Source organism: Vibrio sp. Vb1026, from assembly GCF_033338745.1.
Classification (GTDB): domain Bacteria; phylum Pseudomonadota; class Gammaproteobacteria; order Enterobacterales; family Vibrionaceae; genus Vibrio; species Vibrio alginolyticus.
In genome coordinates this window covers 1-57,671 of the sequence record NZ_JAWOTH010000004.1, presented here as the reverse complement: position 1 = coordinate 57,671, position 57,671 = coordinate 1, and the positions used below count along the sequence as shown (strand labels likewise).

Annotated in this window: 49 protein-coding genes and 1 riboswitch (1 of these 50 running past the window's edge); of the genes, 30 read left to right on the top strand and 19 right to left on the bottom strand. The window is 43.4% G+C overall.

From position 1 onward, the window contains the following. From R7E47_RS08605 to R7E47_RS08580, 6 genes are all read left to right on the top strand, one after another. Positions 1–588: the 3' end of an NAD(P)/FAD-dependent oxidoreductase gene (locus R7E47_RS08605; protein ID WP_206970034.1), read on the top strand. It extends 690 nt beyond the left edge of the window; 588 of the gene's 1,278 nt are visible here — the last part of the coding sequence; the start codon falls outside the window, past its left edge; the stop codon is at positions 586–588. A 17-nt stretch (positions 589–605) separates the two neighbouring features. Continuing rightward, the gene (aguB, locus tag R7E47_RS08600; RefSeq protein ID WP_033905196.1) at positions 606–1,472 is read left to right on the top strand and encodes an N-carbamoylputrescine amidase; all 867 of its coding nucleotides are present in this window, start codon (positions 606–608) and stop codon (positions 1,470–1,472) included. 12 nt (positions 1,473–1,484) lie between these two features. Then, positions 1,485–2,567, top strand: coding sequence for an agmatine deiminase (aguA, locus tag R7E47_RS08595; RefSeq protein WP_065274435.1), 1,083 nt, complete (start codon positions 1,485–1,487; stop codon positions 2,565–2,567). 54 nt (positions 2,568–2,621) lie between these two features. Continuing rightward, a complete protein-coding gene (locus R7E47_RS08590; RefSeq protein ID WP_318084093.1) occupies positions 2,622–4,049 on the top strand; it encodes an NAD-dependent succinate-semialdehyde dehydrogenase in 1,428 nt (475 codons plus the stop codon). A 14-nt stretch (positions 4,050–4,063) separates the two neighbouring features. Further along, on the top strand, positions 4,064–5,335 hold the full coding sequence (gabT, locus tag R7E47_RS08585; RefSeq protein ID WP_064368218.1) for a 4-aminobutyrate--2-oxoglutarate transaminase: 1,272 nt from the start codon (positions 4,064–4,066) through the stop codon (positions 5,333–5,335). A gap of 519 nt (positions 5,336–5,854) precedes the next feature. Continuing rightward, positions 5,855–7,177, top strand: coding sequence for an EAL domain-containing protein (locus R7E47_RS08580; RefSeq protein WP_158174230.1), 1,323 nt, complete (start codon positions 5,855–5,857; stop codon positions 7,175–7,177). 43 nt (positions 7,178–7,220) lie between these two features. Here R7E47_RS08580 and R7E47_RS08575 read toward each other — a convergent pair whose 3' ends face one another. After that, positions 7,221–8,105 (bottom strand): DMT family transporter, encoded by an 885-nt coding sequence (locus tag R7E47_RS08575; RefSeq protein WP_213905925.1) that lies wholly within the window; start codon positions 8,103–8,105, stop codon positions 7,221–7,223. Positions 8,106–8,215: 110 nt separating this feature from the next. Here R7E47_RS08575 and R7E47_RS08570 point away from each other — a divergent pair, with 110 nt between their 5' ends. From R7E47_RS08570 to R7E47_RS08555, 4 genes are all read left to right on the top strand, one after another. Next, positions 8,216–8,698: a MarR family winged helix-turn-helix transcriptional regulator gene (locus tag R7E47_RS08570; RefSeq protein WP_005377802.1), complete on the top strand. Its 483-nt coding sequence runs from the start codon at positions 8,216–8,218 to the stop codon at positions 8,696–8,698. Between the two features lie 23 nt (positions 8,699–8,721). Next, the gene (locus R7E47_RS08565; protein WP_017633985.1) at positions 8,722–9,075 is read left to right on the top strand and encodes an MmcQ/YjbR family DNA-binding protein; all 354 of its coding nucleotides are present in this window, start codon (positions 8,722–8,724) and stop codon (positions 9,073–9,075) included. A 119-nt stretch (positions 9,076–9,194) separates the two neighbouring features. Further along, positions 9,195–9,629: a DUF962 domain-containing protein gene (locus tag R7E47_RS08560; protein WP_005377800.1), complete on the top strand. Its 435-nt coding sequence runs from the start codon at positions 9,195–9,197 to the stop codon at positions 9,627–9,629. 202 nt (positions 9,630–9,831) lie between these two features. Then, on the top strand, positions 9,832–10,143 hold the full coding sequence (locus R7E47_RS08555) for a hypothetical protein (protein ID WP_005377799.1): 312 nt from the start codon (positions 9,832–9,834) through the stop codon (positions 10,141–10,143). Positions 10,144–10,289: 146 nt separating this feature from the next. On the opposite strand, the gene R7E47_RS08550 is transcribed toward R7E47_RS08555, so the two are convergent. The 7 genes from R7E47_RS08550 to metA all read right to left on the bottom strand — a co-directional run bounded on the left by R7E47_RS08550 (position 10,290) and on the right by metA (position 20,401). Continuing rightward, positions 10,290–11,381, bottom strand: a complete 1,092-nt coding sequence (locus R7E47_RS08550; protein WP_025766727.1) for a hypothetical protein — start codon at positions 11,379–11,381, stop codon at positions 10,290–10,292. Position 11,382: 1 nt separating this feature from the next. Next, positions 11,383–11,859 (bottom strand): hypothetical protein, encoded by a 477-nt coding sequence (locus R7E47_RS08545; protein WP_017633987.1) that lies wholly within the window; start codon positions 11,857–11,859, stop codon positions 11,383–11,385. A 9-nt stretch (positions 11,860–11,868) separates the two neighbouring features. Next, positions 11,869–15,045, bottom strand: a complete 3,177-nt coding sequence (locus R7E47_RS08540; RefSeq protein ID WP_318084086.1) for a response regulator — start codon at positions 15,043–15,045, stop codon at positions 11,869–11,871. 156 nt (positions 15,046–15,201) lie between these two features. Further along, complete coding sequence (locus R7E47_RS08535) at positions 15,202–17,358, bottom strand: EAL domain-containing protein (RefSeq protein ID WP_318084084.1); 2,157 nt, start codon at positions 17,356–17,358, stop codon at positions 15,202–15,204. Continuing rightward, the gene (locus R7E47_RS08530; RefSeq protein WP_053303129.1) at positions 17,358–18,287 is read right to left on the bottom strand and encodes a phosphate/phosphite/phosphonate ABC transporter substrate-binding protein; all 930 of its coding nucleotides are present in this window, start codon (positions 18,285–18,287) and stop codon (positions 17,358–17,360) included. The genes R7E47_RS08535 and R7E47_RS08530 overlap by 1 nt, the downstream gene beginning before the upstream one ends. 267 nt (positions 18,288–18,554) lie before the next feature. Next, entirely contained in the window at positions 18,555–19,280 is a 726-nt protein-coding gene (gene pilW / locus R7E47_RS08525; RefSeq protein WP_017820928.1) for a type IV pilus biogenesis/stability protein PilW, read from the bottom strand. A 179-nt stretch (positions 19,281–19,459) separates the two neighbouring features. Continuing rightward, positions 19,460–20,401, bottom strand: coding sequence for a homoserine O-acetyltransferase MetA (gene metA, locus R7E47_RS08520; protein ID WP_158173854.1), 942 nt, complete (start codon positions 20,399–20,401; stop codon positions 19,460–19,462). A gap of 340 nt (positions 20,402–20,741) precedes the next feature. On the opposite strand from metA, the gene R7E47_RS08515 reads away from it, so the two are divergent. The 3 genes from R7E47_RS08515 (at position 20,742) to R7E47_RS08505 (ending at position 22,958) form a co-directional block, all read left to right on the top strand. Continuing rightward, on the top strand, positions 20,742–21,128 hold the full coding sequence (locus tag R7E47_RS08515; protein WP_053303128.1) for a hypothetical protein: 387 nt from the start codon (positions 20,742–20,744) through the stop codon (positions 21,126–21,128). 123 nt (positions 21,129–21,251) lie between these two features. Continuing rightward, the gene (locus R7E47_RS08510; protein ID WP_069593657.1) at positions 21,252–21,587 is read left to right on the top strand and encodes a DMT family transporter; all 336 of its coding nucleotides are present in this window, start codon (positions 21,252–21,254) and stop codon (positions 21,585–21,587) included. A 420-nt stretch (positions 21,588–22,007) separates the two neighbouring features. Beyond that, on the top strand, positions 22,008–22,958 hold the full coding sequence (locus R7E47_RS08505; RefSeq protein ID WP_031778977.1) for an LpxL/LpxP family Kdo(2)-lipid IV(A) lauroyl/palmitoleoyl acyltransferase: 951 nt from the start codon (positions 22,008–22,010) through the stop codon (positions 22,956–22,958). 70 nt (positions 22,959–23,028) lie between these two features. Here R7E47_RS08505 and R7E47_RS08500 read toward each other — a convergent pair whose 3' ends face one another. Next, the gene (locus R7E47_RS08500) at positions 23,029–24,501 is read right to left on the bottom strand and encodes a carboxypeptidase M32 (RefSeq protein ID WP_017820931.1); all 1,473 of its coding nucleotides are present in this window, start codon (positions 24,499–24,501) and stop codon (positions 23,029–23,031) included. Between the two features lie 223 nt (positions 24,502–24,724). Between R7E47_RS08500 and R7E47_RS08495 the strand changes: the two genes are divergently transcribed. After that, positions 24,725–25,360, top strand: coding sequence for a LysE family translocator (locus R7E47_RS08495; protein WP_017820932.1), 636 nt, complete (start codon positions 24,725–24,727; stop codon positions 25,358–25,360). Next, on the top strand, positions 25,360–25,926 hold the full coding sequence (locus R7E47_RS08490) for a hypothetical protein (RefSeq protein WP_005385713.1): 567 nt from the start codon (positions 25,360–25,362) through the stop codon (positions 25,924–25,926). Before R7E47_RS08495 ends, R7E47_RS08490 begins: the two co-directional genes overlap by 1 nt. 118 nt (positions 25,927–26,044) lie before the next feature. Here R7E47_RS08490 and R7E47_RS08485 read toward each other — a convergent pair whose 3' ends face one another. After that, positions 26,045–27,421 carry an alanine/glycine:cation symporter family protein gene (locus R7E47_RS08485; RefSeq protein ID WP_005377785.1) on the bottom strand — a complete coding sequence of 459 codons (1,377 nt, stop codon included), beginning with the start codon at positions 27,419–27,421 and terminating at the stop codon, positions 26,045–26,047. Positions 27,422–27,543: 122 nt separating this feature from the next. Next, positions 27,544–27,643, bottom strand: a riboswitch (glycine riboswitch). Between the two features lie 527 nt (positions 27,644–28,170). On the opposite strand from R7E47_RS08485, the gene R7E47_RS08480 reads away from it, so the two are divergent. Together R7E47_RS08480 and R7E47_RS08475 are read left to right on the top strand one after the other, a co-directional pair. Continuing rightward, positions 28,171–28,329 (top strand): hypothetical protein, encoded by a 159-nt coding sequence (locus R7E47_RS08480; RefSeq protein WP_005377784.1) that lies wholly within the window; start codon positions 28,171–28,173, stop codon positions 28,327–28,329. Positions 28,330–28,360: 31 nt separating this feature from the next. Next, positions 28,361–29,095 (top strand): chromosome partitioning protein ParA, encoded by a 735-nt coding sequence (locus R7E47_RS08475; protein ID WP_033905210.1) that lies wholly within the window; start codon positions 28,361–28,363, stop codon positions 29,093–29,095. 89 nt (positions 29,096–29,184) lie between these two features. On the opposite strand, the gene R7E47_RS08470 is transcribed toward R7E47_RS08475, so the two are convergent. From R7E47_RS08470 to proV, 6 genes are all read right to left on the bottom strand, one after another. Beyond that, positions 29,185–29,568, bottom strand: coding sequence for a hypothetical protein (locus R7E47_RS08470; protein WP_005377782.1), 384 nt, complete (start codon positions 29,566–29,568; stop codon positions 29,185–29,187). A gap of 99 nt (positions 29,569–29,667) precedes the next feature. After that, on the bottom strand, positions 29,668–30,033 hold the full coding sequence (locus R7E47_RS08465) for a VOC family protein (protein WP_005377781.1): 366 nt from the start codon (positions 30,031–30,033) through the stop codon (positions 29,668–29,670). Positions 30,034–30,179: 146 nt separating this feature from the next. Next, a complete protein-coding gene (locus R7E47_RS08460) occupies positions 30,180–32,129 on the bottom strand; it encodes an LTA synthase family protein (protein WP_017633995.1) in 1,950 nt (649 codons plus the stop codon). A gap of 194 nt (positions 32,130–32,323) precedes the next feature. Further along, positions 32,324–33,331: a glycine betaine/L-proline ABC transporter substrate-binding protein ProX gene (gene proX / locus R7E47_RS08455; protein WP_005377779.1), complete on the bottom strand. Its 1,008-nt coding sequence runs from the start codon at positions 33,329–33,331 to the stop codon at positions 32,324–32,326. Beyond that, the gene (gene proW, locus R7E47_RS08450; protein WP_005377778.1) at positions 33,324–34,409 is read right to left on the bottom strand and encodes a glycine betaine/L-proline ABC transporter permease ProW; all 1,086 of its coding nucleotides are present in this window, start codon (positions 34,407–34,409) and stop codon (positions 33,324–33,326) included. The genes proX and proW overlap by 8 nt, the downstream gene beginning before the upstream one ends. 4 nt (positions 34,410–34,413) lie before the next feature. Next, entirely contained in the window at positions 34,414–35,601 is a 1,188-nt protein-coding gene (gene proV / locus R7E47_RS08445; protein ID WP_017633996.1) for a glycine betaine/L-proline ABC transporter ATP-binding protein ProV, read from the bottom strand. A 438-nt stretch (positions 35,602–36,039) separates the two neighbouring features. On the opposite strand from proV, the gene R7E47_RS08440 reads away from it, so the two are divergent. From R7E47_RS08440 to R7E47_RS08410, 7 genes are all read left to right on the top strand, one after another. Continuing rightward, positions 36,040–37,920, top strand: coding sequence for a DUF294 nucleotidyltransferase-like domain-containing protein (locus R7E47_RS08440; RefSeq protein ID WP_005377775.1), 1,881 nt, complete (start codon positions 36,040–36,042; stop codon positions 37,918–37,920). Further along, positions 37,920–38,666 carry a 3'-5' exonuclease gene (locus R7E47_RS08435; protein WP_285400532.1) on the top strand — a complete coding sequence of 249 codons (747 nt, stop codon included), beginning with the start codon at positions 37,920–37,922 and terminating at the stop codon, positions 38,664–38,666. The genes R7E47_RS08440 and R7E47_RS08435 overlap by 1 nt, the downstream gene beginning before the upstream one ends. Before the next feature lie 192 nt (positions 38,667–38,858). Then, positions 38,859–40,517 carry a BCCT family transporter gene (locus R7E47_RS08430; protein ID WP_005377772.1) on the top strand — a complete coding sequence of 553 codons (1,659 nt, stop codon included), beginning with the start codon at positions 38,859–38,861 and terminating at the stop codon, positions 40,515–40,517. Positions 40,518–40,831: 314 nt separating this feature from the next. Beyond that, the gene (gene ectA / locus R7E47_RS08425) at positions 40,832–41,365 is read left to right on the top strand and encodes a diaminobutyrate acetyltransferase (RefSeq protein WP_005393379.1); all 534 of its coding nucleotides are present in this window, start codon (positions 40,832–40,834) and stop codon (positions 41,363–41,365) included. Between the two features lie 34 nt (positions 41,366–41,399). Next, positions 41,400–42,665, top strand: coding sequence for a diaminobutyrate--2-oxoglutarate transaminase (gene ectB, locus R7E47_RS08420; protein WP_017820939.1), 1,266 nt, complete (start codon positions 41,400–41,402; stop codon positions 42,663–42,665). Between the two features lie 14 nt (positions 42,666–42,679). Next, a complete protein-coding gene (locus R7E47_RS08415; RefSeq protein ID WP_005377769.1) occupies positions 42,680–43,066 on the top strand; it encodes an ectoine synthase in 387 nt (128 codons plus the stop codon). An 86-nt stretch (positions 43,067–43,152) separates the two neighbouring features. Then, a complete protein-coding gene (locus R7E47_RS08410) occupies positions 43,153–44,574 on the top strand; it encodes an aspartate kinase (protein WP_047100661.1) in 1,422 nt (473 codons plus the stop codon). A 188-nt stretch (positions 44,575–44,762) separates the two neighbouring features. Here R7E47_RS08410 and R7E47_RS08405 read toward each other — a convergent pair whose 3' ends face one another. Then, complete coding sequence (locus R7E47_RS08405; protein WP_005377767.1) at positions 44,763–46,328, bottom strand: arylsulfatase; 1,566 nt, start codon at positions 46,326–46,328, stop codon at positions 44,763–44,765. Positions 46,329–46,716: 388 nt separating this feature from the next. On the opposite strand from R7E47_RS08405, the gene R7E47_RS08400 reads away from it, so the two are divergent. Continuing rightward, entirely contained in the window at positions 46,717–49,047 is a 2,331-nt protein-coding gene (locus R7E47_RS08400; RefSeq protein WP_318084080.1) for a tetratricopeptide repeat protein, read from the top strand. Between the two features lie 37 nt (positions 49,048–49,084). Here R7E47_RS08400 and R7E47_RS08395 read toward each other — a convergent pair whose 3' ends face one another. Beyond that, on the bottom strand, positions 49,085–49,822 hold the full coding sequence (locus R7E47_RS08395) for a formylglycine-generating enzyme family protein (RefSeq protein ID WP_373921278.1): 738 nt from the start codon (positions 49,820–49,822) through the stop codon (positions 49,085–49,087). Positions 49,823–50,060: 238 nt separating this feature from the next. On the opposite strand from R7E47_RS08395, the gene R7E47_RS08390 reads away from it, so the two are divergent. The 3 genes from R7E47_RS08390 (at position 50,061) to R7E47_RS08380 (ending at position 53,698) form a co-directional block, all read left to right on the top strand. Beyond that, the gene (locus tag R7E47_RS08390; RefSeq protein ID WP_033905217.1) at positions 50,061–51,386 is read left to right on the top strand and encodes an anaerobic sulfatase maturase; all 1,326 of its coding nucleotides are present in this window, start codon (positions 50,061–50,063) and stop codon (positions 51,384–51,386) included. 53 nt (positions 51,387–51,439) lie between these two features. After that, the gene (locus R7E47_RS08385; protein ID WP_318084078.1) at positions 51,440–52,537 is read left to right on the top strand and encodes a hypothetical protein; all 1,098 of its coding nucleotides are present in this window, start codon (positions 51,440–51,442) and stop codon (positions 52,535–52,537) included. Between the two features lie 162 nt (positions 52,538–52,699). Beyond that, positions 52,700–53,698 carry an HAD family hydrolase gene (locus R7E47_RS08380; protein ID WP_318084076.1) on the top strand — a complete coding sequence of 333 codons (999 nt, stop codon included), beginning with the start codon at positions 52,700–52,702 and terminating at the stop codon, positions 53,696–53,698. Positions 53,699–53,805: 107 nt separating this feature from the next. Here the strand turns inward: R7E47_RS08380 and R7E47_RS08375 are convergent, their stop codons facing one another. Further along, positions 53,806–55,323 carry an arylsulfatase gene (locus tag R7E47_RS08375; protein WP_033905220.1) on the bottom strand — a complete coding sequence of 506 codons (1,518 nt, stop codon included), beginning with the start codon at positions 55,321–55,323 and terminating at the stop codon, positions 53,806–53,808. Between the two features lie 247 nt (positions 55,324–55,570). Here R7E47_RS08375 and R7E47_RS08370 point away from each other — a divergent pair, with 247 nt between their 5' ends. Both R7E47_RS08370 and R7E47_RS08365 read left to right on the top strand, forming a co-directional pair. After that, positions 55,571–57,007 carry an arylsulfatase gene (locus R7E47_RS08370; protein ID WP_225478180.1) on the top strand — a complete coding sequence of 479 codons (1,437 nt, stop codon included), beginning with the start codon at positions 55,571–55,573 and terminating at the stop codon, positions 57,005–57,007. A 152-nt stretch (positions 57,008–57,159) separates the two neighbouring features. Then, positions 57,160–57,671, top strand: a 512-nt coding sequence (locus R7E47_RS08365) for a hypothetical protein (protein ID WP_171343225.1), incomplete at its 3' end; no start/stop codon positions are given.

Here is a 57,671-nt window from a genome sequence, read left to right as displayed (position 1 = left end):
GTTTTGGCAGGTAACGCGTATCTTGGTGGGTTGGCACCAAACATCAGCAACAAAGCGATTCCGTGTGGCACACAAGTGGTGGCGACTCAGCCTTTGAGTGATGAGCAGCTAAAACAAGTGCTGACCAGTGACTACTGCGTTGAAGACTGTAACTACTTGCTTGACTACTTCCGCTTAACCGCCGACAAGCGTTTGTTATTCGGAGGTGGCGTGGTTTACGGCGCACGTGACCCAGAAAACATTGAAGCATTGATTCGTCCGAAGATGGAGAAAGTCTTCCCACAATTGAAAGGCATCAAGATTGATTATACCTGGACGGGTAACTTCTTGCTGACTTACTCACGCATGCCGCAATTTGGCTCGTTTGCAGACAACATTTACTACCTACAAGGCTACAGCGGTCACGGTGTAACGTGTACTCACCTCGCAGGCAAGTTGCTGGCAGAAGCATTGACCGGACACGCTGAACGTTTCGATGCGTTTGCTGCACTGAAACATTACTCCTTCCCAGGTGGCCGCCACTTCCAAATTCCGTTTACGGCAATGGGCGCGGCTTACTACAACCTACGTGACAAACTGGCGATTTAAGAGATAAGGAATATCCAATGAGCAAAGTGGTGAAATTTGCAGCCCTTCAACTGACGAAAAGCTGGGATCTGGAAGATAACCTAGCCAAAGCAAAAAAGGCGATTCGTGAAGCAGCACAAAACGGTGCGAACGTGATTCTTCCGCAAGAGCTGTTCGCTGCGCCTTACTTCTGCAAAAAACAGGAAGCAAAGTATTTCGAGCTTGCAGAAGAAACGGAGAATTGTCGTCTTATTAAAGAGATGAGTGCGTTAGCTAAAGAGCTCGGCGTGGTGATTCCTGTCAGCTACTTTGAAAAAGCGGGCAATACGTTTTTTAACTCGCTAGTGATGATTGATGCCGATGGTACGGTACTAGATAACTACCGCAAGTCACACATTCCTGATGGCCCGGGCTACAGCGAAAAGTACTATTTTAGCCCTGGCGATACCGGTTTCAAAGTGTGGCAAACCAAGTTCGGTAAGTTCGGTGCTGGCATTTGTTGGGACCAATGGTTCCCAGAGCTTGCGCGCAGCTTGGCTCTGCACGGCGCGGAAGCGATTTTTTACCCAACTGCAATCGGTTCTGAGCCTCAAGATCCGACACTGGATTCACGTGATCACTGGCAACGTACAATGCAAGGTCACTCGGCAGCAAACCTCGTTCCAGTCATCGCGTCAAACCGAGTTGGTACTGAGGTCGATGATGGTATCGAGACCACGTTCTACGGCTCTTCTTTTATCACTGACCACACTGGTGCAAAAATTGCCGAAGCACCACGTGAAGGTGAAACCATCATTTACGCAGAAATCGATCTCGCTGCGATAGCGAAAGCGCGTCATGCGTGGGGCTTGTTCCGCGACCGTCGTCCAGACCTCTACACCAGCGTTGGCAAGCTAGCTGTTTAAAGAGGCGTTAGTATGAAGTTATCGACAACACCAGCGCAAGATGGCTTCTATTTTCCGGCTGAGTTTCAGCCGGTTAGTGAAGTTTGGCTAGCGTGGCCAGAAAGGAAAGACAATTGGCGTGATGACGCATTACCCGCGCAAGAAACCTTTGCCAGAATCGCGAACTTAATCGCGGAAGTGACCAAAGTGTGTGTGGCGGTGTGCTCGCACAACTTTGACCGAGCGCGTCAAATGCTTCACTCAGATGTACGTTTGGTGGAAATCCCATTTAACGATGCGTGGATGCGCGATATTGGACCGACCGTGCTCGTGAATCAGGCGGGCGAGCGCCGTGGGATTAGTTGGCAATTCAACGCGTGGGGCGGCGAATACAACGGGCTTTACGATAACTGGCAGCAGGACGATCTTGTCGCTGGCTCGGTATGCGACATCATCGGTATTGATCATTACCGTGCTCCGTTTGTACTTGAAGGAGGGGCGATTCACACCGATGGTGAAGGCACCCTTTACACCACAGAAGAGTGCTTACTCAGTCCGGGGCGAAATCCGCAATTGAGCAAAGCGCAAATCGAAGAGCAGTTAAAGGCGTATCTCGGTATCGAAAAAGTCATTTGGTTGCCAAATGGTTTATTCAATGACGAAACAGACGGCCATGTTGACAACCTGATGCACGTGATCGCACCGGGTAAGGTGGTACTGAGTTGGACCGATGACTCAAGTGACCCGCAATACGCGTTATCTCGTCAAGCAGAGCAAGTGCTGAAATCGCAGCACGATGCGAAAGGACGCGAGATTGAAATTGTCCGTTTGCCATTACCGGGTCCGTTGCATTACAGCGAGCGCGAAGCCAATGGCATTGACGCCAGTTCAGGAATGAGTCGACAAGCTGGCGAACGCCTAAGTGCCTCTTATGCGAACTTTCTTATCGTCAACGAGCATGTGTTCTTGCCGATGCTGGACGAAGAGACCGACGCTATGGCGATCGATATTTTGCAAAACGCGATGCCGGAATACCAAATCATCGCGATACCGTCGAGAGAGGTTCTACTCGGCGGAGGGAACATTCACTGTATTACGCAGCAGATCCCTGCTTAAACATAAACTCGCCGCTGGCTTAGCGGCGATGATGAGTTGTCAAAAGGAATGACCATGCAACAGATACAAAACCAAAGCCTTGTTTCGTTTATGGTAGCGAATCCACAACAGGGCATTGCAGTGACTAATCCGGCGACCGGAGAACTCCTCGGGTACGCACCAGTCTCAACCGAAAACGACATTTTAAATGGCATTGAACGTGCCAGTGTGGCGCAGAAAAAGTGGGCGGCACTGCCAGCAAAAACGCGCGCTGGCATGCTCAATCGTTGGTTCCAACTTCTGTTAGAAAACAAAGCCGACCTTGGCCGCTTAATGACGTTAGAGCAAGGTAAGCCGCTGGCTGAAGCTCAAGGTGAAGTGCTTTACGGCGCGAGTTTTATCGAATGGTTTGCTGAAGAAGCGAAACGTACCTACGGTGAGACGATTCCTGCCCCAAGTGCGGACAAGCGTTTGGTGACCATCAAACAGCCAATTGGTGTCGCCTGTGCGATTACGCCTTGGAACTTCCCAATTGCGATGATCACGCGCAAAGCAGGGCCAGCTTTAGCGGCCGGTTGTAGCTTTGTCGTAAAACCATCTGAATCTACGCCGCTGTCTGCGTTTGCGGTCGCAGAGCTTGCCTATCAAGCGGGTATCCCTCGCGATGTGCTGCAAGTGGTTCTGGGTGAAAATTCACGTCAGGTAGGCGCTATTTTTACTTCGCATCCGTTGATTCGTAAGTTGTCTTTCACTGGCTCGACCCAAGTTGGTAGTGTGCTGATGCAGCAAAGCGCGGCGGACATTAAACGTACCTCAATGGAGCTCGGTGGCAACGCGCCGTTTATCGTATTCGATGATGCCGACATTGATGCAGCCGTGGCGGGTGCGATGGCGTCGAAATTCCGTAACGCAGGTCAAACGTGTGTGTGTGCGAACCGTTTCTACGTACACAGCAAAGTGTATGACGAGTTCGTTGCTAAGTTCGACGCTGCGGTTCAGCAGCTCAACGTCGGTAACGGCTTAGAAGAGGGCGTAAACATCGGTCCTGTGATCAGCGAATCGGCAAAGCAAGGCATTCAAGCGTTGATCGATGGTGCTATCGAGCAAGGTGCTAAGCCAGTTTCAGAACTCAAAAAGCTGGATGGTCTATTTATGCAGCCAGTGATACTCAAAGACGTTACTCACGACATGAAGATTGTCTCTGAGGAAATCTTTGGCCCTGTCGCGCCAGTGATTCGTTTTGACAGTGACGCACAGCTGATCGAAATGGCGAACGACACCATTTACGGTCTTGCGTCGTACTTCTACAGCCAAAACATCCACCGTGTTTGGAAAATCGCAGAAGCGCTCGAATACGGCATGGTCGGCATTAACGAAGGTATGATCTCTACTGAAGTTGCTCCTTTCGGTGGTGTTAAGCAGTCCGGCATCGGACGCGAAGGAGCAAAACAAGGTATCGATGAATACATGGACGTGAAATATCTCTGCTTTGGCGGCAGCTAATTAAGGACAAAACAATGACAAACCAACAACTACACGAAAGAAGAAGCCAAGTTATCGCTCAAGGCATGGGCGCACTATACCCACTTTACGTCGAGAAAGCAGAAAACGCTTACGTATGGGATATCGAAGGCAACAAATACATCGACTTTGCAGCGGGCATCGCGGTAACTAACACCGGGCATTCTCACAAACGTATCAGTGAAGCGGTAAAAGCTCAGTTGGATAACTTCTCGCACACGTGTGCGATGGTTACGCCGTATGCGTCATTCGTTGAGCTGGCAGAAAAGCTGACAGAACTTGTACCAGGTGAGACTAAGAAGAAAGCGATCTTTCTAACCACTGGCGCCGAGGCGGTCGAAAACGCAGTGAAAGTAGCGCGCGCTCATACGGGTCGTAGCGGCGTGATAGCATTTAAAGGCGGCTTTCACGGTCGTACTAACATGACGATGGGGTTAACTGGTAAAGTTGCGCCGTACAAAGCGGGCTTTGGTCCTTTCCCGAACGAAATCTACCACGCGCCGTACCCAAATGCGTTCCACGGCATCAGTGTGGAGCAAAGCTTACAAGCGATCGACGATCTATTTGCTTGCGATATCGAACCTTCACGCGTTGCGGCGATCATCTTCGAGCCAGTGCAAGGTGAGGGCGGCTTCTACAAAGCACCTGAAGCGTTTGCACAAGGCTTGCGTCAGCTGTGTGATAAGCACGGTATTATGCTGATTGCCGATGAAATCCAAACGGGTTTTGCTCGTACCGGTAAAATGTTTGCAACAGAGTACCTAGGCATTGAACCAGACCTAATGACAATGGCGAAAGGCATTGCTGGTGGTTTCCCAATCTCAGCGGTGGTTGGGAAAGCGGATGTGATGGACTCTGCGCTGCCGGGTGGTTTAGGTGGCACTTACGCGGGCTCGCCACTTGGTTGTGTTGCTGGTCTTGAAGTGCTGAAAATTATCGAAGAAGAAGATTTGTGTGCTAAAGCGATGGGCATTGGTGAAGTGGTCAATGCACGTATGACCAAACTGCAACAATCTGTGCCTGCTATTGGTGAAATCCGTACCACGGGTGCAATGATGGCGATTGAGTTTACTGACCCAGAATCAGGCAAACCACTGCAAGAGATGACCAAAGCGGTGATTTCTAAAGCGCAAGAAAACGGCCTTATTCTGCTTTCTTGTGGAGTAAAAGCGAACGTGATTCGTCTGTTACCTCCACTGACCATCGAATCTGACGTACTGAACGAAGGCTTAGATAAGTTGGAAAAAGTGATTCTTGAAGTGGCGTAATTCACGCGCTTTTAAATAGCAATAACAAATCAAGGAAGCGGTTGGCATCAATCGTTTCCTTTTTATTTTTTAGCGTATCTGCTGCCTATCTAAAAAGTATTGCTCAAGCTCCAAGTCGTCACTTTTATTACGGATGACTTAACAATTGGGCTCGTTCTTACTTTCCACTTAGTCGCTACTTTGTTCTCCTCGAATGTGGTTTGGTGCTCGCATTCTAAATCCCGACATCTGAAAGCCACTTGAGTCTATCATTTTATTGAGCGTCATTCCTCACTTTTTGGACTATAAAAATGAGATAGTATTCATATCCCACTTAGGTTGCTTGTCAGATTAGCAGGACGAACTTTGATAACAAAGAATACAAGGTATGCCATTTTACTCGGCTTAGTTCCCATCGCCATATTTGTAGTGGCCTTTCATTCGATAACCAACTTTTACGTCAACTCGGTAAAAGCGTCGAAAATAGATGCTTACGTAGAATATTTAAATCAAAGGTCTGCCTATTTGGACAGAGCAATAGTGAAGCAGATTGCTCAGTTAGATTTTACTTGTAGTGATAGTGATGTAAGAACTTTACGCGACCCACGTTTTTATAACCGTTACATTCGTTTTATTGCGATGACCACAGAAGGCGGAAAAACGTGTTCCACGGTTGGTAGTGAAGTGTCTCGCCCATCTAGTAGTGAACGATTTCAGATGGATGAGAACTTTTTCGCATCACTCATTTTGCCGCAACAGAATGACCAAATAGAGTGGATGGTCATTTATGATAATGAACACGTTGAAGTCTTCTGGGTACTTGATAACAGTTGGGTTAACGAGGTAATAAAAACGCCTTGCAAAGACTGCCTATTTGTAGAGTTTAAGTATGATGAACCAATATTTGGTGATTTAACGATAAGCCGTGGCAAAGCGAATATTGCAGGAGAAGAAAACGCACTCTCAAAAGAGTTTTTCTTTTCAGGAGAGTCTCAAGCCAACATGCTCATCAAGATATACAGCGGTGAAAAACTTAAAAATTATGCTCAGGAAAGAGTACTTTTGTGGGGCGGTCTTGTAAGTGTGCTTGCAGGTCTTGTGACTGCCTTTGCATACATATCTGGTAAAGGCTTGAGAAAATCCATTACAGGTCTAATTGAAAATGGGATTAGTAATGCAGAATTTATTCCTTACTACCAGGCGATTGTCGATAGTCGCGATGGTAAGACAGTAGGATATGAAGCTCTGATTCGATGGTCGCGACGTGATGGAATGGTGCCACCAAATATGTTTATTGGTGCTGCAGAAGAAAGTGGCCTGATTATTCCGATGACGAATCAGCTTATTCGTAAAATCATACAAGACTTAAGTGACTTACCCGAGCATACGTGGGTCAGTATCAATATTGTTTCCTCCCATTTAGAGTCAGGTGTATTAACGAAGTTGCTGTCGGAGTTAAATTGGCCAATCTCGAATAGAATTCATTTTGAGTTGACCGAGAGAATACCAGTAAAAGACACTGAGGCCGCGAAAAAAGAGATTTTGTATTTAACGAATAAAGGCTACAAGTTCAAAATTGACGATTTTGGTACCGGATATGGTGGCTTTTCTTACCTACAAGATTTGGGCATCCGGTGTGTAAAAGTGGATAAGATGTTCATTGATCCAATAGGATCTGACGATCAAAAGTTGAAAGTGCTGGACTCAATTGTGTCTGCAGCGAACAAAGCGGAATGTGAGATGATTGCAGAAGGTGTAGAGAGCCAGGCTCAAGTCGAATATCTGGCTCAGCATGCGATTTACCTTATTCAAGGTTATGTTTACGCTAAACCAGAGCCCCTGACTAACCTTGCAAGCGCTTAACAGCCATAACGTCATAACATCCCGCTTTAAAGGTGCCAGTTTCCTAGGTTAGCGCGGCTCTTTTCGTTTTGATTGACGTAATGAGCTGAGGTAGTAATGACATTACGATCATTCCTAGCATTAAGCTGTATTGCAGAGGAGTGAACGTTTCCCCCAATAGCAGTAGGCCCGAAACAATGCCTGCGACTGGGTTTGCAATACCACCAAAGGTAAAATCTACGACCGACATCCGCTGTAATAACCATACATACATGCCATACCCTAATGCGGTGTTCAGAATAACTACCCACAGTAACCCTAGAATATTCGTCATGGATACGTCCTGAACGACCGTAACATATGGCTCTGGATTGTTTATCGCCAGCACACTTGTTGCGATAGACATAATCACGCCACCCAAAATGAGCTGCCATGTTAGCACTGTCCACCAGTGCATTTTTGTACCTAGTGACTTTGTTACGCTACTTCCTATCACGATGCACATAATGGCGGAGATCATCGCAAGTAAGCCCACGGGTTCGAGAGAAATAGAGCTAGGATCAAATAAGAACCAAGCTAAAGCAATCAAAGTTGCGCCGCTTATCGCTTGAATGCCACTAGGCTGACGTTTGTAGACCGCCCAACCAAACAGCATCGCAAAAACGGGGACCGAAACCATACCAACACCAGAGATGGCAGAAGGAAGCGTCAACGCCATGACAAAAATGAGACCAAAGAAGCAAGCGATGTTGATGGTTCCTAAAACAAGCAGCACTTTCCACTCACTTCTTTTTGGAAACGAGGGCTTTATTGCCAGCAACAAAAGACCCGCAGGCAGTGCCCTTAGAGCACCAAGTAAAACGGGAGGCCAGTCCGGTAGAGTAAACTGAGTAACAGCGTAAGTCGTCCCCCAAAAAAAGGCAGGAATCATCGCAAGTAAAATGTTCATGTTAAATATCTTTATGTAGAGATAATTAAATGTAACGATATCGGCAAGGTGACTTTTTGTAAAGTATCTTTATGTTAAAATAAAAAATATATGATGTTTGGAGAGAAATAATGGATGCAATTGATAGAGTGGTAGAGCAGTGGGCTAGGGAGAAGCCAGACCTCGACACTGAACCGATGGCAATAATGGGTCGACTAATGCGAATTGCAAAACACATGGAATCTAGGGTCGCCGAGCTACATAAGAAGTACGATCTGAAAATGGGTGAATTTGATGTGTTAGCGACACTGCGTCGAGCTGGTTCACCATATTGTCTTACTCCCTCAGCGTTAATAGAGTCGATGATGCTCACTTCGGGTGCGATGACTAATCGCTTAGATAAACTAGAGAAGAAAGGGTTTATTACCAGAACCCATAGTAAAGAAGACCGACGTAGCGTCACCGTTGAACTAACAGGGCAAGGCTTAACCTTAATTGACAAGCTAATTTTGGAGCATGTAGACGTTCAGCAATCGTTATTGCATGGTTTAGAAGGCAATGAAAAAGAGCAGGTTAACCAGGCGTTAAAATTGCTATTGCCACAATTTGAGTGAGAATGCAGAAGGAGGCAGGGGATATGAAAAGCAAAGAACTAGAACAATACTTAAGTACCTTCATGTGTGCAGAAAGCGATTTCCCATTTGGGCCTGAAGCGCTTGTTTACAAAATCAAAGGCAAGATGTTTGCCATCATTGCAGAGAGAAACGGTCGGGAGTATGTCAGCGTAAAAGTAAAACCAGAAGATGGAGAAGTCTTAACGTCGCAGTTTACGGACATTATCCCGGGTTATCACTTAAATAAGCGTCATTGGATAACGGTTTATTTTAACGGTGATGTCGAGGATGGGTTGATTCAAGACTTGTGTGAACGCTCTTATGCTCTTGTCGTTGCCAAGCTGCCGAAAGCACAACGAGCGTTGCTTGGTGAGTAATCGGCAACGCACTGGCCTCTGTTGTTTTGTCGCTCGTTGCTCGTAGCCTTTACGGAAAAATTCGCACCTTTTTCATCCTCGGGCTATATAAGAATAAGAAGGTGGAAAAGGGGAATGATATGCGAGCATTATCTGAATGGCTAAAAGAATACGGGGAGAGTCACCAAAACCCTATCAACCAAAAGATTCACACAATCGCAGTTCCAGGTATTTACCTTTCTGTGGTTGGACTTATTTGGTCGATTCCCCAGATTTCATTATTAGGCTTCGAACTTAATTGGGTTTGGGTAGCGGTGATCCCCACTTGGGTTTTCTATTTTCGTTTGTCTCTGAGTGTATTCATGATGATGATCGGCTACACATTAGCGTGCATTGGCCTTATTTGGTCGCTAGAGGTATTGATGTTGCCCGTTCTGCATATTTCTATGCTCTTGTTTGGCGTATTGTGGATATTGCAATTTATCGGTCACAAGATTGAAGGTAAAAAACCGTCGTTTTTTGAGGATTTACAGTTTCTACTCATCGGCCCGATTTGGGTGTTCAGAAAACACTAGCGATAAGCAAAATCAGGCATCATCCGAATGACACAAGACATATAACGTTCAGAGATTATGTAGCTCTTACTACAGAATACCTCTCCTTCTTATTGCCACGACAAGCATTCACTTTAGATACGCACTATGATTAAAGAGGTGCCAACGCACTTTACGCTATCGAGATACTTAAACTTACGGCAAGTTTACTTTAGGGGGATGAATGTACGACCGACAATATAAATATGCCTATTGGAGAGAAGAGCGTAAAAAAGGCAAATGGCACTATATATTAAAGTCCTTCTTTATGATTTGTTGTGCATTACTGCTTGGTAAAGTCATCGGTTTGTTCATTTTTGGAGAGCTGCATTCTTTAAGCGACATTTGGGAACAACTCCCTGCGGATGTTTTTATTATGATGCTCGTGGGCTTCCCAATTAGTGTCCTTGGTTGGTACCACGAAGAGTCAAAGTTTTTCCGGGCACTGCGACGCAAAGAAAAGCGGTTAAAAGGCAATCAAAACAAACCGAAATAGAGTAACCTTTGTCTCTGTTTGGATTGCCACTTACCTATCTGATCGATTCTATCCCTTCCAGTCGTTTAGCGTTTAGTTACGTGTTGCAAAAAGCCTTCTTAATACAACAGCCCCCAGTGTTGTGGAAATTGGTACTGTAAGAAACATTAAAAAACGAAGTTGAGCATTAGCGTATAAAGGCTCGCACTGTCATCCTTTGGGGCTGATGAAAACGCGCCAGAGCTATTATTGTAGGCGTTGAACCTTTGCCATTCTGCATTCAGGGAAACGTTGTAATCTAGGTCGTATCTCAACCCGAGTAAGAAACTGTCTCCACTTTTTTTATCCCGACTATTAAACTGCTGACCGTAAACAATATAAGGAGTCAGCTTGTTTACATTATAACTTGTTGTCGCGTACCAAGATGAGGAAAGATTGCTGGTCTGTCCTTCTGCCATAATCACAATGTTATCGAGCTCGTATCTTAACCCTAGAGAAAACAGATCGATCGTGTTGTTTTTTTCTGTTTCAACTAGACGGTCAATGATTGTGGTTCCGCCACCGGGAGTGGACTGCTCAATGTTAGAGAGCGTCGTTGTTTGATCATAATCGCCGTGGAGGTAGGAAAAATTCCAACGATAGCTCTCTCCGCTTAGCGTTAAGTTCATCCCTGCAGTATTGTTTGACTCAATTTCCAATTCAGTACGTTCATTGATGGTTACGTCACTATTGTCTTTAAACCCGACAAACGGCATGGCGGTAAGTACGACTTGCTCATTGAGGTCATGAATCCAGCGTGCAGATAGGCCGTTATAAGCCGTGATACCTAGAATGCTGTCATATACCTCATTCGGTGGGCGGGCTTGGGTAAAAGCGTGGCCGACATAGTTGTACTCAGACATCAAAAACAGTGGCAGTCTTAAGCGTCCTCCTCGTATTTCTATGTTTTGATAGGTATAAGCCAAATACGCCCACTCGAGCTGAGGCGAGCTCCAATGGTCTTGCGGGCGCTTTACGACTTGTGCGGATGCCCGAAATGCCTTGTGAAAATAATCGAGCTGCATGCCGAAAGTGGTATCGCAATCGAAACAAGATTCATCGCCAATAAAGCGGTTAACTAGTAACGTAGTTGGGTTATCGGATTTTGCCCACGAAGTAGAGCCAAAACCACTTAAAGAAAGTTGTTCTGTTAGTTCAATCGTGGCTGAGCTCGGAAAGGTCGCGATACTCAGCGATAACATGGTTAAATATTTTTTCATATCAATTCTCCGAGCTAACCACACATAAAACATGAGCATTACTAGGGACGCTCGATGTTGGGGCATAACCAATTCTATTCGGCTTCTCTTGCATCCATGCTATGAGGTCATCAATGCTGGAGCGTGCAATCACTTTTGGCGGTCTAGCTTTACCTGAAAAAGACAAGCTTGCCCAATGCGCGTTCATTTGCGCTAAATTTTTGTTGAGAAGATAACGATAGAACTCAGCTCTTTCTGTTGATGTCGCAGGCCAGTCAGAGAGTTCAATTCGCTGGCCTTGTAAAAGTTGCGTCTTCCCTCTGTACAACTTTCGCGCTTTATTGACAGTGAGCGGAGAGAATTCGTCATTAAATGAGAAAACGGCGTAGCTCTCTGCAGCGAGAGCTTGGCAATTTAATGAAAGAAGGGCAATCAGAATAAACAGATAGCGTTTTATGTAACGCAAAGGAAAAGCAACGCGAGAATGATTTCTACTCATAGAATCCACCTACATTGCTTGTTCAATTTGATACAACAGTTTTTCTTTGCGCACAGGCTTTGGTACGTAGGCATCCATTCCTGAATCAAAGCAGCGTTGAATATCATCATCAACGACGCTTGCTGTTAATGCGATAATGGGCGTCTTAGCTAATCCTTTACTCGCTTCATAAGCTCTAATTTGCCTAGAAGCTTCAAACCCATCCATTATGGGCATCATGCAATCCATCAAAATAACATCAAACTTTCCATCTTTTTGGAACATTTCGACTGCAATTTGTCCGTTTTCTGCGACTTCGAATTGATAGCCTGCTTTAGATAGCAATAGAGAAGCCACTTTCTGGTTCACTCTATTATCTTCGACAAGCAAGATGCGTTCGGAGCGAATAGGCGTTACCGTTGCTTCTGGTTGCTCAGAACTTGCAGGTAGTTCATGAGTTTTATCGGGGGTGGTGTTCTCTTGGTGTGGTTCAGCAGGCGTCGTGTTGGAAACACGTAACCCAATTGCCTTATCTAACTTCTCTTTAAGCAACCCTGCTTTAAACGGTTTGGGCACATAGTCATCCATTCCAACGTCAAAGCATTTTTGTATATCGTCATCGACCACACTTGCCGTTAGAGCAATAATCGGAATTCTGAAAGCGCGTTTTTCTTTTACTTCTATTTGACGAATTATTTGGGTGGCTTCAAATCCATCCATTACGGGCATCATGCAGTCCATTAAAATTAGGCTGTATTGATTCTGTTGAAATTTCTCAACCGCTTCTTGTCCGTTTACAGCGACATCAAAGTCGAAGCCAGCTTTTGTGACGTGTAGCCCCGCGATTTTTTGATTGACCGTATTGTCATCAACGACCAAAATTTTCGGCAGAGATTTAACATGTTGCGCTGAAGTGCTCTCTTGTTGTGCGTGCGAGAAATTTGCCGCACAACTTTCAAGTGCTTTAATTAAGCGCTGCCCTAGTAGTGGCTGAGTGACCAAGGCGCTGATACTGTTTCTAAAGTCGAATTGTGGGCTATGAAGGTGCTTGATGAGGCAGACACGAATGTTTCGTTTACAAAGGCTTTCTATCTCATCGATATGCATCGCCGCTGCATTTGGTGATGCTTCTACATGAATAACGATAACGCGCTCGTTATCAATCCACGTTGGCAACGCACTTAAGGTATCTACTGACTGCGTTATATTGATGTTGAAAAAACTTAACTCGTTACGCAGTTTTTGTTCTAGTTGAGTACTGCTGCATACAATCCATATATCGTTGTGATTCAGAGCGTGATAAGCGTTAAACTCTTGCGTCACAACAGGAGCAGTTAGTTCAAAGAAGAAGCGACTGCCTTTACCTTTCTCGGATTCAAGTTGAATTTCTCCACCCATTAGCTCAACTAATTGCGTGCTAATGGCAAGCCCAAGTCCAGTTCCCCCAAATTGTCGGGTAGTAGAGTTATCCTCTTGGGCAAATGGAGCAAATATTTTCTTTTGCTGCTGGGCATCAATACCAATTCCAGAATCTTTAACGGAAAACTCGATGACCGCTTCACCATTTTTAATTTCGCGGGTGATGACCGATAGCTCTACACTGCCTTGTTCGGTAAATTTTACCGCGTTAGACATGAAGTTCATGACAACTTGGCGTATACGATGGTCATCCAACATTACGTGGTAAGGCGTGTTACGGCTAATGTTGACTTGCACATCGATGCCTTTTTCCTTTGCTTTCGGTGAAATGATAGAAGCAATGTCATAGATAGACTCTCGAACACAAGTTGAATGTGGGCTAATGAGCAACATCCCAGATTCAATTTTTGAGAAGTCTAGAACGTCATTAATTAAACTCAAAAGCAGTTGGGAGGAGGTTTCAATCGTGTCGACGTAATCGCGTTGTGTGGCAGTCAGGGAAGTATCGGATAACACTTCAGAGATGCCAATAACGCCATTTAGCGGCGTGCGGATCTCGTGGGACATGTTGGCCAAAAAGCTACTTTTGGCTTTACTCGCCTTAATTGCATCATCTTTTGCTTGTTCTGCATCTTCTTTAGCTTGTGTGAGCTTTAGTCTGGACAACATCCGCTCATCACTAAGCTTTTTTACCTCTCGAGCAAACTTACTCAGCTCGTCTTTACCCTTTATTAGTTGAGCAAGAGGTGAATTTTCAGTGTTACTTTGTTCATTGCTTTCGTTACTGAGAAATTTGAGGACTAGATTCAAGTTTCCAGTAACTTTTCGCACCAATCTTAGCGTTAAACTTACGACCAACAGCGTTAAAAGGCTCATCATTGCGATAAAGGTAAAGCGGTGCTGTGTCGTCGTGTTGATTGTCTTTGATATATCATCACTCAGCTGTTGTTCCATTTTGTCGTCAACACTTTGTAATAACGATAAGCGTTTGTTGAGTGCAGATAACCCCGCATCAATCTCATCCGGGGTTAATGATTTGAGTTGAGCTGGTTGCAATAAATAAGCACGAAACTCTTGGCTTTTGATAAAGACTTCACCCGTAAACGTCTCAATGAGCAGATCTACTTGTTGTTGATTGGCATTTAGCGTCACAAAACGCTCTAGAAATAGTTGTTGGTTCTGGATTAAAGATTGGATAGAAGCCTGTGTTGTGAGGTCATACTCGTTATTTTCCTCTGAAGATCGAATCAAATATTCGCTTAATCTATGCTCTTCAGTGGACCAAAACATCAACCATTCAAGTTGCATCAAAGAAGAAAGGTGAGTGTTTGTTTCATAACTCACATTTCTAAAATAGACTTTGTCTAAGCTCATGAGGATTTCTTTGAACGTATCAGCGCGCCACTCTGCCGCATCTAACTTTTCTTCTTGATTTTGCGAATAGAGCATCGAGAGGGTTGCTTCCTCAAAGCTTGTCAACTGGTTTAGTATCTCAGCGTTTTCACCGAATACTGGTGCAGCGGTGTCGCGTAACAATTGAGATATCTGCTGAGTTTTTAGTTGCTTATCTATTACATCAGGGTTATTCGGTAGGTGATAAAGCGAAGATACGCGGTCGATGTAGACAGAGAATAACTGTGCTTTTTGTAGTTCCTGAGCCTGGATAGAAAGGCTTTGTACATGTTTACCCGCGAGGACAAGCAACAATAAAATTGGCAGCAAAACCAACCCAAATAGCTTTTGTTTTACCGACAGGTTGTTCCAAGAAAAGATTCCTACCACGCGCATTTCCATATCCAAGAAGTTGATATGAAAAGTGTAGTTTATTTATCTCAGATGTTAGATTTTAAGAGAAAATTCATATTAATGAGGTGGGGGAAGTGTGACCGATATTGCATTACGAGTACTAATGCGCTAAGCGGCAATAGTTAACAAAACGGCGTTCTAAGCAAAGTGATTGACGCTTTGAGCGCCACTCCCTCGTTGGTATTCAAATGCAATCAATTCCTCGGCAGGTACAGGTCTACCTAAGAAAAAACCTTGTACGACGTCACAGTGGAGAGACTCCATTCGTGTGAGTTGAGTTTGAGTTTCTACGCCTTCGGCTACTACTTTCATTCTTAGGTTGTGAGCCATGGATACAATCGCGCGAACTAATGAATCGTCTTGATCGCTTTTTCGGATTTGAGCGATAAATGAACGATCAATCTTGAGACCGTCAAAAGCCATATGTTGTAGGTAGGCAAGGGCTGAATACCCCGTACCAAAGTCATCTAGCCAAACTTCCACTCCGATACTTTGTAGTTTTTTAAGCACATATTGAGCTTTCTCTGTATCATCAATAAAAAGTGACTCTGTCACTTCAACATGAATGGTTTGAGGGGCGACATCATGTCGTCGTAAATACTTAGAAAATAATTGACTTAAATCTTGGCGATAGATTTGTCTTGGGGACAAGTTTAGTGCAATGTGAAAATCAGTACCGAAATGTTCTGCCCACATTGCCCGCTGAGCAACTGCCGTCTTAATGATATGTTCTCCAAGCTCCAATATTAAATCACTTTGCTCTGCGATCGGGATAAACGATTCTGGACTGATATAACCTTTCTCGGGATGATTCCACCTAACCAATGCTTCGACCCCAATTAGGCGATAGGTTTTTAGATCAAATTGTGGTTGATACCACAGCTCGAATTGAGACAAGTTACGTACTGAACGACGCAGTTCTCGTTCTATGTATAAACGTTGTTTAACCGTTTCATCAAACGTGGAATCGTATATCGTCATAATGTCTTTACCGCGTCTTTTGGATTCCTGCGCCGCAAGAGAAGAAAGCTGTAAAAGAGACTCAGCGTTTGAACCAAATTCTGGATACACAGCAACTCCGAGGCTTGCCGTAATTTGAATATCGTTCTCTTCCAAACTAAAGGGAGAGAGTAGTTGGCGATGAATAGCGTGCGCTTTTTCTCTAGCTTCATGATTGTCCGAGCACGGAAAGGCCAGTACAAATTCGTCCGCACCTACTCGACTTACGATGGTAGAAAGGCGGTAAAGCGGCTTAAAATAACTCGGCAAACGGCCTTGAAGCTCTGAAGCAAGATGGCCTAGCAATTTATCCCCAATGTTATGTCCGTAGTTATCGTTAATGTGCTTAAAGTCATCCAAGTCAATAAACACAACCGCAAGTGAGGGAGATTTGTGGTCAGTTATTTGCGTTTGAATATCAATGAGTAACTTTTCTCGGTTTGGCAGGGAAGTCAGAATATCGTGGTACGCCATGAACTCAACTCGGCTGGTGTATCGGTTCACTTTGTTTGACATTTTGTTGTACGCCGAAATAAGTTCTCCCACTTCATCTTTGCTTTGTATGTCGGTGACTGGCAGCGCTTGGGTATTTGACTCTGAAAATTGATCTTTTAGTTGCTTGAGTGGCTTAGTTAACGACCGCCCCAAAGCATAAGCGATGATGCTACCGAATAGAACGGATATCCCACTGATCGTTAGCAGCAAGTTAAACATCTTCTGTTTATCGTTTGAGGTAATCGCTTGGACTTGTTCAATGTTCTGTTCTTGCTCTTCCAGTAGATGTATCAAGTTAAGCTCAAGATATACCGCCCCAAGAGTAATATTTGATTGCTGAATCGGCGCTGCGATCTCCAACTGATGCTTGGAAAAGGAAACGAGAGTTCTGGATTCTTCTATTGCTTTCAAAATAAAAGGAGAGCGGTGATGAGGTTGGGCAAACATCCTTAGCTGAGTAGTGCCGTCGTGAAAGATTAGCCCTTCATTGTCAACAACATGTATTTTCGAGACATCTGGCTGGCTCAATGTTGCCTTAATTTGCTCATACGCTTGACTGATATTGTCTGTATAGAGTGGATTAAAAAGCTGTTTTGATAATAGCTCTGCATAAACCAACCCTTTTTGCTTAACGTAAGATTCTGTTTTTTCTTGAGAGTTGTTCGTGATTTGTTGAGTTAAGCTATTTGAATATGCATCGTAACCGTGCATGTATAACGCAAGATTTATCACCACAACAAACAAGACAACGAACATTGTCGAGCAAATGTATTTGGTTTCGAGTGAGAGCTTTTGAAACATCAATCCACCTTCGGTAACAAGTGAACTGACTTGCGCACTGTACTTAAGGAGGCTCGCATTTCTGGAGTAAGCGCGCTGAATTTTTTGGTGTTCTGAAACTTTTTAAGTGCGAGAGAGCCTTCGTGAGTTGTATCCATATCAAGCAGTATGGACGTGATTTTACGCTGTTGCTCTAGGCTCATGCTTGGAGAAGCGAGAATCAAATCCCTGGGTATTTCAACAGAACGAGAAAAAATCGCTAGTTTGTCTTTCATGTTCTCTGGCAAATCTTTGGGATTGTTCCAGTTGAAGTTACTGAATGCTCCTGCTGCAACTCTCTGTTTATATACCCATACAGATAGGTTGATTTCATTTGACTGAGCGAGTTGCTCATCAAGGAATAAATAACCAATGCTGTCTTTGGCCGGTTTGTCATCAGGAGAGGGAAGGTATTGCAGTTTTTCTCCGTGGTTCAGCAATGTAATCGCAGGTAGGTAATAGCTGCTGGTAGACGTGCGCTTTTCGAAAACAAGCGTTTTTCCGCGCAGGTCAGAAAGTGACTCAATGCCACTCTCTTTATTAGTAAAGAACACCGTATGATATTTTTGCAGGCCTTTTTTCCATCGTATAGCAAGAACTTGGCTATTAGACTCCTTTTCTAAAGTCATCGCATTAAAGGGGGTCGCCGTTGCAATTTGAACGGTGCCATTTTCAAGCGCAACCGCGAGCTGACGATAATTTTTAAATACCTTTACCGCCCCTTTTGCGTAACCATATTCAGTCATATTTTCAGTTACATACTGAGTAAGGGGCGTCGCTTTTTTGATTTTGCTTTGGGCTTTATTGGACACAATGCCAAATGTGAATGTTTTCTCAATATTTTCTTGTGCACTGACAACAAAAGGTGAACTCAGCAAAGTGAGTAATAACAGAGTGCAGGCAGGTTTCATCCGGCTTCAACTTCCTTCTGGTGCATGTCAGTAATATTTAGTATTTATCAATGTGCCGAAATCAATCTTAAAAACAGTATGATGTACAAATTTCGTTGTGTGCGCACTTTTTATAATGTGACTTGGTCACTTATTCCGTTCAAATAGTACCGAATTTGACGTTTATGTACAGGATGAATGTATCACCGTGAGTCTGAATTCACTGGATTCTTGGTCAAGCGCTGTATTGGCTGTGAGCTAATGCGCCTTATGTATCGCTATTTTGTACTAAGAAAATTTTTCCAATTGTTTTTGATACTTTTTCTCGAGAGCTTCATTGCCTGCTGCACGTTCAAGTTGAATCATGAGTTGCAAAGAGGGCTTCTTCACGCCATACATTTGATTGAATCTCATTAATCGAATTCTAGCTTCAGTATAATCACCGCTATCAATTTCTATTTTAGCGAGTTGCAAAATCGATTTTGGTCTATGAGGGTCATGATCGATAGCTCTAGTAAAGTAGTATCTCGCTTTGTCTTTATCTTGTGATTTTAGCGCACAAAAAGCTGCATTCTCATAGCTTGCTGGAATAAGGTAGTAATAAGGCTGCTCAATGGCTCGATTAAACATCTGATCGGCTTTTTCGAAGTCACCTCGCTTGCAAAGAAAAGTACCGTAGTTATTGAGCACATTTCCGTTTTTAGTGTGTTGGCGTAGAGAGCGTTTATACATCTGTTCGGCTTTAATATCTTCACCAACCGTTTCGTAGTAGTGAGCCATAGATAATTGCGCGCGATAGTATTGAGGTGCGTGGTTTAAGGCTTGTTGTAAGTTATCATGCGCGCGAATCATGTTACCGCCGTCTAAATAACCTAAGCCAAGTGCGATACGTGATTCTGCCATTGCCACAGGATCGGCTTTAACGACAGGGCTTCCATCTTCTTTCACCGTCACGCAACCCACGAGTGCAAACTGAGACAATAATATTAGTGCACCGAGCTTTGCTGTTTTCATTCTTTATCCCTACATCCCTGAATCTTTCTGCATGATATGAATTACTTAGCAAAAACCTATTGAGGAAAAAACACTATGCGATCAGGTTTGCAAACTGTTATGAAAAAGCCGCCATATGGCGGCTTGGTTCACATATTACATTTCGGTAATGATGAGTGCTTTGTTTGCTTATTTTGAAGCTAATCGTCTTTAGTGAAAGCATCTTCACTGAAGTGATCGAGATCGTACGGTGTTTGCTGATAAACACAGTAGTTCAGCCAGTTTAAAAAGAGGAGGTGTCCATGGCTTCTCCAGCTTGCAATTGGTGGGTTATCTGGGTTGTTGTTTGGGTAATAGTTGACAGGAATAGCGGGCTCCATACCTTCGCTTAAATCTCGGATATATTCATTATGTAAGGTGTGAGAATCATACTCAGGGTGTCCTGTGACAAAGACATTGCGTTTGTCTTTTGTGGTGGCCAAGTACACACCTGCGACATCCGATGTCGCTAAAATGTCTAAGTCAGTATGCTCTTCTAGAAAGTGAGGCGAAAAATCTGCGTAACGCGAGTGAGGAGCCAAAAACGTGTCATCAAATCCGCGTAAGATAGGGTGAAACTGATGATGGATTTGATGATGATAAACACCTGAAAGTTTTTCTTTACGCGTTTTTTTAGGTAGATCGTAGAGTAGCTTTAACCCTGCTTGCGCAGCCCAGCAAACATAAAGAGTAGATGTCACATGATGTTTTGCCCACTCCATGATGGTTTTGAGATGATCCCAATAAATGACATCTTCAAATTGCACCAAACCTAATGGAGCTCCAGTAATGATCATGCCATCGAAGTTTTTATCTCTCACCATTTCAAATTGGCGATAAAACGTGTCTAAATGTTCAGTTGGCGTATTTTTACTCGGGCGGTTATCAATGCGCAGTAATTCGACGTTAACCTGTAGTGGGCTGTTTGAGAGTAGACGCAGAAACTGAGTTTCAGTCTCTATTTTTTTTGGCATCAGATTAAGGATCAGCACTCTTAAAGGACGTATTTCCTGACTCGCTGCACGCGTTTCACTCATCACGAAGATGTTTTCTGTCCTTAATACATCGGTAGCTGGTAATTGATCTGGAATTCTAATTGGCACGACTTTCTCTCCCTAAGTATAGTCAATCTAGACGTCTATACTTCTAAAGCTAACTTAATTAAGTTTAGATGTCGATACGAAATCCGACTTTTCAATCTACTCTTTACATTATGGTAAACCGTACTCGGGGTTGTCACACAATTGTGACTAAAGCAGAGTTTCTGATGAGATAGGTTTGAAACGCAGTGTGTACTATTTGCTGGTAATTATGCGATCACGTTAATATGTGAAGGTGACTTCGTAGTAAGGAAGTCTCAAATTAATGAGCCATACTAAAAACAATCAGCTCACCATTTTGCATTAATGTGCATATTTGGAAACATCGTCAGTGGAGGACATTATGTTCGGTATTTTCAAGAGAAAGACAAAGATTCAGGGCATCGCTCAAGAAGTTCCTTGCGTGCTACTGCATTCGTTTGGTGATAAAGACATTTATACGCCGGAAGAGATTGATCAAGCTCTTCAAAAGCTGGGTTATGATAAGAGCAAGGATATCAGTCATTATCAGTATGCGTATGGAATGTTTGCCGATGAAGCCTCTTACGAGCTCCTAGAACTAACGGATGAGCTAGGTAATTATGGTCATTTCCAACGTGAAGTAGGTAAGATGCTACTCAATACACCTGAGCCGATTGATATGCATATCTACTTTGAAATTTCTCGTCAGCACCAAAACGTCAGCCTTTCACCTGGTCATCAAAAAGTAAGCGAAAGTGATGGTGTGTAAACATCGTTAGTGGTATTCCATCGTGAGATGAGTTGGGTATAATGCGCGGCCTAATTATCCGGACATGTTGTCGGTTACATTTCTGTTGAGCGTTAATGCCTTATGTTCAAAATGCTTGTCTCTATGCCACCAATGTTGGCGCTGTCGATAGCGATTGTATGTGAAGTGATTGCCACTTCTTATATTCCCAAAACAGAGCAATTTACGAAAGTAATGCCGAGCACAGTCGTTTTGATTGGTTACGGCATCGCTTTCTTCTTGCTTTCCGTCACAGTGCAAACAATGCCTGTCGGGGTTGTTTATGCCATATGGAGTGGTGCTGGGATCGTTTTGGTTGCGACGGTTGGTTACTTTGTTTACGGACAGCGTCTAGACTTACCAGCCCTAGTTGGTATTGGGTTTATCATCGCTGGTGTGTTGATCGTAAATTTATTATCCAAAACAGTAGGGCACGAATAACGCCACTCTACTTGTTAAGTGAATAAGAAGCCGCAGCGAGAAATTGCTGCGGCTTTTTAGTACAAATTCAATCGCTAATGGCGAGTATTGATATGACGTCTTATTGTTGTATTCATCACGGTCGCATTATGTGATTGAAAAACAGGCATTATTTAGCGCATTGAAAATACAAAGTTATGTTTCTTCAAACTTTAGGAAAGGGCAGTAGATAAATCACTCCGATAGATGTTAACGTGGCGACTCATCTTTACTGCTTTTTCATTCCCTACATATTTCTGCAAAGTTCTTATTGTGTAGTGTGTCGAAGAACCATAGAATCCGCGCGCTTTAATTTATGTTATTAGCGTTATCAATGATAAAAGTGCAGTCCATTATCATTGTTTTTATCACTTATAGATGGGCACATCTGACAATACTTACATGAACAAATACAAAAAGCCTGCATTCAAGGCCGAATTTCTTTTGCCTCGTTACTGGGGAACGTTAATTATCATTAGCGTGATGTACTTACTTAGCCTCCTTCCTTTTAAAGTTCAACTAGCTTTGGGACGCAACATTGGTCGTTTAGCTATGCGAATCATGAGAAAACGTCAAGTTACTATCAGACGCAATCTTGAGCTTTGCTTCCCTCATATGGAAGAATGCCAACGCGAAGCAATTCTAAAAGACAACATCGACAATACTGGCATCGCACTTTTTGAGACCGCAATGGCATGGTTTTGGTCAGATAAACGGGTAAACAAACACGTCACGATAAAAGGCATGGAGCATCTAGAGGCTTTAGAGAAGTCAGGCAAAGGTGCATTAATGTTGGCCGTACACTCAATGAATCTAGAGTTAGGTGCTCGAGCTTTTGGCATTAAAAAGTCTGGAACCGGTGTTTATCGCCCAAACAATAATCCGTGCTTTGATTATTTTCAGTATAAGGGACGCTCTCGCTCTAATCGTACACTGATTGATCGTAAAAACGTCAAAGCCATGCTTGAATCACTTAAAACGGGTGAGCGGGTTTGGTATGCACCGGACCACGATTATGGTAACCGACGCTCGACATTTGCACCGTTATTTGCCGTTAAAAATGCTTGTACTACGACAGGTACAAGTTTGTTGGTTGATTCTACAGATTGCGCCATTGTGCCTTTTACGATGGTAAGAGGAAAAGACGGACACTATACCCTAACCATTAGTGCGCCCGTCGACGGTTTCCCGAAAGAGGATCATCAACGCGCCGCCGCATTCGTGAATCAAATAGTTGAAACATCAATCATGGCAAGTCCGAGCCAGTATATGTGGCTTCATCGTCGGTTTAAAACTAGACCAGAGGGTGAGGACTGTTTGTACAAGCCTAGGCTCATCCCTAGCTTGGCATAACACATAGATAGCCTACAAAAAGCCCAAGGAACATACGAACCTTGGGCTTTTACTTTCTATTCTTTTCGCTTTATAAGTAGCGATCTTTTAGGTGAGCTTGAAAGTGTTTAGCATTCAGTGTTTCACCCGTGGCTTGTTTCACCAACTCATCAGTGGTGAATAAGCTCCCTTTACTCCAGATGTTTTCCGAGAGCCAATTGAATATCGGAGCTAAGTCGCCAGAACGAATAACCGCATCTACATCGACGGTTTGTTTCATTGCTGCCATAAATTGTGCAGCGTACATCGCACCGAGCGTGTAGGACGGGAAATAGCCAAAACTTCCGTCTGTCCAATGGATATCTTGCATACAGCCATTTTTGAAGTTTCCTTCGGTTGATAGCCCCAAGTACGCTTTCATCTTTTCGTTCCAGAGTTCTGGTACATCTGTATGTTTGATGACGCCGTTCATGAGATCTCGCTCAATTTCATATCGAAGAATAACGTGAGCAGGATATGTAAGTTCGTCAGCATCTACGCGAATAAAGCCTTTTTCTACGCGAGTGTAAATTTTGGCTAAATTGTCTTTTTCGAATTCACTACCAGAAAAATGGTTAGAAGCCAGTCGAGCGAGGTGATCGATAAACGCGCTGCTTCGTCCTATTTGCATTTCAAAGAAGAGTGATTGTGATTCATGAATACCCATAGAGCGAGCTTCTCCCGCGGGTGTTCCTGATAAATCTTTTGGTAGCCCTTGCTCGTATCGAGCATGGCCAGTTTCGTGGACAATCCCCATCAATGATTGGACAAACTCGTTTTCATTATAACGTGTCGTAATACGTACATCTGTCGGTACACCGCCACAAAATGGGTGGGTACTCTCATCAAGTCGACCGTGTTCAAAATCGAATTGAAGTAGCTTCATGACTTCCAAACCGAGCGCTTTTTGCTTTTCCGCAGGGTAGTGTGCAGTTGGCAATAAGATGTTGTCTGATTGTTGTTTTTCAAGCGCTTCATCGATCAAAGTAGGAAGCCAGGTTTTCACGTCAGCAAAAAGAATGTCTAACGACGCAGACGTTGTGCCAGGTTCATAAACATCGAGCATGGCATCATAAGGAGTCGTGCCATTTGCTTCGGCTCTAATTTGCGCTTCTTCCTGCGATAGCTTTACTACTTCAGCCCAGTTCTTTTCAAAACCAGCCCAGTCATTTTCTCCACGTTGTGTACGCCATGCATGTTCACATTTGGAGCCAGCAAGAGATTGAGCTTGAACTAATGATTCTGGTAGTAAGTTAGCTTGCTGCCACCCACGCTTCATTTCTCTTAGGATAGATTTTTCTTTTGTAGACAGCGTGTCTTCTTCTGCCTGAGCGAAAAGCTCTCCCAAGTGCGGTTGAGTCATTAAAGAATGGATATGTACATCAAGCTCTGCCGTGGCATTCGAGCGTGCTTCAGCGCCACCAGGTGGCATGACCGCCGCTTGATCCCAATCTATGATGGCAGATAGATGCTCAAAATTTGCCACTTTTTTGGAATGTTCAACGAGTTTTGTAAATGCGTTCATGTGACTACTCTTATTCTTTTGTTCTTTCCCTAAACACCCGATAACGGGTCCTTCATATGGTGTTGCACTAAGCAACCTGCGTTAATTTACTAATAATTAACAATTAACTCCAACCCATTGTCCATAAACTCACCCAGTTGTATAGCTCTCTTAAAAAAGAAGCTTGCGAATCTTGTGGATTGGCGGTATTGATGAAGGATTGACAATTAATTATCACGATAATATGGATATTTTGAATTTCGAGGCATTTATTATTGCCATTACGATTTTAACGTTAACGCCAGGTTTAGATACTGCACTTGTTATCCGTAACACTAGCCGCTCGGGCCTAAAAGATGGATGTACAACCAGTCTAGGGATTTGCTTTGGCTTATTCGTACATGCTTTTTTTTCTGCGGTTGGTATCTCGGCGATTCTTGCGCAATCAGCAGAGTTGTTCCAAATCGTAAAAATGATTGGCGCAGCTTATCTTATCTGGCTTGGTTTGAGCAGTTTAAAAGCGCTAATGTCGTCGAAAGATGGATTGACCGTGACCGAGCAGATTCACGAAGTGTTTAATGGTAAGCGCTCTTTTAGAGAGGGCTTTCTTTCTAACGTCTTGAACCCGAAAACGGCGGTCTTCTATTTGGCTTTCTTGCCACAGTTTGTGAATCCAGAAGGTTCACCCTTGCTTCAATCAATGATGATGGCATCTGTACACTTTGCTATTGCGATGGTTTGGCAGTGTGGTTTAGCTGGCGCGCTTAACTCGGCTAAAAATCTACTAAAGAATGCAAGCTTTATGAAGTGGATGGAAGGCGCGACGGGCGCAGTATTAGTCGCACTTGGTGTGAAGTTATTAATTGAAAAACCCGTTTAATGCGTAATATTTATCGATTGTTGATACTACTCGCTGTATTTATTGTGGGGATAGGTGCCGCTGTTGCTTGGCATACGTGGCCACAAGTACAGTTTGCGCAACGCGGCATGATCTGGTCTTGGCACTGGGGCTACTTCGAGCCTTTTGCTAATGGAATACAACAAACGCGAACTCAAGACACTAAACAGTTATTGCTCAGGCGTGTGTATTTGCATGACGCTATTGTCGTTTTTGTTTCGACAACTATGGACAATAAATTTGAGGTCGACGTTGTAAAAGAGCAAACCTGTGAACCTAAAACGACGACTTGGGCTTCGGTCTCTGTCAATCATCAACGTGTCAGGCATGTACCTATGGTGTGCGATGCGTTTGGGCAAGGCTACTTTTATCGCTACATCGGGAAACATCTGGAATCGATTGAGGTTGGTGTCGGCGACTCGTTTGTAACAGAAGCATTTTTAGACTGGCCGCTATCAGAGTTGAAAGCGGATCAATTCAAGCAAAAAAATGCGAAGTTTTTTGAAGAACGTGGAGAAAACGTTGAGCATCAATGGTTGAGAGATTAACCATTTAACCGAAGATAAATAAAGCCCGCTAAATAATAGCGGGCTTTATGTTTTTACCATTTCTAATGTGCTTTGCTCTCCGTTACTGGTAGTTTGTGACCGCAAACCTGCCGTTTCACTAAGCTTTCACTGCTTCAACTTCACCTGATTGCGATGTTGAGCTAAAGAACAGTTTGGTTTCTGCCAGTACGACGTGACGCAGTGCGATCAAACCAATTAGGTTAGGAATTGCCATCAGACCGTTTACGATATCAGCCAGTAGCCAAATCATATCGAGGTGAAGGAATGCACCAGATGCCACCAAGCCAACGAAAATCAGTTTGTATGGAAGCACAGCTTTAGTTCCGAACAGGAACACAACGCAACGCTCACCGTAGTAGTTCCAACCAAGAATGGTGGTAAAAGCGAAGAACATCAAACCGATTGAGACGAGCATAGGGCCAAATGTATCTGCATTTAAACCCACCGCAAAAGCATGAGTCGTCATCGCGGCGCCTGCTAGGTCACTTTGCCATGCACCGGTCAGGATTAGAGCAAGGCCTGTCATGGTACAAATAATGATGGTATCGAAAAAGGTACCCGTCATTGAAATTAGGCCTTGTTTAACACAAGAGTCTGTCTTCGCTGCTGCTGCTGCCATAGGCGCGCTACCCAAACCTGATTCATTTGAGAACACACCGCGAGCGATACCTGATTGGATTGCCAACATGATGCTTGCACCTAGAAAACCACCAGTCGCTGCTGTTGATGTAAAGGCTGAAACCAGCACTAATTCAACGGCATTGAACAATTGGTCTGCATTCATGATGATCACGCTTAAACACGCCAACACATAAAATACAGCCATGGTAGGAACCACTTTTCCTGCAACGTTAGCAATGGATTTGATGCCACCCAAAGTTACGAAAGCAACCAAAAGAGTTAGTACAAAGGCAGATAGCTCACGGTTAACACCAAGAGATATCTCACTTGCATCCAGAATCGCGTTTACTTGTGGAAACGTACCGATACCAAAACAAGCAACACCTAAAGCAAACACTGCAAACATGATCGCGAGAGCTTTTGAGCCAACACCGTATTGCAAGTAATACATTGGGCCACCAATCATTTGGCCTTTATCATCGACTCTTCGGTACTTAACCGCCAACAAACATTCGGCGTATTTAGTCGCCATTCCGAAAAGGGCAGCGAGCCACATCCAGAATAGAGCGCCTGGTCCACCGAGTTTGATTGCTGTGGCAACACCAACAATGTTACCAGTACCAATTGTTGCTGAGAGTGCAGTACAAAGAGCTGCAAAGCTAGAAACGTCACCTTGAGTATTAGATGACTTATCTTTACTGAATACCATCGCTAGCGCTGTTGGGAGGTGTTTAAACTGGATCAAGCCAAGGCTAAAAGTGAAGTAAACACCTGTACCCACTAGCAAAATAAGCAGCGGTGGACCCCAGACAAAATTATCGATGGTTTGTAGTAAAGATTGTAGGTTGTTCATGATTTCCCCTTAATAAAACAACTAATAAGGAGAAGAGGGAAAGGACGAGATCAACGATCTCTAAAAGAACTAAGCTATTGGCTGTAGGCGGGAAGGCCAAGCAAAATAGTTAGGTTGTAACTTTCCACTCCTCTGTCCTTTTGCCTGAGAGTTTCACCTTGCGTGAGTGCAAGACTTGCTCCTTCGGCGACCGATTTAACGGTTCTCTCCAGAGGTTCCTCCAACTACAGTCCCCGCTACCTAGGTAGCACCTGAAATAGTTAATTCTTCGGCGAGTTATGCTAATCAAATGTTAAAATTTGATTAATAACCACTCTCCTGCAGTCTTCATCGGAACAATTACTCAATTAAATGAGTAAAGGTTAGTTAATGATGCTGGTCATCATTAACGTGTGAACTCTATCATGTTTTTGGTCCATTTCAACACCCTATGTCAATTTATTTTCAATGAAATAACCTTATCTATTTTCATGAAGGTATGTTTGCCAATCTTTTTGTGCGAGTCACGGCATAAATAAAATTTATTGGGTTAGGGAATGGAACCCAAAAACACTTCAGAACGATAAATGTGTTTCGATCGTTACGACATAAGTTATTCAATTAAGGACACAAAATTGATTAAAATCGGAGCACTTATTTTAAAATCTACGCTAAGTTGACCTTATGGTACGTATAAATGGGTTACAATGAATCTTTGTGAAACAGTCTACGGACCTAGGCAGTTTTTCATGAGTGGACAAGGAGGCGGTATGACCAGATTATTAGCCATTGCGGTGTTGATTGCAGTAGCATTTGTGCTGTTTCGTTATCGAACCAATGAAAAAGTCCAAAAAGCGACCGTTATAACATTAATTGGCGCATTTCTGATTTATACAGCATCAATTATGTTTGCGGAATTGATCCGCTAGCAAAGTAAAAGAGTCCTTGGAGTAGTATACGGTGAGTTCTCAGAACAAAATGGAAGAGCAAGACGACGTAGTTGTCATTGAAGAGCGTGACAAACGTACGCATATCTATATCGCAATCGCTGCGGTGTTAGGCTTGGCATTTGGTGGCCTTGTTGGATCGGTTGTCACTGCGAACAAGTGGGAATCGACTTACCACGTATTAGAAGAAAAGTATCAAGCACTAACGCAAGATAAAACCCAGTTGGAATCTCAAGTAAAAGTGCGTGAAGAGGCGCTTGACCAAGAAATACAAAACCAAGTTAGTGAGTTACTTGCCGCGAAAGACGAAGCGCACCAGAAAGCACTTAAGAAGTTGCAAAAGCAATTGACTGAGGTCGAGAAGGTTAACTTGTCACTAGAGTCTCAATTGAAGCAGCAGGCAGATAAGATCAACACGACGAAGTCAGAAAATGAGAAGTTGAGTCGTCAAGCGGATATGCAAGCGACTATGTTTGAGCGGTCCCGCGAAGTATTCCAGAAAGAGCTGAAAATTTCGCAAGAATTAGAGTCTCTCGAGAAAGAACGGTCGAAATTATTACCTAAGATTGAGAAACTCAAGAAAGAGTGTGACGTATTTTTAGAAGGCAAATCTTGGGACGTGAAGTCGGACGCGTGTGATAAACATGATGAAGCTAATTCACGACTAAGTCAGGTCGATCAAATGATTGAAGTCTATAAAATGGACCTCAAACAAATCAAAGCAATAACGGAAGATATCGGCCTTTAAGTCTTTTGTATCCGGTTTTGAAAAGCAAAAGGAGCTCTTTAAGAGCTCCTTTTTCGTTGTTAGCTATGACTTTTAGCCTGTCGCGTATATTAGATTCGTGAGGCGTCATAGCCTGAGGCGAGCAGGAGCTCTCGTTCGTGTTTAATCAGCTGAGCTCGATCTTCAATTAGTTCATTGAGTGCTTGAGATGGCTTACCTGCTAATGCTTTGAACGAAGCAAAAGATTCCGCGGTGTCGATTTTATCAATCATCTGACTGATGACATTACGAGCCTCACACGGGTTACTCGTCGTTGTAAAGTATTCTACTTGCTTTGCTGCCGATTTCATCTCAGTTAATAGCTCAAGCGGGCTACTTTCTTTGGCTACTGCCATGTAGTTATCCAGCACGCGCTTTGCATAAAGCAGTTCTTTGAGGGGGATATCTCTTCCGCTCTCGATTAGGGATTCGCTAAGGATCATACTTGAGCTCATGGGCATTCCTTCTTATTACTACGCCGCTTTTGATGTTTCCTTGAGTCTAATTTATTGAAGTCACATTGGGAATGGGTAAAAAGCATTTTTAACGCATTTTTATTCATTTATGAAAACACGAATGCGATGCTTATCTGGATCGATAGCCATAAAATTTAACCCATACACTGATGTCGCTGGTGGTTGAACAAACTCAACACCTAGGTCTTTCCAGCGCTTGTAAATGCGCTCTAGCATATGACTATTGGGCACCGATAAAGACAACTCGGTGCCACCACCTCTAATTCCGCTGTAGGGTGAAAGATTATCTCTTTGCTTGAGTGTCAACGTTAAGCCTTCGGTCAGTGGAATAGCGGCGAAGGTTGGAGACAACTGCGTGACTTTGCGTTCGAACAGTTTCGAATAAAAAACTTGGCTTATGTGGATGTCCTCAACGTAGAGAACGAATGAATTGATAGTCAGCATGGTTTGTTCCTTAATCAATTAGAAATAGTAGGGGCAATCTAACGGAAAGGAACGACAGGAGTTGTCAGTAGAACATTCTCGAAGGTAAGTGACAGAATAAGAAAAAGGAGCCGTTTAGCTCCTTTTTATCAGCGGAATCATTGGTATTAATGAGTGTGTTTGGAAGAATACCAGTTGTTTTGATACGCTTTAGATGCAAATAATGCGTTTGCTTTTGCACGCTCGATAATAGACTCGTCCACCTCTAGCGGCTTCATGGTTTGGTCTTTAAAGTCGTACGCCAGGGTCGATATCTTTTCACCAGGGGAAAGCACAACGAGATTGTCGCGCGTTAAATAACCAAAGTTTTTGTCGTATTGCATCATTGCGCGTTCATCTTCGCGAGCCAGTGGCTTCGTTAAATCACGACCAATCATCGGTGTTTTAGCATCTACCCCAATCAGAGATAACAGTGTAGGCGGCATGTCTATGTTGTTTGCTATGCGGTCATCTTTACGTGGTTGAATGCCTTTACCAAGGATCAATGCTGGAATGTGAAAGTGCTTAACTGGAACAAGGTTAGCGCCAGAAACACGTGCATCATGATCTGCAATTACAATGAAAATGGTATCATCCCAATAAGATGACTTTTTCGCCTTTTCAAAGAAAGTACCCAAAGCGTAATCGGAATATTTAACGGCGTTGTTACGCGTCATATATTCTGAATCGTATGGCTCAATTTTGCCTTTTGGATACTCATAAGGGCTATGATTACTTGACGTAAAAACTAAGCTAAAAAAAGGTTTGTCGCTTTTTGAAAGGCGTTCAAACTCTTCGTTTGCTTTGTTATATAGATCTTCATCACTAACACCCCAAGAGCCAACAAAGCTTGGGTTGTTATAATCGTCTTCTTCTACTATTTGATCAAAACCGTTACCAAAGAAGAAAGTTTTCATGTTGTCAAAGTTGGCTTCACCGCCGTAAATAAATTGCGTGTGATAGCCTTGAGCTTTCAGTAAGTCCGCGATGGTAAAGAAACCCGTTTGGCTTTTACTCAGCTTCACTACCGCGCGAGACGGAGATGGAGGAAAGCCCGTGGTTACGGCTTCAATTCCACGAACAGAACGAGTACCAGTGGCGTACATTTGTGTGAACTGCCAACCTTCCTTCATGAGTTCATCAAGGTTTGGTGTTAGAGGTAAACCACCCAAAGCACCGACAAATTGGGCGCCTAAGCTTTCTTGTAGCAAAATCACTAAGTTTTTATGTTTACCCTGGTAAGTCGCGGGGTTACTGTTCATGGTTGGGAGTAATGAAGGGGTGAAGTCGGACTTTGTTGATGAAGTGCGAACTAATTCCAACATCTTTTGAGTGTCCATTTTTCCGTAGAACTGCTCAGCACTCTTTTCTGACTTCATGCTATTAACCGCAAACAACAATGAGTAAGATGAGTTCAGTGCTAAGTCGTTAAGCAGTGGATCGTTAGAAAAGGCGACCATAGCAGGATTTAGCGGGCGGTGCCCTAAAGATGAGCGAGCACCTGCAACCCCAAAAAGAACAACGAAAAGTGCCAATAGTGGTCGCCATTTCCAGTTGACCTGCTGCGCCTTATCGGTCAGTTTCTTACTCCACTTCCAACCTAAAGTGATGGTTAAAACTGTACCTAACGCACCAATAAACAGTTCTAATTTGTAGCCAGTCCAGAGCATACTCAAGACTTCTTTTGGGTAGATTAAGTATTCCACAAACAGGCGGTTTGGACGTAGGTCGTATTCCTGAATGAATGGCGCTGTTGCTAGCTCCATGTATACAAGCACCCAAAGCCCTAAAACCATCCATATGCGTAATATTCGCTTCCAACACTCTCCCATCTTACCGGTTAATGGCATGAAGGTTGAAAACAGTGCTGGAAGAATAAATAACCAGCAAAGCGTTGCAATATCTACGCGCAAACCTTGACCTAGGATGTAAATTAAGTCGTTTAGAGAGTCAATACGGTCAATCTGCCAAAAAGCTAGCAAAACTCTTGAGATAGACAGAAATAGAAGCGAAAACAAAGAAAAGGCAGCAATTGGCTGCAAAGGCCCCCACACAGAGCTCTTTGATAAGTTTTTCATATTTATTCGAATAGTTTAATTGTTATGTTGTGTTGTTTTTAGCAAAGCAAGCGTGAAATAAACGTGAATTATAATGTGGGTTTATGGTCGAGTAGTGTAAGTGTTGGTATGTCTATGTAAGGGGGAGGGGCGTTTGTGTAAAAAAAGAGCCAGTTGATAACACCAACTGGCTCTAGAGGTTGATAAAGGCATGATTACATTGCGGCTTTCTTCGCTTCTTCGACCCATGCGTCGAACTTTTTCTGGTTCGCTTTGATCCAACCATTTACATGAGACTCGATGTCCGCTGAGCTGTTCTTACCTTGGCTCATCATCATATTCTGAGCACTAACATCATTGATATTTAGTTTGATGATTTCAAATAGCTTCGCAGCAGCAGGGTTTTTTTCCGTAAACTCTTTATTGGCAACGATGCGCATAGAGTTCATCTCGAAGCCGTAGTTCTTACCGTTCTCTAGTGTCGTATCAATGTCCTTACGCTCACCAGGAAGTGAAGAGAATGGCACTTCTAACCACACAACATCTTTCCCTGGAACTAAAACGCCACTTACCCAGTACGGTGTCCAAGTGTAGTAAAGAATCGGATCGCCTTTTTTGTAACGTGAGATCGTATCAGCGATAATCGCCGCGTAGTTACCTTGGTTGTGTGTTACTGTGCCACGAAGTTTGAAAGCATCCAACTGATGCTCAACAACCATTTCACACCCCCAACCTGGGTTACAACCAGTTAAGTCCGCTTTGCCATCGCCGTTTGCATCGAATAGCTTCGCCAATTTTGGATCTTTTAACTGACCAATGTTAGTGATGTTATATTTTTCCGCGGTTTTCTTATCGATCAAATAACCTTGCGCAGCACCACTTACGTATTGGCCTTTACGGAAGAACTTATCATCACCGCCCGACATCGTGTACTTATCGGCGTGAAGAGGGAACCAACCAACCGCTAAGAAAGTAGCATCACCTTTAGCAATAGAGGTGTAGCCTACGTTGTAGTCCACTTCTTTGGTCGGTTTAACATCGTAACCAAGCTCTTCAAGTGCGCGGTTTACGATCAACGTTTGAAATGTTTCTTCTGCAACGGTTGATTGAACAGGCTGAACAGTGACACCTTCACCCGGTAGTTCACTTGCCACACCATAAGTTGAAAATGCGATAGTACTTAGAGCTCCAACAGAGAGCGCTTTCTTCCATGAATTATTCATTGATGTTTCTCCTAAGTTTTAGATCGTCTTGGTTCGTCTTTGTTTTCAGTTTTAATAGGTATGAAACAGGACCTGTGTGATACCAGCGAAGTTTAGTGTTGCCCGCATTAACCCCTAACACCTGGGTGATACGGTCTAACAAAATCGCAAGAATAACGATGCCTAAGCCACCAACGGCAGCAAGACCCATATCAAGTCGGCCAATACCACGAAGTACCATTTGGCCTAAGCCGCCAACAGCAATCATTGAAGCAATCACTACCATAGAAAGTGACAGCATTAAGGTTTGGTTTACACCTGCCATGATAGTTGGTAACGCCAACGGTAACTGGATGCGATAAAGCATCTGTTTTTTGTTTGCCCCGAAAGAGTGGCCAGCTTCGATAAGCTCTTCAGGTACTTGCTGAATACCTAAAATAGTCAGGCGCACAACGGGAGGCAGGGCGAAAATGATCGTTACTACTACGCCAGGAACGTTACCAATACCAAACAACATAACAATTGGCACAAGGTAAACGAACGCGGGAGTCGTTTGCATTGCATCTAATATTGGCCTAACAAATTTGGCAGCGGTTTGGCTCCTTGCCAACCATATCCCCATTGGTAGCCCTATAAGCAAACAGAAGAAAACGGCGGTTAACACCAGTGCTAGCGTTGTCATCGCTTGTGACCACGCACCAATTAGGCCGATGAAAACAAGGGATACAAGAGTAGAAAAACCAAGTTTTACATTGGAAAACTGCCACGCTAGCAAAAATAAAATGAGTACCATTATAGGCGCAGGTGTAGACACCAAAGCAGTTTCAAACGACGTTAGAATAAAGTCGATTGGAACTCGTATTGCTTGGAAAACAGGTCGACCATGTTCCACCAGCCAGTTCAAACCGGATTCTACCCAGCTATCGAGGGGTAAAACCGCATCTTGGAATGGGTTCATAATATCGAATGGCGCTTGCTCTACAGTTTCTGAGTTGAGCCAATCATTACTTGGCGCGGCCTCTGTACCTTGCGACCAAGGATCATCTTGCGCAGGAGCAGTATTTGACCAGGGATCATTGTTAGTTTGCTCTGAAGACATCGTGTTAATCCTTATCTAGTGTTTGTAGAAGACGTGATTTAGTCACGACACCAAAGTAAGTTCCTTGCTCATCTACGACAGGCACGGCATAAGGAACACCAGCAACCAGACCCAAAATGTCATTAATTGACTGATCAGGCTGAAGAGTAACTTCATCCGGTAATTGAGCACTGGCTAACGAACGGTTTTCTTTATGAGCCAAACGTAGTGAATCAAGAGATACGATGCCGGAATATCGGCTAGATTTATCGACGACAATACCGTAATCACGGTCGTGATCCATCAGAATCTGCATCGCAGAGCCTGGACCGTCATTTTCCGATTTCTTAAAAACAGCCGCTGGCTTCTTGCGCGCGATATCTTTTGCTGTCAAGACACTTGCGATGTTTACGCCGCGGAAAAAGGCTTCGACATAATCATTTGCTGGACTGTGTAATATTTCATCAGGTGTACCAACCTGAACAACCTCACCGTTTTGCATGATGGCGATACGGTCGCCAATGCGCATTGCTTCATCCAAATCATGAGAAATGAAGACAATTGTGCGTTTGTCATCGTTCTGTAGACGAATAAGCTCATCTTGCATCTCAGAACGGATCAATGGGTCTAAAGCGGAAAACGCCTCGTCCATTAATAGGATGTCAGGATCACAGGCTAACGCTCTCGCTAAACCAACGCGCTGTTTCATACCACCGGATAATTCGTCAGGGAAAGATTCTGCATAAGGGTCTAAACCCACTCTTTCTAAGGCGGAAAGGGCACTTTTCTGACGCTCATTAACATCGATGCCGGCAAGTTCTAAACCAAAGGCGGCATTTTCAATCACCGTCATGTGTGGCATGAGTGCGAAACTTTGAAACACCATTGAGATATTATTACGACGAACTTCTCGAAGTTCATTCTCGGAGATGTGGGCGATATCTCTTCCTTTGAGATAAACACTACCTTTAGTCGGCTCAATGAGCCGGTTAAGAAGTCGAACAAGGGTGGATTTCCCGGAGCCAGAAAGGCCCATGATTACGAAAATTTCCCCTTCATTTATGGTGAGAGATACATCGTTTACGCCGACTGTTAAACCTGTCTGTTCAAAAATACCGTCTTTATCGACGCCTTTGTCGATAAGCGAGAAGGCTCTCTCTGGGTCTTCTCCAAACACTTTATACAGTCCCTTAACTTCCAGTATGGGATCCATGTTATCTGTCCTTTTTCGTGTGTTTATAACTGTTTAACGATTTGTACTCTAATTAATTTTAGTTCAACTTTCAACGAAAGGGGGTTGGTTAACTAGTTCTGCCGTGCATAGAGAATTCGTTGAGCAAGGTATGTTCAATTCTTGTTTTTTATATTTAAAACAATTGCTTGTGATGTGTTTTTATCCGCCATAACGTTGCCCTGACGTAGGGTTGAATTTATTTTGAATTTTTTTGTACATTTCAACTCAACTCGCTTGCATAGATATAAGCTGTGATAGCTTAGAGCTCTACATATAAAAAGGTTAGAGCTCTAATTTTTGGTTAAGGCTTGGTCCTGTGAAATCGGTTAGGTACTGTTATCCTTAGATTTATTTATTGCTTGATTTCACTCAGGGTGATATTTATCGCTGTAGTTTAGGCAACGTATGGAATAAAAAATGGAAGCCGAACAGTTAGAAGTGCTCAATTTCATTAGCCAGTACCCACCTTTTGATGACCTACCTGAAGAGCAGCTTAGAAAAATTGCTCTCAATGCCGAGGTTGCATACTTTCGGCAAGGAACAAAAATCCTTAACTTCGGAGATACGATCCGCGACTTGTATATGGTGAGAAGTGGGGCGGTAGAGATTTATCGACGTAAAGGTGAACTTTACAACAGGATTGATGCTGGTGGACTGTTTGGTCAGATGGGGTTGTTGATGAACAACCGCGTACGTATGCCAGCCAAAGCGATAGAAGACACTCTCGTTTACTGTATTCCGGAAAACATCTTCAATGAACTTTGTGATGAGTTTGAAAACTTTGCGGACTACATGGAACTGGAAGATAGCGCGCGTTTGCGAAGCGCAATATCTAGCCGCTCCGAAAGCAATGACTTTACCACCGCTAAGGCACGTAAAATCTTAGCAAGAGATCCAGTAACTCTGGAGGCAACGGCTTCAATTCAGGAAGCTGCGATACTAATGGCAGAGGAAAATGTCACCTCTCTGCTCATTATTCGCCCGACAGAGGAGCTCACAGAAGAAGATGACGAACAGCTGCTTGGAATTTTGACTGATCGCGATCTTTGCATTCGCGTACTAGCTCAAGGTATTGATACCAATATTCCAGTGAGTGAGGTCATGAGTTATGACGTGGTTTCATTGGATTATAACGCCTATGTGTTTGAGGCCATGTTAACCATGTTGCGTTACAACGTGCATCATTTACCAATTTTAAAAGATAAAAAGCCGATAGGAATTATTGGCATGACGGACATCGTTCGTTACGAATCTCAGAACAGCCTATTGCTAGTGAGCTCTATTTTTCAGCAAACCAGTGTCGAGGATCTCAAGCAGGTTTCTGAACAAGTAAAAGACTGTTTCGTAAGAATGGTCAATGAAGATGCCAACGCGCACATGATTGGTCGAGCCATGTCGGTTATAGGCAGTAGTTTCAAACAACGCCTCGCTGAATTAGCTGAGCAAGAGTTCGGCCCAGCGCCCATTCCTTATTGTTTAGTCGCAATGGGTTCAATGGCGAGGGATGAGCAGCTAATTGTAACGGATCAAGATAACGCGCTTATTCTCGATAACAGTTATGACGTTGAGATTCACGGAGAGTACTTTGAAAAGTTTGCTAAATTTGTTTGTGATGGTTTAGCGGCATGCGGCTATGCTTATTGTACTGGAGACATTATGGCTACCAACCCAGAATGGCGAAAAACTCGTGCAGAATGGGAAGAATGCTTTGGAAACTGGATAGACAATCCAACCCCTGAGAGGTTGTTAAATAGTAATATCTTTTTTGATCTCCTCGGTGTGCATGGGCGAGTGAAATGGGCGGAGCAATTAAGCAGCTTTATTGTGAGACGAGCGAAAAGAAATAACCGCTTTCTTGCTTGTATGGCGTACAACGCAATACGTAGGACGCCTCCACTGGGCTTTTTCAAAGACTTTGTGATGGAGAAAGATGGTCGTCATCGCAACTCGATTAACTTGAAGCGAAGGGGGACGGCTCCGTTGGCCGATTTAATACGGGTGCATTCTCTGGCAATCGGTTCCCGATCGCAAAACTCTTTCGACCGTTTAGATGACATTAATGATGCTGGCATTTTACCGAAAGGTCGAGGTTTGGATTTAAGGGATGCGATGGAGCTAATCTACATGGTTCGAATTCGTCACCAAGCCCTTGATATAGAAAATGGAGAAGAGCCAGACAACAATATTGAGCCGGAGAACATGTCTGAATTTGAACGTCGAAACTTAAAAGCAGCATTTCAAATTCTAAGTAACGCTCAGAACTTCATTAAGTTTCGATACCAGAGAAGTAGCAAATAATGTGGTTCTCAAAAAAAGTAGAAAAAGAACAGCCGTTGTTGGATACATCCCAGACGCCAGAGTGGTCAATGTTGTTCAAACAACTCGCTAAAGAAGCGAAAGACGAGAGGCTCAAACGCTACTATTCGGCACCGATGGTTAATGGGGAAACACCAATTGAACAAGTGCCATTTGTCTCGGTAGACTTTGAGACAACAGGATTGAACTCGGAAGAGGATGTCATTCTCACGATCGGACTTGTCCCGTTTACTATTGATCGTGTTCAATGTAATGGCTCTGCTCATTGGGTCGTTAACCCAAACAGAGAGTTAAACCACGAGTCTGTCATTATTCACGGTATCACTGACTCTGAGGTTAAAAACGCGCCGCAGCTGTCTCAGATCTTGGGTGAAATATTGGATGCGTTGTCAGGCAAAGTGGTACTTGTTCACTACAAGAACATTGAAAGGCAGTTCTTTAATAACGCCTTGCTAAATAGCATCGGAGAGGGGATACAGTTTCCTGTTGTTGATACGTTAGATATTGAGTATGCGATACAACGCCGTGAATGCAGAGGTTTTATCAATAAGTTGAAAGGCAAGAAACCCGGTTCTGTACGATTAGGGCACGCTCGTGAAAGATATGGCCTCCCTGCTTATCAACCTCACCATGCCCTGACGGATGCGTTAGCAACTGCGGAGCTGTTTCAAGCACAACTGCAGTATCACTTTAATCGAAACATGCCAATATCTTCGGTTTGGCAATAGGCGTTATTTATGGTGAAAACAATAAAATGCAATGAGAGATAGGGGGCTTTAAGATTATGATGGCGGATTGAGTAACCGCTTATAAGAACAATGTTTTATGAACATGTGCTTGGTAGTGATGAAGACGTTTCATTACTCGAACTCCGACGAAAGTAATTTAAACTTGGTCACGTATTTTTAAGGAGATTATCCGTGAGCACCGATAATAACGGTGGCATTCAACGCCCCGATGGAAAAGTAAACGCAATAGATACTGACTATCAAATTGGTCAGGATAACGTTGCGCTAAAGGTAGGCCCATTTGGCCTTGATATTCATAACCGTGTTTTTGCAATTTCTGGCTTAGCAATCGTCATGTTTGTTGTGATAACACTATTATTCCGAGAACAGGTAGAGCCGTTTTTTGCAGACCTACGAGCGGGTTTGTTGCACAATTTAGACTGGTTTTTTCTCGCTTCAGGTAATATTTTTGTCATTGTCTGTGTCGGATTGATCTTCACACCATTAGGCCGTGTACGAATCGGTGGTACTGAAGCAACACCGGATTACTCCTATGCTGGATGGTTGGCAATGCTATTTGCTGCGGGTATGGGCATTGGTCTCGTATTCTTCGGTGTATCAGAACCGATGTCCCATTTTAGTTCTGCGATTGGTGGCGTGAGCGTTGAGAATGGTGTACGTACTGACTGGGCACCGCTAGGTGGTGCAGAGGGCGATGCAACTGCAGCTTCGGCATTAGGGATGGCTGCGACGATTTACCACTGGGCACTTCATCCGTGGTCAATATACGCGCTCTTGGCTCTTGGGCTGGCTATCTTTTCATTTAACAAAGGTTTGCCACTCACCATGCGCTCAATTTTTTACCCTTTGTTTGGTGAGCGTGTATGGGGTTGGACTGGTCATATTATCGATATTCTTGCAGTTGTAGCGACGGTTTTTGGTTTAGCAACATCGTTAGGCTACGGTGCGTCTCAAGCCGCAACGGGTTTGAACTTCCTGTTTGATGTCCCAATGACCAATACCACGCAGGTTATATTGATTATTGGTATTACTGCGCTCGCTTTAATCTCTGTTGTGGCTGGACTCGATAAGGGCGTGAAAATCTTATCTGAAATCAACATGGGTCTTGCAGCGCTGCTATTGCTATTTGTTATTGTTGTTGGCCCGACGATTGCGATTTTAACTGGTTTCTTCGAGAACATCGTTTCCTATGTAGCTAATATCCCTGCCTTATCTATGCCATTTGGACGAGAGGATGTGAATTACTCTCAAGGCTGGACGGCGTTTTACTGGGCGTGGTGGATTTCTTGGTCACCATTTGTGGGTATGTTCATCGCACGTGTGTCTCGCGGTCGTTCAGTTCGTGAGTTTATTATTTGCGTTATTCTTATCCCATCTTCAGTTTGTGTGTTATGGATGACGGCTTTTGGCGGTAACGCAATTAGCCAATACGTTAATGATGGCTACGAGGCGGTGTTTAACGCAGAACTGCCTTTAAAACTTTTTGCCATGTTAGATGTTATGCCATTGGCTGAGATAACATCTTTTGTCGGCATTATCTTAGTCGTGGTGTTCTTCATTACCTCTTCTGACTCAGGATCACTGGTTATTGATACTATTGCTGCGGGCGGTAAGGTCGATGCACCAACGCCACAACGCGTGTTCTGGTGTACGTTTGAAGGTTTGGTTGCGATTGCATTGATGTTGGGTGGTGGTCTAGCTGCTGCTCAAGCAATGGCGGTGACGACTGGTTTACCATTTACTATTGTTTTGCTTGTTGCAACGGTATCTTTGATAAAAGGTTTGATGGATGAACCTCGTCCAAAGGCGGTTTCTAAGAAATCAAAATAACTAGTATCAGCAGTTAAATTATTGATAAAAGCGGTATGCGAAAGCATGCCGCTTTTTTTTGGATTTCTATTTTTCTCTGAGAAATGAACAGCATGGAAAATGGTCTTATTCTGGTTGTTTTTTGTACTGCGCATTTGGGTGACTATTTAATAAATTAGACCTCAAACTATTTTAACTTTTGGTTAATAGGTTTATTTTTGTGATCTAGATCACAAAAATACCGATAAAAAGGCGGATTATTTGATTTTTAGTCGCGAGGGATGCCCATAATAAAAAGGAAATTTAATTAGACCTCAAAGGATATGTATTTTCACATGATCACATCAGCACCTTGGGTCCTTTATCCAGAGATTGGAGAAGACTCAAGTAAAAAATGGATTTTTCGTGAGCCTAAAATCTCTGATGGTGACGACATTTACAGCTTGATTGCAGACTGTCCTCCATTGGACATGAACTCATCTTATTGCAATTTCCTACAGTCTACGCATTTCAGCAAAACCAGTATTTTGGTTGAGCAAAAAGGCGAAATCGCAGGTTTCATTTCCGGTTATCAGAAACCAGACGAGCAAGACGTTTTATTTGTCTGGCAAGTTGCAGTCTCACCTCGCTTTAGAGGTCATGGTTTAGCATTCCGCATGTTGAAAGAACTTCTCACCCGAGAGGAATTAGGCGGTGTTAAATCGGTAGAAACTACCATCACGGAAGATAATAAAGCCTCTTGGGCACTGTTCAAAAAGTTAGATGCGATGAACGGCAATTCTGGCCAAGTAAGCACATTTTTGGATGAAGAAGCCCACTTTAAAGGCAAACACGATACAGAATATTTGTATCGCATTCCTCTCAAATAATCCTCAAACAATAGGAATTAAAAACGGTCTCATCATGGATATTTTCAAAAAGCAGGAATCCAACGTACGCTCATATTCAAACAATTTCCCGGTCGTTTTTCGTAAAGCGAAAGGCTGCTGGCTAGAAACAGAACAAGGTGAACGATACTTAGACTTCCTTGCTGGAGCGGGATCTCTAAATTACGGCCATAACAATCCAGTACTAAAACAAGCGTTGCTTGAGTACATTGAAATGGACGGTATTACTCACGGTTTGGATATGCACTCAGAAGCGAAAGCATCGTTTCTGGAAGCGTTGGATACTTACATCCTTAAACCAAGAAACTTGGATTACAAGGTTCAGTTTACGGGCCCAACAGGTACTAACGCTGTTGAGGCGGCATTGAAGCTGGCTAAAAAAGTAAAAGGCCGCGACAGCGTCGTTGCGTTTACTAACGGTTTCCATGGTTGTACTGCTGGCGCACTGGCTGCAACGGGTAACCAGCATCACAGACAAGGTAACGGTTCTAGTCTAAGTAACGTCACTCGTATTCCATTTGAAGGTTACGCTGGCGTAGATGGTCTCGCGCTGTTCGAAACCATGCTAAATGATAACTCTGCAGGTATGGATAAACCAGCCGCTGTACTTCTTGAAACTGTGCAGGGTGAAGGTGGTTTAAATGCTGCTTCAAACGAGTGGTTACAACGTTTGAGCAAAATCTGTAAAGCCAATGACATTCTTGTGATTGTCGATGACATTCAAGCAGGTTGTGGACGTACCGGTACTTTCTTTAGTTTCGAGCCGTCTGGTATCCAACCGGATATCGTGACGCTATCGAAGTCGATCGGTGGTTACGGTTTGCCGATGGCTGTCGTATTACTTAAGCCTGAGCTTGACCAGTGGAAGCCAGGCGAGCATAACGGTACGTTCCGTGGCAATAATCACGCCTTTATTACTGCTGCAAAAGCACTAGAAATTTACTGGGCAAACGATGATTTTGAAACACACATCAAGCAGTGTTCAGACAAGGTAAGTGCAGTGATTGACCGTTGTGTTCGTCGCTTTCCACAAATGTTTGTGCAGAAAAAAGGCCGCGGCATGATGGTTGGTATTGAATGTATCAATGGTGACATGGCATCTGAAATTGCGAAAAACTGTTTCGAGAATGGAATGGTGATAGAGACAGCGGGTCCAGACGATGAAGTTGTGAAGTTCTTCTGTCCACTAACCATCAGCGAATCAGAGCTAGATCAAGGACTAAGCATCTTTGAAAATGCAGTAGAGACTATCGCTGCGAAACATTTCAAACAAGCATCTTAATAAGGATTTTAATTATGATCGTCAGAACTCTAGATGAATGCCGCAACAGCGAACGACGTGTTGTTTCAGATAACTGGGAAAGTGTCCGCATGTTGTTGAAAGACGACAACATGGGTTTCTCTTTCCATATCACAACGATTTATGAAGATACAGAAACTCATATTCACTATCAAAACCACCTTGAATCGGTGTTTTGTATGAGTGGTGAAGGTGAGATTGAAGTTGTAGGTGGAGAAACGTACCCAATCAAACCAGGTACATTATACATCCTTGATAAACACGATGAGCACTACTTGAGAGCTTATAAGAATAAAGAAATGGTAATGGCGTGTGTGTTTAACCCACCGATTACTGGCGCTGAAGTGCACGATGAAAACGGTGTTTATCCTCTCGTTGACTAAAAGATGATGGTGGGGTGCTTTGCCACCCCACACTTTACTATCTCTTCTTTTTTCTTTTTAAAGTTACCAATCAAAAAAGGCTTATCATGACATTTACCGTAGAAAAAATCGGCGGTACATCAATGACAGCATTTGATGCTGTTCTCGACAATATTATTCTTCGTCCCAAAACACCATACAATCGTATTTTTGTCGTATCTGCATACGGTGGTATGACCGATGCGCTGCTCGAGTGTAAAAAAACCAGTAAACCAGGCGTTTATCAGCTTATCGCGAAACGCGACGACAAATGGGAAGAAGCGTTAGCGTACGTTGAAAGCCGTATGTTGCTGACCAATGAAAATATTTTTGCGGACCCAATGAATCGTATCCGTGCGGATAAATTCATTCGCTCCCGCATTGCTGAAGCGAAAAACTGTATCGCGAATATTTTAGAAACCTGTCAGTACGGTCAATTTTCGTTGCGCCAGTACTTGCCTCAAATTCGAGAGTTTCTCTCGTCTATCGGTGAGGCACATAGTGCTTACAACACAGCACTAAAACTAAAAAATATGGGTATTAACGCTAAGTTCGTTGACCTGTCTGGTTGGGATAATCAAGCGCCAAGAAGCCTTGATGAGTCGATCAGTGACGCGTTTGCTGATATCGATGTATCAAAAGAACTGCCAATCGTGACAGGTTATGCTTACTGTAAAGAGGGCCTAATGCACACTTATGACCGAGGTTATAGTGAGATGACATTTAGCCGAATTGCAGCAATAACAAAAGCGGATTTAGCAGTAATTCACAAAGAGTACCACTTGAGCTCAGCAGATCCACGCGTTGTTGGCCCTGAAAAAGTATTACCAATTGGTAGTACAAACTATGACGTAGCAGACCAACTTGCCAACCTTGGCATGGAAGCGATTCACCCCAATGCCGCTGCGGGTTTACGTGAAAGTGGTATTGAGCTACAGATTAAAAATACATTCGAACCTGAACACGAAGGTACTTTGATCTCTTCAAGCTACCGCCCAGAAGAAGACAAAGTCGAGATCATCGCAGGTAAAGAAAAAGTATTTGCACTGCATTTGTTTGACCAAGCAATGGTGGGAAAAGCCGATAACGTTAGTTACGAATTGATGGAAATCATCTCAGATGCTCGTGTAAGTTTGGTTGGTAAAGAGATGAACGCTAACTCTATTACTTACTATCTAGGTGGCAGTTCTGATAGCTTAAACAAAGTATTGTATAAAGCCGAGAAACGTTATCCGAATGCCTCGATTAAAGGCCGTATGGTCGCGCTTATCTCAGCCATTGGTTCTCAAATTGATACCAACAAGACGTTGGCAAAAGGTGTACTTGCATTGATGAATAATGGCGTTACGCCAGTTGCACTGCACTCATCGTTGAGAAATGTAAATGTTCAATTTGTTGTCGGTGATAAGGAATACCAGCACGCGATTTGCGCATTGCATGATGAGTTTTTCCAAAGTAGCAGTTTAGCTAAATCGGTTAATGTGGCTTAGTTTATCCACGGTTAAAATACAAAGGAGAGCAGGTTAGCTCTCCTTTTTTGTTTTTCAGTTTGTACTCACAATGCCCGCTTTTTATAGGCTAAACAGACGATTTAAGTAAGTTCCTATGTGGCGATACACATAAGCCAGCAGAATGGTCTGCTGGCTTAATGTTACTGATTAACTAACGTTAACTTAGTTTACTTAAACTTGCTGATTTCTTGTTCAACTTTGTCTAGTTGCTGCAGCTTCTCTTGCATTTTTAGAGAGTCGTAGTTTAGTGAAGCAGGGTTCATCGCTGTGCCACGTTGCATTGGGTATTCTGGAAGTGTTTTAAAGAACTCTCCCACAACGTCTTGTACAGGTACAAATAGCCACATGTTGTCAGCCATCCAACGCAAGTACATTTGTGATTCGCTTGGGCCTTTTTCGAATGGGTCAGCGCGTAGGTGGATGATTTTAGGCCAGTTCGGAGCAAAACGAACTGCGTTACTTAGGTTCCCTTCAAGCGTTGCAAAGTGAAGTTTCCAGTCATTCCAGCGGACAGCGTTTAATTCACCATTAGACGTAAAGTAAAGCAGCGACTCACGAGGGCCTTTTTCTTCCTTACCTTCAAAGTATGGCATGAAGTTATAACCATCTAAATGTACACGCCATTCTTTGCCATTTGCTTTGTAGCCTTCTGCCAGTTTTTCTTTTACATCAGGTACGCCAGCAGCTGCCAATAATGTAGGCAACCAGTCTTGGTGCGCCATCATTTCATTGATCTTGGTTCCTGGTTTAATGACGCCTGGCCAACGAACCAGTTGAGGAACACGCATACCGCCTTCCCAAGTTGTACCTTTTTCACCATGGAATGGTGTTGCCCCACCATCTGGCCAAGTCATGGTTTCTGCGCCGTTGTCCGTTGAGTAGATAACGATAGTGTTGTCTGCAACACCTAGCTCATCCAGCTTGTCGAGTAAAACACCTACATGATCATCATGTTCCAGCATACCATCGGCATAAATGCTTACACCTGATTTACCTTGGTATTTTTCCTGCAAGCGAGTCCAAACGTGCATACGAGTGGCGTTATGCCAAATAAAGAAGGGTTTATCCGCCTTAACTGCTTTTTCCATAAATGCCAAAGAGCTCTCTAGGAACTCTTCATCTGCGTGCTCCATACGTTTTCGTGTCATCGGGCCAGTGTCTTCAATCTTACCGTCGGCATAAGACTTAATGACACCACGAGGGCCATAGTTTTTACGAAACTCTGGGTCTTTAGGGTAGTAATAAGTTTCAGGCTCTTCTTCTGCGTTTAGGTGATATAAGTTACCGAAGAATTCGTCAAAGCCGTGTTTGGTCGGTAAGTGCTTATCTTGGTCACCTAAGTGGTTTTTACCAAATTGACCCGTCATGTAACCTTGTTCTTTTAACAGATCTGCAATGGTTGGCGCCCAATCAGGTATACCGTGGTCAGAGCCTGGCATACCAATTGTTAACAAACCCGTACGAAATGGCTCTTCACCTGTAATAAAGGCCGCGCGACCAGCAGTACAAGACTGTTGTCCGTAGTGATCTGTGAACAACGCGCCTTCATTCGCTATACGGTCGATGTTTGGCGTTTTGTAACTCATCATACCTTGGTTGTATGCGCTGATATTCCAGTAGCCGATATCGTCACCAAAAATTGCCAGAATATTCGGTTTGTCGGCTGCCATAGCGGCACTGGACGCCGCTAACAGTCCTGCGCCTACAGCGATTTTGCTCAATTGATTTGCCATAAAAACTCCAGATTGTTGAGAGTAAAGATAAGCACAAGTGAGCCTTATGCTTAGTTGCTGCATAAGTTAATGATGTATATAGAAAAATCCTCTTATACTCGATATAACCATAAGTTATTGCTAGGTTGTAACCATTTGTTAATTAAAAAGAAATAGGATTGTTCTGTTAGTTTGTAGAGATTCGTAAAGTAGATTTAGATCACTTAAGAGCCTTATTTTTATTGCGTAGTAGAAGAGGGGATGGAAATGAAAAACAATAGGATGCTCGCTTGTTTTACGGTCCTAAAGCAATACTAAAGTCGTTATGTATTGCTTGTAATTATTTGTATAACCAGTGATTTAGTGTCTATATTGATTTAGGTTGTACATTATAAATATAAGGATATCTATGAGTCAGTGGGCAGGCCGGTTTCGCATTTTATTGCTGGTCAACGTTGTTGTCAGTTTTATGGCTTTTTCTCAAGAGTTATTAACAGAGAAACCAAATATTCCTTCAGGCTTAAATCCAGAATATGCTGGCACACAAGCTTGTATAGATTGCCACCAAAAAGAGGTGGAGGCCTGGAAAGGGTCACATCACGATATGGCCATGAAGCATGCAAGTACAACCTCTGTGCGTGGTGATTTTGATAACCATGTTGTAACGCACAAAGGAATGCCTAATCGTTTTTTTAAAAAAGGCGACGAATTTTGGGTCAATATTCAAGGTGCTGACGGGCAATGGCGTGACTATAAGATCAGCTATACATTTGGCTGGGAGCCATTACAGCAGTACATGGTCGAGTTTGAAGATGGCCGCGTGCAGCTTATTCCTTTTGCTTGGGACACACGAGCTAAAGTTGAAGGGGGACAGCGTTGGTTTCATCTTTATCCAGAAACGACAACAACGGATGAATTCTATTGGACCAATACCGGGCAAAATTGGAACTTCATGTGTGCTGATTGCCATTCAACGAACCTAAAGAAGAATTACGACGCTGACAAAAACACTTACAACAGCTCATGGTCAGAGATTAATGTGGGATGCGAAGCATGCCATGGTCCCGCTAGTCAGCACATAGAACTGGCCAAGAAATACAAAAATGCTGGCACTTCTTTTGAGCATGACAGCCATTATGGCTTTGATCGAAATTTGTCTAAAGCAGTGTCGGATTGGGTGTTTGAGGAAGGCCATAGTACGTTACAGCCGAAATCAATTGAAGCAACCAATCAAGTGCAAACATGCGCTCAATGCCATAGTCGCCGAACCCAGTTAAATGAAACAGGTGATCATGTTAAAGGTTCTTTTTTTGATAAATATCGCTTAAGCCTTATAACACCTGAACTCTACTATCATGATGGACAGATTTACGACGAAGATTATGTTTATGGTTCGTTTCTTCAATCTGAAATGGCAGAGAAGGGGGTCACGTGCACTAATTGCCATGATCCACACACGGCAGAGTTAACGATCCCAGAAGAGGCAGTATGTTCGCAATGCCATATTGCATCGGAATATACACCTGAAAAGCATACCTTTCATAAGGCTGGATCTGAAGCATCGCAATGTACGACTTGTCACATGCCAGAAACGACTTACATGCAAGTCGATCCTCGTAGAGACCACAGTTGGCATATTCCACGACCGGATTTGAGCAAACACATTGGAACGCCCAATGTTTGCATGTCATGCCATGAAGATAAAAGCAATCAATGGGCCGATGAACAGATAGCAGAATGGTACCCGAATTCGAAGTATCGTAATCAACAACATTTTGCTGTCGCATTTTATGCGGATTCAATTGGTCATCAAGGAGCAGCAAATGCGTTGGCATACTCTGCTCAGGATTCGTCTTTAAAAGACATTATTCGCGCCTCAGCCCTGGAGAGAATGGGGGGCAACACTGACCAAAATACAACAGTATCTTTGGCTAGGGCCGTTAAGAATGAGAATGAAATGGTTCGATTAGGGGCAATTTCAGGCTCGTCTGGTTATGAATTTCATGATCGGTGGCGGATTCTAGAGCCATTGCTTGGTGACCCGGTGCTTTCAGTGAGAGCGGAAGCTGCCTCGGTGCTGGTAGCGAACTACGCACAAATGACCCCTTTACAAAAAGATATCATTAAATCGCCTTTAGAAGAGTACATGGAAATTCAAGAGTTTAATGCCGATCGTGGTTTCGGAAGAACCAATTTGGCGAATGTGTACCGCAGCTTAGGTGAAATCGACAAAGCGGCCGAGCTGTATAAACAAGCGATCAGCATCGAACCCTATTTCGAAAATAGCTACGTTAACCTAGCAGATTTGTATCGTCACCTAGGTAAAGAAGAAGCTGCGCTCACGGTGCTACAACAAGGGATGAAAGCTCAACCTAAATCCAGCACATTACCATACAGCGCAGGTCTTTCTTTGTTACGTCAAGGCAAAGCCGATGATGCGAAAAAGCTACTTAGACGCGCCGCAGAAGTTGGTGAAACTAATGCGCATTATTGGTACGTGTACGGTCTAGCTTTAGAAAAAAGCGATGTTCTAGAAGCCAGTAAAGCGTTGCATACAGCATTTGAAGTCGGTGGCAATCCACAACACTTGTTTGCTCAATGCGAGGTTCTAGCGAGAAATCATAAAAAAGGTGCTGTCGCTTTTGCTTTCGATAGGTGCATACAAGAGCTTAGTCACTATGCACCTAAACAAGCTATTGATCAGCTTAAAGCCTCTATTGTCGGGGTCAATAGGAGCTAATTACCAAAAGTGGAGCTTTTATCGCTCCACTTTTTTCTTACTTAGTGTAATCAGCGTCTTTCGCTAATCTCAGCCCCATGTCGGACATGATGACTGACTGGCTAGCAAAATCGCGACGATAGTTTTCGGATTCGTCAGCATCATAGGCAAAGCTACCACCTCGTACAGACTTGTGTGCCAGGCTTTCTTTTTCATCTTTTGCGTTTACCGGATTATCACTTGGTGCCGATTTGTAATAGCCTTCATCAAAGGCATCAATAACAAACTCACCAACATTACCCGTCATATCGTATAAGCCAAGCTCATTCGGTTTTTTCTGACCTACCTTGTGTGCTTTATTGTTTGAGTTACTGGCATACCAGGCAACGTCGTTAATATCATCAGACCCCGCGTAAGTGAATCCTTGACTTAGATTCCCCCCTTTCGCTGCAAACTCCCATTCTGCTTCGGTGGGTAAACGATAGTGCTCTCCCGTTTTTTCATTCAATTTCTTTATAAAATAATTGGCTTGTTGCCAGCTAATGTTATTCACGGGCGTATTTGGGTTTCTAAAATAACTCAGAGAAGAGCCTGTAACCGATTCGAATAACTCTTGGGTTACCTCAAATTTTGCCAAATAGAAATCTTCCACGCGAACGGTGCGGGCCGGGCGCTCGGATTTATTTGCTGATGGATTATCCGAGCCCATCGTAAATTGTCCGCCTTCAATAAGAACCATATCTTGATCGATTTTTTGAGCAAGAGGGCTAGGTTGTGTTGTTGCACATCCAGTCATAATTAGCGAAATCGAAATAGCGGCACCAAGGTAAAGAGTATTACTTTTGGAATGCTTCATAGGGGAGCTCCATCAACATTTATGATCAAAGAATTTTATCAGGCAAGTCTATGAAAAACAGTTATACACACTATAACAAGCGCCACGAATAATTGAACATTATCATCACACTAGGCGATTAACTTAATAATTAGTCTTAACGCCGTTGGGCACAGGCTAGCAACTAAGAAGGTGATGAATGCACATAACTCAAGGTCCGCAGTTCAATGGAAAAGCATCCAAGCGATTACATGTCATGGCGAAACCTATCGGTGCAGTGTGCAATATCGATTGCACCTATTGTTACTACCTAAGCAAACAAGATTTACTTGAGTACAAGCCAGGCTGCTCACCAGTCATGGATGAGGAAACGCTCGAGACCTATATCCGTCAATATATAGCGGGACAAAATACACCTGAAATTATTTTCTCTTGGCAGGGTGGTGAGCCGACAATGCTAGGTTTGGATTATTTCAAGACAATTGTTGAGCTACAGAATAAATACCGTCCCGATGGCATTACGATCTCCAATGATCTCCAGACTAATGGCACACTGCTTAACGATGAATGGTGTGAGTTTTTAAAGGCGAACAACTTTCTCGTCGGTTTAAGCATTGATGGCCCAGAAATGATGCATAACGCTTATCGAACAAACCGAGCTGGTAGAGGCACATTCCGGCAAGTCATGAATGCGGTTGAACTATTACATAAGCACGAAGTAAAGTTTGCTACGCTCACTTGTGTTAACAACTTGACCAGCCGTAACCCACTTGAAGTGTACCGATTCTTGCGAGATGAAGTACGCTCCCCTCAAATGCAGTTTATTCCAATAGTTGAGCAGAAAACATTCAGAACAACCGCCCCTCAAACTTGGGAGCCAAACGAGCAACTAAAGCAAGGAGATAAACGGTTGATCCCAGGTCATAAAGATGCCGTTGTTGAGCCTTTTTGCGTTGCGGATGAAGCATGGGGAAATTTTCTGATCGCGATTTTCAATGAATGGGTTTTACACGATATCGGCAACGTGTTTGTGCAGTACTTTGAAGCCAGTATCGAAACCTGGATGGGCAGAAAAAACCCACTGTGTACGTTAGGTGAAATCTGCGGGAAGGGCTTAGCAATGGAGCCTAATGGTGATGTGTTTGCGTGTGATCATTACGTGTACCCAGAATATAAGGTTGGAAACATTCATCACGAAAAGCTCGATACGCTCGCTTATAGCTCTAAGCAGCAGAAATTTGGGTTTGCTAAAAGTCGTACGCTGCCCCAACAGTGCCTTCAATGTGATTATCAATTTGCATGTTTTGGAGAATGTCCGAAAAACCGTTTTATCCGTACTAGGCAAGGTGAGCCTGGTCTTAATTATCTCTGCGCGGGTTGGAAGAAGTTTTTTACCCATGTTGATCAGTCGATGGCGTACATCTTACGAGCGACAGGTAACCCAGTGGTTCACGGTAAATACAGTGACCAGATTCTACGCCAGCAAGCTACTCAAACACAGACTGTGTTTGAAACGAAGTTTTAAGATAGTCACTACGCCTGCTACAGGCCCGGAAATGAAAGAATATAGGTTATTGAATGCAAAAAATTAAGCTGCTCTCTAAATCATTACTCGTGATCTCGATCGGCATTGCTGCGAGTCAAGCAGCAGTGGCACAAGAAACAACATTGCTAGACCCAGATCAAGTATCGCCGACAACGGTTGTCACTCCACAAGAAGCTCAAATGACACCGGCGCAACGAGTCGAAAAGCTGTCTTATGATGTGCAAAATAAAAAGTTGTCTTCAGAAAAACGTATTGATGCTTTACGTGAGTTAGCCAACTATCCAAGCCAAAATGCATTGGTTGCAGTTGCGCGTGGGTTGCAGGATGAAGATGCAGGTATTCGCGAAGCTGCGATTGTGGGAGCACAGCCATATATGATTGAGCACCGTTGGCGTTTGATTTCACCATTATTGAGTGATGACGCCGCCATGGTGCGAATTACAGCAGCGATTAACCTCGTTCGAGATTACGCCAATTTGAGTTCGGAGCAACAGCAGTCACTTGAGGGGCCTGTTTCAGAGCTGACAGCACACTTGTCCAGTAAGAACGATAATGTTTCCAAGTTATTACTTGCAGACGTTTACCGTTGGCATCGTGATTGGGATAAAGCGGCGCTGATATACCCAGAGTTAACTAAGCTTGAGCCAAACAACCCTCAAGTTTGGTTAAGCTACGCAGACAACTTCCGAACGCAACAGCTAGACCAAAAAGCTATCAACGTGCTTGACGAGGGTATCAAGCTAAATTCAGAAGATGCCTCGCTGCATTATTCTAAATCTCTCGCTTTGGTTAGATTAGACAAAAAGAAAGAAGCGGCGTTTGAAATAGACAAAGCTGCGACGATGGCAAAGACGAACAGTTACTTTTGGTACTTAAATGGTGTTCTGCAAGAAGAGTTAGACTTGAAGAAGTCTGTCAACGCTTTTGAGCAAGCGTATTTGATATCCGGTGCTCCAGAACAATTGTATGCCGTGTGTGACATCTATGTTAGATACGGCAACCCTAAAACGGATGACTGCTTAACAGAGCTAACGAAGGTCGCTCCCGACTATGTTATTGAAGAGCTCAATCAGAAAAAGGGACGTAAAAGTGCCTCTACATCAGTTGAAGCCAATGAATTTAAACTCTAATCGTTAAATTCCATGTTCCTATTTCAATAAAATAGTGAACCAATTTAGTGACAGCGTCACTCTTTGGTGGTCGTTGGATATTTCAGTTCAATATGCGCCTGTTTCACTTGAACTATACTTTTGATTGGATTCGCACCTAGCACCTCAATATAAGGAATTAAGATGGCTATAAAGTTAAAGGCGATTGTCTTAGCAACAGGTTTTGCTCTGTCTAGTTACGCTGTTGCTGCTGATATGCAAGATCCACTTCCGTCATGGAACAACACTGACGCTAAGCAAGCTATTATGGCGTTTGTTACGAAAACAACGACCCAAGGTTCGGATTCCTATGTGCCTGAAAGCCAACGAATCGCGACGTTTGATAATGATGGAACACTTTGGGCAGAAAAGCCTGTTTATCTACAGTTGTTTTTTGCGATCGATAGAGTAAAAGAAATGGCCTCTGAGCATCCTGATTGGAAGACAACCGAACCCTTTGCTTCCGCATTAAAAGGTGACATGGAGGGGATTGGTAAACAAGGACTCGAAGGTGTAATGAAGCTTGTTATGGCAACCCATTCTGGAATGTCTACTGAACAGTTTCATCAAGAAGTTAAGGAATGGTTGAAAACGGCTGTCCATCCAACAACGGGTAGACCATACACTGAAATGGTCTATCAACCTATGCTCGAACTGCTCGACTATTTAAGAGCGAACGACTATCAGACCTACATCGTTTCTGGAGGCGGAATTGAATTTATGCGCGTTTGGGCGCCGGAAGTATACGGCATTCCAACGCAAAACATCGTGGGGACGACGTTAAAGGCGGAATATCAAAGTGTTGATGGAAAACCTACCATCCAACGCATGCCGGAAATAGACTTTGTCAATGACAAAGCAATAAAGCCTGTGACGATTCAAAACTTCATTGGCAAACGTCCGGTCATGGCGTTTGGTAATTCTGATGGTGATTTACAGATGTTAGAGTGGACGAAAGCAGGTTCAGGTCCAAGATTTTCTGCGATTATCCATCACACGGATGACAAGCGTGAATGGGCGTATGATAAAGATTCTCATGTTGGTAAGTTAGATAAATCGTTTAAAGTAGGTGAAGAGCAAGGTTGGCTATTTGTCGATATGAAACAAGATTGGAATCAAGTGTTTAAAGAGAGCACTAAATGATAATCTTTGTTTGACCATAACTTGCTGCAACCAAACAATTGCAACGAAATAAAAGGCCTCACAATTGAGGCCTTAGTTAATTCCACAATAGCTTCGATACCTAGGGTCTAGTTTCTAGGTTGCTGTGTCATTGTTTCTACCACTTTTTCAATACTTAACGAGCTACCTTTCGTTGCAGGGAACTCCTTAAATGTCTCTAGGAACTTACGCACGATAGCTTGAGCAGGAACGAACATCCACATTTGATCAGCGTAAAAATGTCTGACGTAAAGTGCTGCATCTGGACCGACCTCAAATGGATCCATACGAAGGTTTACAATCAAAGGCCAACTAGGTGTTTTGCGGTATGCCTCATTAATGGCACCCTCCATAACACTGAAGTGGATCTTCCAGTCTTTATAACGAACGGCGTTTAAATTACCACCAGCATCGAAGTAAAAGATTTCTTTGCGTGCGCCTTCATCAGCTTTACCAGTCAGCAGATCAAGTTGGTTGTAGCCATCTAAATGTGCTTTAAAGGTTTTGCCCGCTGCTTTATGACCCTTCAATAGTTTTTCTTTCACATCAGGTTCGCCCACAGCTGCTAGTAGAGTTGGCATCCAGTCTTCTTGTGAAAAGATATCGTTGATAACCGTTCCTGGTTTAATGTTTCCAGGCCAGCGTACCATCATCGGAACGCGGAATCCGCCTTCCCAAGTCGTACCTTTTTCGCCCTTGAACGGTGTAGTACCACCATCTGGCCAGGTAAATTTCTCAGCGCCATTATCAGTACTAAAAACAACAATGGTGTTATCTGCTACGCCTAGCTCTTCAAGTTTATCAAGCATGACACCTACTTGATCATCTAGGTCCATCATGCCATCGGCGTATAAGCCGTAACCTGACTTCCCTTGATATTCTTCACTCAAATGTGTCCAGACGTGCATACGGGTTGAGTTATGCCAAATAAAGAATGGTTTGTCTTCTTTTACTGCTTTTTCCATAAATGCCAAGCTAGCATCCATGAACTCTCGGTCTACGTTTTCCATACGCTTACGAGTAAGGGGACCTGTGTCCTCGATTTTGCCATCCGCAGTCGCCTTCAACACGCCTCGAGGTCCGAATTTTTTACGAAACTCTGGATCTTTTGGATAAAACTCAGACTCAGGCTCTTCTTCCGCGTTTAAATGGTATAGGTTACCAAAGAACTCATCAAACCCATGGTTAGTTGGTAGGTGCTCATCTTGATCACCAAGGTGGTTTTTACCAAACTGACCAGACACATAGCCGTGATTTTTAAGTAACTCTGCGATAGTAGGATCTTTCGATTGAATACCCTCTTTTGCGCCGGGCATACCAATAGTCAATAGACCGGTACGAAACGGATGTTGACCCAGAATAAATGAGGCTCGTCCGGCAGTACAACTCTGTTGTGCGTAAGCGTCTGTGAAAATGGCACCTTCATTGGCGATTTTATCAATGTTAGGAGTCTTCCCTCCCATCATACCATTGTGATACGCACTAATGTTGTATACACCTACATCGTCACCCCAGAACACAAGGATGTTGGGCTTATCGGCAGCAAAGGCTGTGGACGCAGCTAATGTACCGACCAATGCCATTACCTTTTTAATCGAGTTTCGCATGAAAATCCTCCGCGATAAATGAATCCATTATCGTTATATAACGTTACTAATTGTGTTCATCATGGCGAAGTCGAGTGAGATGACACCAAATGAGACAATGTAGTTAGTTGAATATAGTAGAGGTTTTTTGTTGCTTCCAAGTAATCCCTGTTTTTCAAAAATGTTAATTAACATGAACTAGACTTTAGTGTGTTTTAAGTGTGATAAGACGCACTTACAGGATTGAATTTCAATGAAAGGCGACACTATGAAAAATAAACTAGCAACTATCCTGTTTCTATGTATCCCGTTAGAAGTGGTTGCGGAAGAGACACCAAATGTCGTGGTAATGTTGGTTGATAACCTTGGGTGGGGAGAACTAAGTTCCTATGGGAGTACCAGAGGTGTTGAAACTAAAAACTTAGATCAACTTGCTAGAGAAGGTGTACGCCTTACTAATTTTAATGTGGAACCGCAATGCACGCCAACTCGCTCCTCATTCATGACGGGGAGGCGAGCGCTTAGGTCTGGGACAGATAAGGTTGTTTGGGGAGTGCCTTACGGTATGGTGAACTGGGAGATAACCATTGCAGAGAAGTTTAAGGAACAAGGATATAACACGAGCCTTTACGGGAAATGGCATTTGGGAGACCAAAAAGGGCGCTTTCCAACGGATCAAGGCTTTGATGAATGGTATGGCATTGCAAATACGACGGATGAGTCAGAATATAGCTCTCAACCCGGTTATAAAGCTATATTACCTAAACCTCAAATCCTTTCAGCTAGAGCAGGGCAGGATCCTAAAGGGGTCAAAGAATATAATTTGGACTCACGTAGAACGATTGACAGTGAGCTAGTTGAACATGCCACAGATTTTATAAATCGAAATGTGAAAGAGAATAAGCCATTTTTCTCTGTAATTACTTTTACTCAACCACATTTACCGACGCTACCTCATCCTGATTTTATTGGTAAAACAGGCAAAGGAAATTACTCAGATGTGTTAGCTGAGATAGATTTTCGAGCTGGGCAAGTTATTGGTGCAATAGAAAAAGCAGGAATTAAAGACAATACACTAGTGATTTGGTTTTCTGACAACGGTCCAGAGTGGCATATGCCATACCAAGGCTCTAGCGGGCCATGGCGTGGTGCGTACTTTACGGCTCTTGAAGGCTCTCTCCGAACACCATTTATTGCCTCTTGGCCTAACCACATCAAACCGGGCAGAGTGAGTGATGAAATTATCCATGTTGTGGATCTATTTGCCTCACTTTCTCATGTCGGTGGATACAAATTACCAAGCGATAGAACAATAGATAGTATTGATCAGTGGGCCTTTTTAAAGGGAGATAGTGAAAAGTCTAATCGAGATGGTTTCATCGTTAACAATGGATCTGAAACCTACGCTTATAAGTGGGAAAATTACAAGATGCACTTTATTGATCAAGATATCATGCCGGAGAAAGGGCGCCCATTACAGATCCCTGAAATATACAATTTGATTGATGACCCTAAAGAGGAGTTTGATTTAAGAAATAATGCCACATGGTTATTTCCTATCATGATAGGAAAGAGAGTAAAGTTTGAATCTTCCGTTTCAACAAGCTGCGATACGATTCCTTTCCCTGCTCCATTTGGATATGAGCCCGATTGTAGCAAGGGGAATTTCAATCAATTTCCAGTGGATGGGTTACGCCAGAAGTAGTTTATCCCAATGGCTCTTTCTCGCATACATGAGGTATGTTTTTGGTTCAATATCTCATTAGAGCCATTTAGGGCCATGTTTTTTCTAGTTTCATTTGAACAGTCATATTCGTCGACCATACTTAAAGTTCGTTGTTTCATATGGGGCGAATTATGCAGCCAATACTCTACATTCAAATCGGTAATGTTCTTTGGGCGGTTTTAAGTGACGGTTCTTGGATCCAAATGTTGCCCAACGAACAATTAGTTCCAGAAGTAGAGGTGGTTGTTCTTAATACTGACATTCTCGATATTGCATTTAATGAAGATACAACAAGTGAGGATGAATCGAGTTCGAATGATCTTTTAATTGCATCTCAAAACGGTATTGAATCCACTTTTAATCAGAGCGTTCGAGATTTTAGTGAGTCTTCTGGTGGGTTAAGTTTTGTTGCCTATATTCGCGCTGTTTTACCTGAGCAACTCGTTTCTAATGGCTATGTTACTAGGCCAGCAGTGCAAGAAAGAGAGAACCCAACTTCTGAGACTCAGGCTCCTGAGCGGTTGAATCCCGATGCTATATTAACGGTGGATATTCTTGATGGCGGCGATGGATACGAAAACCAGTTTGAAGTTCCTAGTGTCACGATTCAAGGTGACGCACTCAAGATAAGCGATGAGTGGCT

Bases quoted from the DNA above. Each gene is read 5' to 3' on its own strand.
- aguB (WP_033905196.1), top strand. From the start codon at position 606: ATGAGCAAAGTGGTGAAATTTGCAGCCCTTCAACTGACGAAAAGCTGG.
- aguA (WP_065274435.1), top strand. From the start codon at position 1,485: ATGAAGTTATCGACAACACCAGCGCAAGATGGCTTCTATTTTCCGGCT.
- R7E47_RS08590 (WP_318084093.1), top strand. From the start codon at position 2,622: ATGCAACAGATACAAAACCAAAGCCTTGTTTCGTTTATGGTAGCGAAT.
- gabT (WP_064368218.1), top strand. From the start codon at position 4,064: ATGACAAACCAACAACTACACGAAAGAAGAAGCCAAGTTATCGCTCAA.
- R7E47_RS08575 (WP_213905925.1), bottom strand. From the start codon at position 8,105: ATGAACATTTTACTTGCGATGATTCCTGCCTTTTTTTGGGGGACGACT.
- R7E47_RS08570 (WP_005377802.1), top strand. From the start codon at position 8,216: ATGGATGCAATTGATAGAGTGGTAGAGCAGTGGGCTAGGGAGAAGCCA.
- R7E47_RS08565 (WP_017633985.1), top strand. From the start codon at position 8,722: ATGAAAAGCAAAGAACTAGAACAATACTTAAGTACCTTCATGTGTGCA.
- R7E47_RS08560 (WP_005377800.1), top strand. From the start codon at position 9,195: ATGCGAGCATTATCTGAATGGCTAAAAGAATACGGGGAGAGTCACCAA.
- R7E47_RS08555 (WP_005377799.1), top strand. From the start codon at position 9,832: ATGTACGACCGACAATATAAATATGCCTATTGGAGAGAAGAGCGTAAA.
- R7E47_RS08550 (WP_025766727.1), bottom strand. From the start codon at position 11,381: ATGAAAAAATATTTAACCATGTTATCGCTGAGTATCGCGACCTTTCCG.
- R7E47_RS08545 (WP_017633987.1), bottom strand. From the start codon at position 11,859: ATGAGTAGAAATCATTCTCGCGTTGCTTTTCCTTTGCGTTACATAAAA.
- R7E47_RS08540 (WP_318084086.1), bottom strand. From the start codon at position 15,045: ATGCGCGTGGTAGGAATCTTTTCTTGGAACAACCTGTCGGTAAAACAA.
- R7E47_RS08535 (WP_318084084.1), bottom strand. From the start codon at position 17,358: ATGTTTCAAAAGCTCTCACTCGAAACCAAATACATTTGCTCGACAATG.
- R7E47_RS08530 (WP_053303129.1), bottom strand. From the start codon at position 18,287: ATGAAACCTGCCTGCACTCTGTTATTACTCACTTTGCTGAGTTCACCT.
- pilW (WP_017820928.1), bottom strand. From the start codon at position 19,280: ATGAAAACAGCAAAGCTCGGTGCACTAATATTATTGTCTCAGTTTGCA.
- R7E47_RS08515 (WP_053303128.1), top strand. From the start codon at position 20,742: ATGTTCGGTATTTTCAAGAGAAAGACAAAGATTCAGGGCATCGCTCAA.
- R7E47_RS08510 (WP_069593657.1), top strand. From the start codon at position 21,252: ATGCCACCAATGTTGGCGCTGTCGATAGCGATTGTATGTGAAGTGATT.
- R7E47_RS08505 (WP_031778977.1), top strand. From the start codon at position 22,008: ATGAACAAATACAAAAAGCCTGCATTCAAGGCCGAATTTCTTTTGCCT.
- R7E47_RS08500 (WP_017820931.1), bottom strand. From the start codon at position 24,501: ATGAACGCATTTACAAAACTCGTTGAACATTCCAAAAAAGTGGCAAAT.
- R7E47_RS08495 (WP_017820932.1), top strand. From the start codon at position 24,725: ATGGATATTTTGAATTTCGAGGCATTTATTATTGCCATTACGATTTTA.
- R7E47_RS08490 (WP_005385713.1), top strand. From the start codon at position 25,360: ATGCGTAATATTTATCGATTGTTGATACTACTCGCTGTATTTATTGTG.
- R7E47_RS08485 (WP_005377785.1), bottom strand. From the start codon at position 27,421: ATGAACAACCTACAATCTTTACTACAAACCATCGATAATTTTGTCTGG.
- R7E47_RS08480 (WP_005377784.1), top strand. From the start codon at position 28,171: ATGACCAGATTATTAGCCATTGCGGTGTTGATTGCAGTAGCATTTGTG.
- R7E47_RS08470 (WP_005377782.1), bottom strand. From the start codon at position 29,568: ATGAGCTCAAGTATGATCCTTAGCGAATCCCTAATCGAGAGCGGAAGA.
- R7E47_RS08465 (WP_005377781.1), bottom strand. From the start codon at position 30,033: ATGCTGACTATCAATTCATTCGTTCTCTACGTTGAGGACATCCACATA.
- R7E47_RS08460 (WP_017633995.1), bottom strand. From the start codon at position 32,129: ATGAAAAACTTATCAAAGAGCTCTGTGTGGGGGCCTTTGCAGCCAATT.
- proX (WP_005377779.1), bottom strand. From the start codon at position 33,331: ATGAATAATTCATGGAAGAAAGCGCTCTCTGTTGGAGCTCTAAGTACT.
- proW (WP_005377778.1), bottom strand. From the start codon at position 34,409: ATGTCTTCAGAGCAAACTAACAATGATCCCTGGTCAAATACTGCTCCT.
- proV (WP_017633996.1), bottom strand. From the start codon at position 35,601: ATGGATCCCATACTGGAAGTTAAGGGACTGTATAAAGTGTTTGGAGAA.
- R7E47_RS08440 (WP_005377775.1), top strand. From the start codon at position 36,040: ATGGAAGCCGAACAGTTAGAAGTGCTCAATTTCATTAGCCAGTACCCA.
- R7E47_RS08435 (WP_285400532.1), top strand. From the start codon at position 37,920: ATGTGGTTCTCAAAAAAAGTAGAAAAAGAACAGCCGTTGTTGGATACA.
- ectA (WP_005393379.1), top strand. From the start codon at position 40,832: ATGATCACATCAGCACCTTGGGTCCTTTATCCAGAGATTGGAGAAGAC.
- ectB (WP_017820939.1), top strand. From the start codon at position 41,400: ATGGATATTTTCAAAAAGCAGGAATCCAACGTACGCTCATATTCAAAC.
- R7E47_RS08415 (WP_005377769.1), top strand. From the start codon at position 42,680: ATGATCGTCAGAACTCTAGATGAATGCCGCAACAGCGAACGACGTGTT.
- R7E47_RS08410 (WP_047100661.1), top strand. From the start codon at position 43,153: ATGACATTTACCGTAGAAAAAATCGGCGGTACATCAATGACAGCATTT.
- R7E47_RS08405 (WP_005377767.1), bottom strand. From the start codon at position 46,328: ATGGCAAATCAATTGAGCAAAATCGCTGTAGGCGCAGGACTGTTAGCG.
- R7E47_RS08400 (WP_318084080.1), top strand. From the start codon at position 46,717: ATGAGTCAGTGGGCAGGCCGGTTTCGCATTTTATTGCTGGTCAACGTT.
- R7E47_RS08395 (WP_373921278.1), bottom strand. From the start codon at position 49,822: ATGACTGGATGTGCAACAACACAACCTAGCCCTCTTGCTCAAAAAATC.
- R7E47_RS08390 (WP_033905217.1), top strand. From the start codon at position 50,061: ATGCACATAACTCAAGGTCCGCAGTTCAATGGAAAAGCATCCAAGCGA.
- R7E47_RS08385 (WP_318084078.1), top strand. From the start codon at position 51,440: ATGCAAAAAATTAAGCTGCTCTCTAAATCATTACTCGTGATCTCGATC.
- R7E47_RS08380 (WP_318084076.1), top strand. From the start codon at position 52,700: ATGGCTATAAAGTTAAAGGCGATTGTCTTAGCAACAGGTTTTGCTCTG.
- R7E47_RS08375 (WP_033905220.1), bottom strand. From the start codon at position 55,323: ATGCGAAACTCGATTAAAAAGGTAATGGCATTGGTCGGTACATTAGCT.
- R7E47_RS08370 (WP_225478180.1), top strand. From the start codon at position 55,571: ATGAAAAATAAACTAGCAACTATCCTGTTTCTATGTATCCCGTTAGAA.